The sequence below is a fragment of the Streptomyces sp. C1-1 genome (assembly GCF_050214755.1).
GTDB lineage: Bacteria > Actinomycetota > Actinomycetes > Streptomycetales > Streptomycetaceae > Streptomyces.
In genome coordinates, this window is the sequence record NZ_CP189826.1 from 113520 (window position 1) to 171190 (window position 57671).

Annotated in this window: 44 protein-coding genes and 5 pseudogenes (2 of these 49 cut by a window edge); 27 read left to right on the plus strand and 22 right to left on the minus strand. The window is 69.1% G+C overall.

Going from position 1 to position 57671, the window contains the following annotated elements:
* The 3 genes in view from ACQF4J_RS00595 to ACQF4J_RS00605 are tightly spaced (at most 40 nt apart) and all read left to right on the plus strand, a layout consistent with a single transcriptional unit that may run on beyond the window.
* On the plus strand, window positions 1-741 hold the 3' portion of the coding sequence (locus ACQF4J_RS00595) for an MCE family protein (protein ID WP_427164149.1). The gene continues 537 nt to the left of window position 1, outside the view; only the last 741 of its 1278 coding nucleotides appear in the window; its start codon lies beyond the left edge, outside the window; it ends in the stop codon at window positions 739-741.
* On the plus strand, window positions 714-1238 hold the full coding sequence (locus tag ACQF4J_RS00600) for a hypothetical protein (protein WP_351581873.1): 525 nt from the start codon (window positions 714-716) through the stop codon (window positions 1236-1238). Before ACQF4J_RS00595 ends, ACQF4J_RS00600 begins: the two co-directional genes overlap by 28 nt.
* 40 nt (window positions 1239-1278) lie before the next feature.
* Entirely contained in the window at window positions 1279-1965 is a 687-nt protein-coding gene (locus tag ACQF4J_RS00605; protein WP_427164150.1) for a hypothetical protein, read from the plus strand.
* Between the two features lie 356 nt (window positions 1966-2321).
* Here the strand turns inward: ACQF4J_RS00605 and ACQF4J_RS00610 are convergent, their stop codons facing one another.
* Window positions 2322-3203: a diacylglycerol kinase family protein gene (locus ACQF4J_RS00610; RefSeq protein ID WP_351801506.1), complete on the minus strand. Its 882-nt coding sequence runs from the start codon at window positions 3201-3203 to the stop codon at window positions 2322-2324.
* Between the two features lie 37 nt (window positions 3204-3240).
* Window positions 3241-4830, minus strand: a complete 1590-nt coding sequence (locus ACQF4J_RS00615; protein ID WP_427164151.1) for an FAD-binding oxidoreductase — start codon at window positions 4828-4830, stop codon at window positions 3241-3243.
* Between the two features lie 140 nt (window positions 4831-4970).
* Between ACQF4J_RS00615 and ACQF4J_RS00620 the strand changes: the two genes are divergently transcribed.
* From ACQF4J_RS00620 to ACQF4J_RS00635, 4 genes are all read left to right on the plus strand, one after another.
* Entirely contained in the window at window positions 4971-5588 is a 618-nt protein-coding gene (locus ACQF4J_RS00620; RefSeq protein WP_427164152.1) for a TetR/AcrR family transcriptional regulator, read from the plus strand.
* Window positions 5585-7183, plus strand: coding sequence for a glycerol-3-phosphate dehydrogenase/oxidase (locus tag ACQF4J_RS00625; RefSeq protein ID WP_427164154.1), 1599 nt, complete (start codon window positions 5585-5587; stop codon window positions 7181-7183). The genes ACQF4J_RS00620 and ACQF4J_RS00625 overlap by 4 nt, the downstream gene beginning before the upstream one ends.
* Before the next feature lie 1398 nt (window positions 7184-8581).
* The gene (locus ACQF4J_RS00630) at window positions 8582-13804 is read left to right on the plus strand and encodes a DUF6531 domain-containing protein (RefSeq protein ID WP_427164155.1); all 5223 of its coding nucleotides are present in this window, start codon (window positions 8582-8584) and stop codon (window positions 13802-13804) included.
* A complete protein-coding gene (locus tag ACQF4J_RS00635; RefSeq protein ID WP_351581859.1) occupies window positions 13801-14460 on the plus strand; it encodes a hypothetical protein in 660 nt (219 codons plus the stop codon). The genes ACQF4J_RS00630 and ACQF4J_RS00635 overlap by 4 nt, the downstream gene beginning before the upstream one ends.
* Window positions 14461-14880: 420 nt before the next feature.
* Here ACQF4J_RS00635 and ACQF4J_RS00640 read toward each other — a convergent pair.
* Both ACQF4J_RS00640 and ACQF4J_RS00645 read right to left on the minus strand, forming a co-directional pair.
* Window positions 14881-15131 (minus strand): annotated as a pseudogene (locus tag ACQF4J_RS00640) (transposase); the annotation flags it as partial.
* A gap of 26 nt (window positions 15132-15157) precedes the next feature.
* Window positions 15158-15811 carry a DUF6206 family protein gene (locus tag ACQF4J_RS00645; protein ID WP_427164156.1) on the minus strand — a complete coding sequence of 218 codons (654 nt, stop codon included), beginning with the start codon at window positions 15809-15811 and terminating at the stop codon, window positions 15158-15160.
* Between ACQF4J_RS00645 and ACQF4J_RS00650 the strand changes: the two genes are divergently transcribed.
* The gene (locus ACQF4J_RS00650) at window positions 15799-15909 is read left to right on the plus strand and encodes a hypothetical protein (RefSeq protein WP_427164158.1); all 111 of its coding nucleotides are present in this window, start codon (window positions 15799-15801) and stop codon (window positions 15907-15909) included. The genes ACQF4J_RS00645 and ACQF4J_RS00650 overlap by 13 nt on opposite strands.
* A gap of 256 nt (window positions 15910-16165) precedes the next feature.
* On the opposite strand, the pseudogene ACQF4J_RS00655 reads toward ACQF4J_RS00650, so the two are convergent.
* Window positions 16166-16574: pseudogene (locus tag ACQF4J_RS00655) on the minus strand (IS481 family transposase); the annotation flags it as partial.
* Between the two features lie 264 nt (window positions 16575-16838).
* On the opposite strand from ACQF4J_RS00655, the gene ACQF4J_RS00660 reads away from it, so the two are divergent.
* Window positions 16839-17498, plus strand: a complete 660-nt coding sequence (locus ACQF4J_RS00660) for a DUF4389 domain-containing protein (RefSeq protein WP_351581856.1) — start codon at window positions 16839-16841, stop codon at window positions 17496-17498.
* A 537-nt stretch (window positions 17499-18035) separates the two neighbouring features.
* Here the strand turns inward: ACQF4J_RS00660 and ACQF4J_RS00665 are convergent.
* The 3 genes from ACQF4J_RS00665 to ACQF4J_RS00675 all read right to left on the minus strand — a co-directional run bounded on the left by ACQF4J_RS00665 (window position 18036) and on the right by ACQF4J_RS00675 (window position 19783).
* Window positions 18036-18855 (minus strand): IS5 family transposase gene (locus ACQF4J_RS00665; protein WP_427164160.1). Its coding sequence is split into 2 segments (ribosomal slippage): window positions 18036-18342 and window positions 18341-18855, totalling 822 coding nucleotides; the frame shifts between segments, so codons are not numbered across the junction.
* Window positions 18856-18901: 46 nt separating this feature from the next.
* Window positions 18902-19486, minus strand: a complete 585-nt coding sequence (locus ACQF4J_RS00670) for a DinB family protein (RefSeq protein WP_427168544.1) — start codon at window positions 19484-19486, stop codon at window positions 18902-18904.
* A gap of 162 nt (window positions 19487-19648) precedes the next feature.
* Window positions 19649-19783 carry a hypothetical protein gene (locus tag ACQF4J_RS00675; RefSeq protein WP_427164161.1) on the minus strand — a complete coding sequence of 45 codons (135 nt, stop codon included), beginning with the start codon at window positions 19781-19783 and terminating at the stop codon, window positions 19649-19651.
* A gap of 115 nt (window positions 19784-19898) precedes the next feature.
* On the opposite strand from ACQF4J_RS00675, the gene ACQF4J_RS00680 reads away from it, so the two are divergent.
* Complete coding sequence (locus ACQF4J_RS00680; protein ID WP_427164162.1) at window positions 19899-21626, plus strand: aldehyde dehydrogenase family protein; 1728 nt, start codon at window positions 19899-19901, stop codon at window positions 21624-21626.
* Between the two features lie 55 nt (window positions 21627-21681).
* Here ACQF4J_RS00680 and ACQF4J_RS00685 read toward each other — a convergent pair.
* The 4 genes and pseudogenes from ACQF4J_RS00685 to ACQF4J_RS00700 form a co-directional block, all read right to left on the minus strand.
* A pseudogene (locus ACQF4J_RS00685) lies at window positions 21682-22887 on the minus strand (PucR family transcriptional regulator); the annotation flags it as partial.
* Between the two features lie 131 nt (window positions 22888-23018).
* Window positions 23019-24578 carry a GMC family oxidoreductase gene (locus ACQF4J_RS00690; protein WP_351581846.1) on the minus strand — a complete coding sequence of 520 codons (1560 nt, stop codon included), beginning with the start codon at window positions 24576-24578 and terminating at the stop codon, window positions 23019-23021.
* Window positions 24579-24610: 32 nt separating this feature from the next.
* Window positions 24611-26029 (minus strand): aldehyde dehydrogenase family protein, encoded by a 1419-nt coding sequence (locus ACQF4J_RS00695; protein ID WP_427164164.1) that lies wholly within the window; start codon window positions 26027-26029, stop codon window positions 24611-24613.
* A 548-nt stretch (window positions 26030-26577) separates the two neighbouring features.
* Window positions 26578-27273, minus strand: coding sequence for a TetR/AcrR family transcriptional regulator (locus tag ACQF4J_RS00700; protein ID WP_351581842.1), 696 nt, complete (start codon window positions 27271-27273; stop codon window positions 26578-26580).
* Window positions 27274-27378: 105 nt separating this feature from the next.
* Between ACQF4J_RS00700 and ACQF4J_RS00705 the strand changes: the two genes are divergently transcribed.
* From ACQF4J_RS00705 to ACQF4J_RS00715, 3 genes are all read left to right on the plus strand, one after another.
* A complete protein-coding gene (locus ACQF4J_RS00705) occupies window positions 27379-28755 on the plus strand; it encodes a serine hydrolase domain-containing protein (RefSeq protein ID WP_351581840.1) in 1377 nt (458 codons plus the stop codon).
* Window positions 28756-28943: 188 nt separating this feature from the next.
* Window positions 28944-29761, plus strand: a protein-coding gene (locus ACQF4J_RS00710) for an IS5 family transposase (RefSeq protein WP_427164165.1) whose coding sequence is annotated in 2 segments (ribosomal slippage) — window positions 28944-29295 and window positions 29295-29761 — 819 coding nt in all. Because the reading frame shifts where the segments join, the coding sequence is not laid out codon by codon here.
* A 510-nt stretch (window positions 29762-30271) separates the two neighbouring features.
* Window positions 30272-31288 carry a GlxA family transcriptional regulator gene (locus ACQF4J_RS00715; RefSeq protein WP_427168545.1) on the plus strand — a complete coding sequence of 339 codons (1017 nt, stop codon included), beginning with the start codon at window positions 30272-30274 and terminating at the stop codon, window positions 31286-31288.
* Window positions 31289-31301: 13 nt separating this feature from the next.
* On the opposite strand, the gene ACQF4J_RS00720 is transcribed toward ACQF4J_RS00715, so the two are convergent.
* Window positions 31302-32510, minus strand: coding sequence for an RNA-guided endonuclease InsQ/TnpB family protein (locus ACQF4J_RS00720; protein WP_427164166.1), 1209 nt, complete (start codon window positions 32508-32510; stop codon window positions 31302-31304).
* Window positions 32511-32668: 158 nt separating this feature from the next.
* Here ACQF4J_RS00720 and ACQF4J_RS00725 point away from each other — a divergent pair, with 158 nt between their 5' ends.
* The 4 genes from ACQF4J_RS00725 to ACQF4J_RS00740 are packed head-to-tail and all read left to right on the plus strand — an operon-like array spanning window position 32669 to window position 37165.
* Window positions 32669-34441 (plus strand): thiamine pyrophosphate-binding protein, encoded by a 1773-nt coding sequence (locus tag ACQF4J_RS00725; protein ID WP_427164167.1) that lies wholly within the window; start codon window positions 32669-32671, stop codon window positions 34439-34441.
* Window positions 34413-35066: an SRPBCC family protein gene (locus ACQF4J_RS00730; RefSeq protein WP_427164168.1), complete on the plus strand. Its 654-nt coding sequence runs from the start codon at window positions 34413-34415 to the stop codon at window positions 35064-35066. Before ACQF4J_RS00725 ends, ACQF4J_RS00730 begins: the two co-directional genes overlap by 29 nt.
* Entirely contained in the window at window positions 35063-36082 is a 1020-nt protein-coding gene (locus ACQF4J_RS00735; RefSeq protein WP_351583834.1) for a 3-oxoacyl-ACP synthase III family protein, read from the plus strand. Before ACQF4J_RS00730 ends, ACQF4J_RS00735 begins: the two co-directional genes overlap by 4 nt.
* 3 nt (window positions 36083-36085) lie before the next feature.
* A complete protein-coding gene (locus ACQF4J_RS00740) occupies window positions 36086-37165 on the plus strand; it encodes a histidinol-phosphate transaminase (RefSeq protein WP_427164170.1) in 1080 nt (359 codons plus the stop codon).
* 329 nt (window positions 37166-37494) lie between these two features.
* Here ACQF4J_RS00740 and ACQF4J_RS00745 read toward each other — a convergent pair whose 3' ends face one another.
* On the minus strand, window positions 37495-37665 hold the full coding sequence (locus tag ACQF4J_RS00745) for a hypothetical protein (RefSeq protein ID WP_427164171.1): 171 nt from the start codon (window positions 37663-37665) through the stop codon (window positions 37495-37497).
* A 227-nt stretch (window positions 37666-37892) separates the two neighbouring features.
* On the opposite strand from ACQF4J_RS00745, the gene ACQF4J_RS00750 reads away from it, so the two are divergent.
* Complete coding sequence (locus ACQF4J_RS00750; RefSeq protein WP_427164172.1) at window positions 37893-38255, plus strand: DUF488 domain-containing protein; 363 nt, start codon at window positions 37893-37895, stop codon at window positions 38253-38255.
* A 530-nt stretch (window positions 38256-38785) separates the two neighbouring features.
* Here the strand turns inward: ACQF4J_RS00750 and ACQF4J_RS00755 are convergent.
* The 3 genes and pseudogenes from ACQF4J_RS00755 to tal form a co-directional block, all read right to left on the minus strand.
* Window positions 38786-39019: a universal stress protein gene (locus ACQF4J_RS00755; RefSeq protein WP_427164173.1), complete on the minus strand. Its 234-nt coding sequence runs from the start codon at window positions 39017-39019 to the stop codon at window positions 38786-38788.
* Between the two features lie 126 nt (window positions 39020-39145).
* Window positions 39146-40387 carry an NAD(P)/FAD-dependent oxidoreductase gene (locus ACQF4J_RS00760; RefSeq protein ID WP_351583846.1) on the minus strand — a complete coding sequence of 414 codons (1242 nt, stop codon included), beginning with the start codon at window positions 40385-40387 and terminating at the stop codon, window positions 39146-39148.
* Window positions 40388-40389: 2 nt separating this feature from the next.
* A pseudogene (gene tal / locus ACQF4J_RS00765) lies at window positions 40390-41511 on the minus strand (transaldolase).
* 254 nt (window positions 41512-41765) lie between these two features.
* Here tal and ACQF4J_RS00770 point away from each other — a divergent pair.
* The 9 genes and pseudogenes from ACQF4J_RS00770 to ACQF4J_RS00810 all read left to right on the plus strand — a co-directional run bounded on the left by ACQF4J_RS00770 (window position 41766) and on the right by ACQF4J_RS00810 (window position 51512).
* A complete protein-coding gene (locus tag ACQF4J_RS00770; RefSeq protein WP_427164174.1) occupies window positions 41766-42056 on the plus strand; it encodes a glycoside hydrolase family 15 protein in 291 nt (96 codons plus the stop codon).
* Window positions 42057-42493: 437 nt separating this feature from the next.
* Window positions 42494-42991 carry a VOC family protein gene (locus ACQF4J_RS00775; RefSeq protein ID WP_427164175.1) on the plus strand — a complete coding sequence of 166 codons (498 nt, stop codon included), beginning with the start codon at window positions 42494-42496 and terminating at the stop codon, window positions 42989-42991.
* Window positions 42992-43553: 562 nt separating this feature from the next.
* Window positions 43554-43877: a hypothetical protein gene (locus tag ACQF4J_RS00780; RefSeq protein WP_427164176.1), complete on the plus strand. Its 324-nt coding sequence runs from the start codon at window positions 43554-43556 to the stop codon at window positions 43875-43877.
* A gap of 421 nt (window positions 43878-44298) precedes the next feature.
* Window positions 44299-44726 (plus strand): annotated as a pseudogene (locus tag ACQF4J_RS00785) (hypothetical protein).
* 141 nt (window positions 44727-44867) lie between these two features.
* Window positions 44868-46616 (plus strand): cytochrome c oxidase subunit I, encoded by a 1749-nt coding sequence (ctaD, locus tag ACQF4J_RS00790; protein ID WP_427164177.1) that lies wholly within the window; start codon window positions 44868-44870, stop codon window positions 46614-46616.
* A 304-nt stretch (window positions 46617-46920) separates the two neighbouring features.
* Window positions 46921-48345 carry a DUF4158 domain-containing protein gene (locus ACQF4J_RS00795; protein WP_427164178.1) on the plus strand — a complete coding sequence of 475 codons (1425 nt, stop codon included), beginning with the start codon at window positions 46921-46923 and terminating at the stop codon, window positions 48343-48345.
* Entirely contained in the window at window positions 48290-49588 is a 1299-nt protein-coding gene (locus ACQF4J_RS00800) for a Tn3 family transposase (protein WP_427164179.1), read from the plus strand. The genes ACQF4J_RS00795 and ACQF4J_RS00800 overlap by 56 nt, the downstream gene beginning before the upstream one ends.
* Before the next feature lie 725 nt (window positions 49589-50313).
* Window positions 50314-50901: an RNA polymerase sigma factor gene (locus tag ACQF4J_RS00805; RefSeq protein WP_351583873.1), complete on the plus strand. Its 588-nt coding sequence runs from the start codon at window positions 50314-50316 to the stop codon at window positions 50899-50901.
* Window positions 50898-51512: a hypothetical protein gene (locus ACQF4J_RS00810; RefSeq protein WP_427164181.1), complete on the plus strand. Its 615-nt coding sequence runs from the start codon at window positions 50898-50900 to the stop codon at window positions 51510-51512. The genes ACQF4J_RS00805 and ACQF4J_RS00810 overlap by 4 nt, the downstream gene beginning before the upstream one ends.
* A gap of 342 nt (window positions 51513-51854) precedes the next feature.
* On the opposite strand, the gene aspA is transcribed toward ACQF4J_RS00810, so the two are convergent.
* The 5 genes from aspA to ACQF4J_RS00835 all read right to left on the minus strand — a co-directional run.
* On the minus strand, window positions 51855-53267 hold the full coding sequence (gene aspA, locus ACQF4J_RS00815; protein ID WP_351583964.1) for an aspartate ammonia-lyase: 1413 nt from the start codon (window positions 53265-53267) through the stop codon (window positions 51855-51857).
* A gap of 252 nt (window positions 53268-53519) precedes the next feature.
* A complete protein-coding gene (locus tag ACQF4J_RS00820) occupies window positions 53520-54803 on the minus strand; it encodes an NAD(P)/FAD-dependent oxidoreductase (protein ID WP_427164182.1) in 1284 nt (427 codons plus the stop codon).
* Window positions 54804-54853: 50 nt separating this feature from the next.
* A complete protein-coding gene (locus ACQF4J_RS00825; RefSeq protein ID WP_427164183.1) occupies window positions 54854-55519 on the minus strand; it encodes a haloacid dehalogenase type II in 666 nt (221 codons plus the stop codon).
* A 46-nt stretch (window positions 55520-55565) separates the two neighbouring features.
* Window positions 55566-56504: an aldo/keto reductase gene (locus ACQF4J_RS00830; RefSeq protein WP_351801542.1), complete on the minus strand. Its 939-nt coding sequence runs from the start codon at window positions 56502-56504 to the stop codon at window positions 55566-55568.
* A protein-coding gene (locus ACQF4J_RS00835; protein WP_351583981.1) for an aldehyde dehydrogenase family protein crosses the window boundary here: on the minus strand, window positions 56501-57671 show its 3' portion. 290 nt of this gene lie beyond the right edge of the window; only the last 1171 of its 1461 coding nucleotides appear in the window; the start codon falls outside the window, past its right edge; it ends in the stop codon at window positions 56501-56503. Before ACQF4J_RS00835 ends, ACQF4J_RS00830 begins: the two co-directional genes overlap by 4 nt.

Here is a 57671-nt window from a genome sequence, read left to right on the forward strand (position 1 = left end):
CTGGTGGACTCCGGCAACGCGCTCGTCGAGTCGGCGTCCGACTCGCTGCCCCAGACGATCTCGCTGATCGAGGACTCCCGGAAGGTCCTCAAGACGCAGGCCGACCAGGGCTCGTCGATCAAGTCGTTCGCGCACGATCTGGCGCTGCTCACCGAGCAGTTGAAGTCGAGCGACGGGGACCTGCGCAAGCTGATCGGCAATGCCGCGCCGGCCGCGCAGGAGGTCAACTCCCTGCTGAAGTCGACCGGTCCGCAGCTTTCGGTCCTGCTGGCCAACCTGATCAGCGGCGGCCAGGTCACACTGGCCCACCTGCCCGGCGTCGAGCAGGCGCTCGTCACCTTCCCGGCGCTGGTCTCGGGCAGCTACACGGTCGTCCCGGGCGACGGAACCTTCCACTTCGGCCTTGTGGTGAACGCCGACGACCCGGCGCCGTGCACCCGGGGATACGGCACGACCCGGCGGGACCCCTCGGACACCGGCACGCGCGCGGCGAACACCGACGCGCGCTGCACCGCCCCGCGCGGCAGCAAGACCTCGGTACGGGGCGCGCAGAACGCCCCCGGCGCACGCTCAGCTTCGGGCGGCGCGAACCAGGCGGCGTACGTCACGCCGTACGACCCGGAGACCGGCACCGCGACCGGCCCGGACGGAAGGCCCGTCGAGATCGGCTCGACGGGCGGCCAGCAGACGGTGTTCGGAAAGGAGTCGTGGCAATGGCTGCTAGTCGGTCCTATGGCCTGACCGTGAAGGAACTCGGCGGGAGCGGGAAGGCACTCACGGTCGGACTCGTCGTGGCGACCCTCCTGACCACGGCAGCCGCTCTCTGGCTGAGCCTGCGCCTCTACGACCAGCACGAGAAGGACATGCGGCGCCAGGACATCCTGTCTGCCGCCCGCCAGTCCGCGCTGAACTTCACCTCGCTCGACTACCGGCACTACGACCGGGACAGCGCCAACGTCCTCGAGAGCGCCACCGGCGACTTCAAGAAGCAGTTCAGCGCGCAGACCCAGGACCTGACCAAGCTCGTCGCCGAGAACAGGTCGGTCTCCGAGGGGCAGGTCCTCGACGCCGGCATCGTCCGCTCCGCCGCGCACTCGGCCCGCGTCCTGGTGGTCGCCGACAGCAAGGTCACCAACACTGCCGTGCCCAAGGGGGAGGCCCGCACCTATCGGCTGCAGCTCGACCTGGTCTACCGGGACGGGCGCTGGCTGACCTCCGACGTCGAGTTCGTGGGCTGACCCGCACCACCGGTCACCACCACCAGTGAGGAGTACGACGATGGCGAACCCGACAGCCCGCAGCCGCGCGATGAACGCGGCCACCCGTGCGGCGGCCAAGCGCACCCGGCGGGTCGAGGACCCGAAGCAGCCCGAGGAACCCCTCACCGGGCGCACCCTGACGATCGACCCGCCGGCCGCGGACGGCTGGGAGGACCCGCCGGAGCCGTCACCCGAGGGCCTGACGGACGAGGTGCCGGCCCGCCCGTCCCGGCGGTGGCTGCTCACCGCGGTGCTCGGCGCCCTCCTGGTCATGGGCCTGGTCGCGGTCTCGGTGCTCGGCTGGCAGTACGGGCAGGAGCGGCGCGCCGAGAGCGCCCGGGCGCAGGCCCTGACGGCCGCGCGCAAGGCGGCGCCGGTCGTGCTGTCGTACGACTACCGGCATCTGGACCGCGACTTCACCCGGGCGCGTGATCGGCTGACCGGGCACTTCCGGGACGAGTACGGGAAGACGACGGCGAGTGTGGTCGGGCCGACGGCGAAGAAGTACCACGGGGTGGTGAAGGCGTCGGTCACCGCGGCCTCCGTCGTCTCGGCGGCACCGGACAGGGTCACCGTCCTGCTCTTCGTCAACCAGGTCACGCAGAGCACCCAGGTCTCGGGCTCCCGCCTGGACCTGAACCGGGTGCGGATGACGATGAGCCGTACGTCCGACGGCTGGAAGGTGATCGCCGTGGACGCGCTCTGATCAGCCTCTTCGGCCCGCCCCCGCGCCCTCCGCGCGGGGGCGTTTTTGTGCGGGCTCTCTTGACGGGCCTCCCTCACCGCGGGCGGTGGTGGCGACGCGGCTGCATGGCACCCGGCGGCCGAAGACATCATCTTTGCCTCGTTCACCAAGCCCGACATCCGCTTCCGGTCCTCGGTGGACAACGACATCGAGATCGTCGGCCCTCGACGCCCGCCACAGGGCTCTCTCTCAACGCGGCACGCACCTGCACACTGCGATGTCAACGGCGTCGGAAACCGAAGGTGAGCACTGCATATCGTGAACAAGCAGGCCGGCTGGCCGGCTTCCTCCTCGGCGGATGAGGCGATCTTGCGGGCTCAGTACAGCACCGACAGGTCCCCGGGCCGCACCCGTACGGTGACCGGGAGGGCGGCCTCCACCTCGCCGTCGGCGCCGTAGGGCACGGGCCGGCCGGCCTCGATGCGCAGCTCCCGGCCGCGCAGGACGCGCACTTGGGGGCGGCGGACGTGAGCGCCGGTCTTCAGCTCGTTCATCAGCGTGAAGAAGAGCCTGCGCGGGGCCTCGCGGATCAGCACCACGTCCAGCAGCCCGTCGTCGACGCGCGCGTCGGGCGCGATGAGCCGGCCGGAGCCGTAGTAGGGGGAGTTGGCCGCGACGACGGTGTAGCCGCGGTGGAGGTGTTCCTCGCCGTCGACGGTGACCCGGTAGTCGGCCTGCCGCCACGTGGTGACGGCGCGCAGACCGCCCGCGTAGTAGGAGGCGGCGCCGCGCAGCAGGCGGGCGTTGTTGGCGTAGCGGTTGGCCTGCGCGTCGACGCCGGCGTACACGCTGCCCAGGACCACCGTGCGCGGGTGGACGGCCGACTCCACCTCGATGGTGTCGACCGGCCGGGGCTCGGCGTGCAGCAGGATCTGTGCGAGGGCTTCCGGCTCGGTGGGCAGGTGAAGCGCGCGGGCGAAGTCGTTGCCGCGTCCGGCGGGTACGAGGCCCAGCACGGTCCCGGTGCCGCTGAGCGCGCCGCCGATGCCGCCCGTGATGCCGTCGCCGCCCACGGCCAGGACGATCCGGCCGCGTTCACCGGCCTCGCGGGCGGTGTCCTGGGCGTGGGCGAGGTTGCGGCTGTACACGGTCTCCAGCTCGGCGCCGGCCGCGCGCAGCAGCCGTGCCAGTTGGAGCAGGGTCGCCGCCCCGGTGGAGCCGCCCGCGGTGGGGTTGATGACGGCGGTGTACTGGCGCATCGGTGGGCCTCCGAGGCAGGCGGTCGGATCGGGTGGGTCAGTCGGTGGGCAGCAGGATGCCGGGGTTGAGCAGCCCCTCGGGGTCCAGTCGGCGCTTGACGGCGCGCAGGGCGGAGACGCCGAGGGTGCCGGCCTCGCGGACGTACCAGTCGCGGTGGTCGGTGCCGACCCCGTGGTGGTGGGAGATGGTGCCGCCGGCCGCGAGCACGGCCTCGTTGGCGGCGTGCTTGGCGGGCGTCCAGTGGGCCACCGGGTCCTCGCCCTGGGCGCTGACGACGGTGAAGTACAGGGAGGCGCCGTTCTCGTACACGTGGGAGATGTGGCACATCACCAGCGGCGGGGTGCCGGCCTGGGTGAGGGTGTCGGTCAGGGCGGTGCGGACGGCGGTGTACAGGTCGGGGACGCGGGACCAGAAGGCCGCGGTCTCCAGTGTCTCGGCGAAGGCGCCGACGTCGAGCAGGGCGTCGCGCAGGTACGGCGCGGAGTAGCGGCCGTGCGCCCAGCGTTCGCCCGGCTCGGCGCCGGCCGGGGTGCCGCCGCAGTCCGCCAGGACGGCGGCCGCCCGCTCGCGGCGGTACGCGGTGTCCTCGGCCGTCCCCTCGTACCCGGTGATCGCCAAGCAGCCAGCGCCGCCCGTGGTCAGGCTGGCGCCGATGGCGTCGGGCTGGGCCAGGCCGATGAGCGTCTCGGTCTCGTCGGACAGGCGCAGCACGGTCGGCCGGGGTCCGTCCTGGGCGAGCCGGCGCAGTGCGGCGGCTCCCTCCTCGAAGGAGCCGAACCGCCAGCCCTCGTACACCCGGACCTCGGGCAGCGGGCGGATCCGTACGGTGACGGAGGTGATGACGCCGAAGGCGCCCTCGGAGCCGAGGATCAGCTGGCGCAGGTCGGGTCCGGCGGCGGAGCGGGGGGCGCGGCCGGTCTCGATCGTGCCCTCGGGGGTGGCGAGGGTCAGCGCGAGCACCATCTCGTCGAAGCGGCCGTAGCCGGCGGACGCCTGCCCGCTGGAGCGGGCCGCCGCGAAGCCGCCGATGGTGGCCCATTCGAAGGACTGCGGGAAGTGGCCGAGGGTGAAGCCCTCTGCGGCGAGCAGGGCTTCGGCCTCGGGAGCGCGCAGGCCGGGCTGGAGGACCGCGGTGCGGGAGACCGGGTCGAGGTCGAGCAGGCCGTTCATCCGGCGCAGGTCCAGGGCGACGAACGCGCTGCGCTGCGGGGCCAGTCCGCCCACCACCGAGGTGCCGCCGCCGAAGGGCACGACGGCGAGGCCGTGCGCGGCACAGGCGCGCAGGACGTCGAGGACCTCGTCGTGGCTGGCGGGCAGGGCGACCGCCTGCGGGACGTCGCTGACGTCGCCGGCACGCAGGCGTAGCAGGTCGGGGGTGGATTTGCCGCGGGTGTGACGGACCCGGCTCTGCGCGTCCGTGCGCACGTGCTCGTCGCCGACCGCCGCGGCGAGGGCGCGCAGGGCGGCGGGGGCTGCCGTGGGGGCGGGCGGGCGGATGTCCTCCAGGCCGAGGACGGGGGTGGTGCGCGGCTTGACACCGAGCAGGTCGCGCAGCAGCCCGGTCACCGTCTCGGGCAGCGGTGCCGCCTTGGCCGGGTCGCCCCAGCCGTTCCACAGCATGTCCATTGAACGGTCGTCCTCACAAGTCAGTGTGCTGGTCGGGGGCTCGGTCCGCGGGGAACCTGGGTGCCCGCCTCCGTGCGGCTCGGCTTGCCGTCGGGGCCGTGCCGCTTCGGCCCCGACCCCGAGGCGTTACACTGTTACACATGACGCCTATTCGTCACAACGGTTCGGACGGTGGATCGGACAACGACGCCGTCCTCGACGCGGTCCGCGACTGTGTTCTGGCCGTCGGGGTGCGGCGCACCACGCTCGCCGACGTGGCCCGCCGCGCCGGCGTCTCCCGGATGACGCTGTACCGGCGCTGGCCCGACCTGCGGACCCTGGTGGGCGACCTGATGACGCGGGAGTGGATCGCTGTGGCCACCCGGGCCATACCGGACCCCGCGCCCGGCGCCGGCACCGGCACGCGCACCCGGATCGTGGACGGACTGGTGGCCGGGGTCGAGGCCTTCCGGGCCCACCCGCTCTTCCGCAAGATCATCGACGTCGACCCGGAACTGCTCCTGCCGTACGTCCTCGACCGGCGCGGCGCGAGCCAGGAGGCGCTGCTGGGCCTGCTGGGCGACGCGCTGCGCGAGGGCCAAGCGGACGGCTCGGTACGGCCCGGCCACACCGAACGGCAGGCGCGGGCGCTGCTGTTGACCGTGCAGTCCTTCACCCTGTCCCTGCGCACGATGACCGACGAGGACGACCCGGAGCTGGACTCGGACGCGTTCCTCGGCGAGCTGCGCACCCTTCTGGAGAGGACCCTGACGCCATGAGCCACACCGAGGTCGCGCCCGGCTCGTCCCTGAGCGCACACCGGCGCCGCCGGGAACTGGCCGAGGCCGCGGACGGCCGGACGGCCGACGTCCTGGTCGTCGGGCTCGGCGCCACCGGGGCCGGCGTCGCTCTGGACGCTGCGGCCCGCGGCCTGGACGTCGTCGCGGTGGACGCCCACGACCTTGCCTTCGGCACCTCGCGCTGGAGCTCGAAGCTCATCCACGGGGGGCTGCGCTACTTGGCCTCCGCGCAGTTCGACGTCGCCCACGAGAGCGCGGTCGAACGCGGGGTGCTGATGACCCGGACGGCCCCCCACCTGGTGGCCGCGCAGCCGTTCGTGCTGCCGCTGACCCCGCTGGTGTCCCGGGCCCAGGCCTCGCTGGCCTGGGCCGGGTTGCGGGCCGGGGACATGCTGCGGCTGGCCGCCCGGACCCCGCGCCCGGTGCTGCCCGCGCCGCGCCGACTGTCCGCGACGGAGGCCCGGCACCTGGCGCCCGCGGTCCGCGCGGCCGGCCTGCGCGGCGGACTGCTGTCATGGGACGGCAAGGTGACCGACGACGCCCGGCTGGTGACGGCCCTGGCCCGGACGGCCGCCGCGCACGGCGCCCGAGTGCTGACCCGGGTGCGCGCACTGGAACTGACCGGCACCGGCGCCCGCGTTCGCGACGAACTCACCGGCGAGGAGGGCGAGATCAGGGCCCGTGCCGTGATCAACGCCACCGGGGTGTGGGCGGGCACCCTCGCCGACGGCATCCGCATCCGGCCGTCCCGCGGCACCCACCTGGTCCTGCGCTCGCAGCGGCTCGGAGCCCTGCCGACCGGCCTGCACATCCCGGTCCCCGGCGAGACCAACCGCTTCGTGCTGGTCCTGCCGCAGGGAGACGGCCGGGTGTACGTCGGCCTCACCGACGAGCCGGTCGAGGGCGCGATACCCGACGTGCCGGAGGTGCCCGAGACCGACATCGGCTTCCTGCTGGACGTGTTGGGCTCGGCCCTGGACGTGCCAATCGGCCGGGACGAGGTGGTCGGCGCCTTCGCCGGCCTGCGCCCGCTGCTCGACGCCTCCACCGGCGGCTCCCCCGACCGCACGTCCGACATCTCCCGCCGGCACGCCGTGCTGACCTCGCCCGACGGGGTCACCACCGTGGTCGGCGGCAAGCTCACCACCTATCGGCGGATGGCACAGGACGCCGTGGACGCCGCCGTCACGGCCCGGGACCTGCGCGCCGCGCCCTCCCCCACCGCCGGACTGCCGCTGACCGGTGCCGCCTCCCCCGAACGGCTGCGCGCACTGCCCGTTCCCCACCGCCTGGTCCGCCGCTACGGCACCGAGGCCGTGGGGGTCCACGCCCTCGCCGCCCAGGACCCTGCGCTGGCCGAGCCGGTGCTCCCCGGCCACCCCGTCACCCGCGCCGAACTCCTGTGGGCCGTCCGGCACGAGGGTGCACTGGACGAGTCCGACCTCCTGGACCGCCGCACCCGCATCGGGGTGGTCGAAGAGGACCGCGCGCAGGCGCTCCCCGTGGCCCGCGAGGTCGCTCGAGAAAGCGGCAGCGGTACACCCCTGACCCGCCCGCCCCGCGCAGGAAAATGACGCCATCGACGGAGAGACGGCCGACTCCCGGATCCGCCAGGCCGGCCAAGCGCCCGCACCCCGGCAAATTCTGGAAGCCAGGGCAGACCGCCTGCAGCGGCAACTGACCGACGTGACACTCACACTCAGGGCCACCCAGCAGCAGGGGCAGACGAATCCGAGCGAGCCGCCGACCAACAGCCCGAACTGGCCACCCACTACCGGCACCTACCCGAACACGCCGGCCACACAGCAGCCCGCTTGCACACCCCCGACCCCCAGCCACGAAACCTTGCCCGAAAAGCTCGACCAGCAACCCTGACACACCACACCCAGGGCACCTCAGAGGACCCGACGGACGCGACAACGGCATCCTTCATCCACCCTCATCGGGGACGGCATTGAACGACATGCGCAGGCAGACACCCGACCCGGTCCCCGCCCGCGGCCACCGCCAAGGCGCGGCCACGGGATCAGATACTGCGTGCCGCGGGTGTTCTGCCGGACGATCAGTGCACGGCCGACCCGCTGGAGTTCCTGGTCGCAGTAGACGCCCTCTAATCGCCTCGCCGCATCGGGGCCGAGCGAGTTGCTCACGCCGCAGCGGAAGAGCGGGCGCTGCTGGCAAGCCCCCGCGGTCCAGGCCTGCCAACTCCGCCCTGAGCACATGCAACCGCGACAGCACCGCCTCCCCACAACGACTCAGCCGACGTACGACGACCCCACTGTCACCGCCGCTGACCTGATCGCGCTGGTCGTCTCCACAAGGTCGGACGGCGAGACCTTCGGGCTGTTTCTGCTCTCGTTCGGTGCGCTCGGTCGACTCAGTGCGCTGGGCGCCGTGCGGACACAGTCCATGGAGACCGGCTCGGGAGCCGCGCCCGCGGCGCGCGCCCCCCTCAGGCAGCCCGAGGACTGCTACCGCTGGGGATGCGCTCATGACTCCCGACACCCGGGCCCGATGACTCCGTCGACCATCAGCTCGGAACCGGGTGGACGCAAGCTCCAGCCACCTTGCAGTTCAGGGGAATTCACCGCGCATCACGGCCGAGTTCATGTAAGGCCCCGACAGCCAATGGCAGGTTCACGCCATTCACTGCGTCGACAGAGCGAAGTGCACATGTGACCAGCCTCTTCAGGAAAAGCCCTTCAACCTTTCGGCCAATCCATTCGCCGCAGGTTCCTCCACCACCCCCTCTGCCAAAGATCCCTCCGCCCTACCTTTTACGGCTCAACTACAGGGGATCCATGGTTCACACACAAGCACGAAGACTTGTCATAGCTGTCTTGGCACTGGCTCTGATAACCGTCGGGGGCATCACTCCCTCAACGGCTCTTGCAGACAGGCCTGTGGCTTCGAAGTCGGCGTCTGCGGCGGGCTCCAGGACGGCAGCCGATCTCCCGAGACCGCCGAAGGCCATGACTCTGGCCGAGCGGCGCAAGCAGGTGAAGCAGGCGCAGGACCACCTGTCCCCCATGCGGGGCTTCCTGCATGCCCCCTCCCGGAAACCCTCAAGGAAACCGCACCCCCGGCCGACAAAGCGACCGAAGAGCGGTCCGGCCTCCCAGAACGCGTTGAGCGGCGCCACCACGAGCGCTGCTGCGTCGGCGTCGGATCCGGCTTGGGTGTCGGCGACCGCGTCGGCCTACCCGGGATACCTGTCCATCGGCGGGCATTTGCAGTTCGGCTCCGGCACGGCCGCCTCGTACTCCGGAATGTGGCTGTACGTCCTGGACTCGGCGGGCAACTTCGTCATCCAGCAGGAGATCAAGATGTCCACGGGGGATCCGTCGGGCCGGTTCCTGGAGACGGGGGCCTGGTGCTACGGCTGGTGGCCGGCCAACTCCTACCCTGCGGACCAGTGCTTCTGGTGGGCGTCGAACAAGCTCGGCGGTGCGCTGCAGGACGGCAAGAAGTACTACGCCTGGATCTTCATGGAAGGGACCGACGGCAGCGCCAGCCCGAACGGGACCACGTCTCCGCTGGTGGAGGCGTTCTACACGCCGGACATTCCTGGCGCCCAGGCGGGCATCTGCACCTGCTACGCGCAGGCGCACCGCGCCGACCCGGTCAACACCGCGACCGGTGTGTTCTTCGAGCAGCTGACGGACGCGAAGCTGGTCGGACCTGGCATCCCGTTGTCTCTGGAGCGCAGTTACCGCTCGGACTCGGCCACGACCGGTCTGCTGGGGCGTGGTTGGTCCACGCCCTTCGACTCGAATTTGGCGATTGCATCCGGCAAGATCACCTACCAGGCGGACGACGGGGCGAAGTTCGTCTTCACACAGGCAAGTGACGGCACGTACACCGCGCCGGCCGGTTCGACGGCGAAGTTGGCCAAGAGCGGCAGCACCTACACCCTGACCACCCTGGACCACACCAAGCGGACGTTCGACAGCGCAGGTCACCTCACCTCGATGGTCGACGGCACCGGACAGGGCCTGAGCCTCACGTACTCCTCCGGCAAGCCCACCTCGGTGAAGGACGCCGCCGGACGCACCACCGACTTCACTCTGGATGCCGCCGGCCTGCTCTCCAAGGTGAGCCTGCCGGATGGGACGTCGGTGTCGTACGGCTACGACGGCGGCCTGCTGACCTCGGTCACCGACCCGGCGGGCAAGACCTCGTCCTACGCCTACGGGACGGACAAGCGGCTGTCCTCCTACACGGATCCGGCCGGCGGCAAGGTCGTGAACACCTACGACACCAACGGGCGGATCAAGACCCAGACCGACCAGAACAACAAGACCACCACCTTCACCTGGGACGGCAGCCGCGAGTCGCACACCACCGCCGCCGACGGTGGCATCTGGACCGACGTCTACGCCGGCAACGTGCTGATGGAGAGCATCGACCCGTACGGCAAGAGCATCTCCTACGACTACGACCGCTACCTGCACCCCGTCGACATCACCGACCAGCGCGGCAACACGACGACAATGACGTACGACAGCGCCGGGAACATGCTCACCCGCAGCGCACCCTCGTCGCTGGGCTACTCCGAGAGCTGGACCTACGACAGCGCGGGCAACGTCACCAGCCACACCGACGGCCGCGGCAACAAGACGCTGTACACGTACAACACCAGCAACCAGCTGAGCACCACCACCGACCCGCTGAGCGGCAAGACCGTCTATACCTACACCGCCCTCGGCGCGCTGGAGAGCGTCACCACACCGCGCGGCAAGAAGACGGTCTACGGCTACGACACGGCCGGCAACCGGACTTCGGTGACCACTGCGCTGGGTGAGAAGACCACCTTCACCTACGACGGCGCAGGCCGCATCCTCACCAAGACCGACCCGCGCGGCAACGTCTCGGGCGCCGATCCGGCCGCGTACACCACGAAATACGCCTACGACGGCCGCGGCCTGCTCAGTTCCGCCACGGATCCGCTGGGCCGCACCACCGTCTATGGCTACAACGGCGCCGAACAGCTCACGTCGATCAAGGACCCCGCGGGCAACACCACCCGCTACGTCTACGACGACGCCGGCAACCTCACCAAGACCACCGACGCCTCCGGCCAGTCGGTCACCCGCACCTTCGACGCCCACGGCAACGTCACCTCCGAGACCGACCCACTGGGCGACAAGACGACACACACCTACGACAAGGTCGGCAGGCTGCTGAGCACGGTCTCGCCACGCGGCAACGTCTCGGGCGCCAGTGCGGCGGCGTACACGACGAGTTACGCCTACGACGCGGCAGGCAACCGGACGAAGGCCACCGGGCCCACCGGTGCGTCCGTGAGCACCGAGTACGACGACGTCAACCGCCCGGTAAAGGTCACCGACCCCCTCGGCAACGCCACCACCTACACCTACGACGCGGTCGACAACGTCACCAAGGTCACCGACGCCCTCGGCAAGAGCGTCAGCTCCGTCTACGACAAGAACAACCGCCTGAGCACCACGACCAACCAGCTCACCAAGACGACTACCTACGCCTACGACGCCGACGGCAACCTGCTCCGCCGCACCACCCCGCTGGGCAACAAGGAGAGCTGGACCTACGACGGCGACGGCCGCCAGGCCACGGCCGTGGATCCGCGTGGAAACGCCACCGGCGCCGACCCCGCGCAGTACACGACGACCAACGGCTACGACCCGGCGGGCAACCTCACCACGGTCACCGACCCGCTCGGCGGCGTGACGACCACGGCCTACGACGCGGTGGGCAACGTCATCAAGCGCACCGACGCCGACAAGCGATCCACCGGCTTCGGCTACGACAAACTCGACCAGCTCACCACGGTGACCGCCCCCGACGGCGGCCAGACCTCCTACACCTACGACGCGGCCGGCAACGTCCTCACCCGCACCGACGCCAACACCCACGTCACCACCTACGGCTACGACACCGCCCGCCACCTCACCACGGTCACCGACCCGCTGAACCGCGTCACGTCCTACGACTACGACGCCGACGGCAACCTGGCCAAGAAGACCACGCCGCGCGGTTCGACCTCCTACACGTACGACCCCCGTTCGCTGCTCACGTCGATCGACTACTCGGACTCCACCCCCGACGTGTCCTACGGCTACAACGCCGCCGGGCAGATGACCTCACGGGCGAACTCCAAGATCTCCGAGGACTTCGGCTACGACGACGTCGGCAACCTCACGAAGACCCGGGGCTTCTCCTACACCTACGACGCCGCCGGGCAGATGCTCACCCGCAAGTACGCCGATGGCGCCACCATCTCGTACGCCTACGACAACGACGGCCGCACGTCCTCGACGACCGCCGACAACGTCACCACCACCTACACCTGGGACGCGGCCGGCAACCTGACCCGCTCCACCCTGCCCAACACCGAGACCGAGGATCGCGCCTACGACCGCGCCGGCCGGCTGACGGCGGTCACCTCCGCCAAGTCCGGCACCACGGTCACCAAGACCGCGCTCACCCTCTCCGCGGCCGGGCTGCCCACCCACGTCGACACCACCCGGGCCAGTGTCGGCACCGGCGGCTACGACCTCACCTACGACGCAGCGGGCCGCCTCACCTCAGGCTGCGCCCCGCAGCCCTGGGTCACCGGCTGCGCCTCCGGTCGTATCACCTCCTACACCTATGACAAAGTCGGCAACCGCCTGACGTCCACGCTGGGTACCGCGTCCACCAGTTACAGCTACGACGACGCCGACCAGCTCACTTCGACGACCACCGGCACCGCGACCACCGCCTACGACTACGACGGCGAAGGCAACCAGACCAAGGCGGGCGCCGACATCTACACCTACGACCTGGCCGGACAGATCTCCGCCGCCACGGTCGCCGGCAGCGCCTACACCTTTGACCACGACGCGAGCGGCAACCAGGTCACCGCCGCCAAGGACGGCACCGTCACCAGCCGCACCCAGTGGGACCCCAACGCCCCGCTGCCGATCCTGGCCACCGAGTACGACAGCGCCTGGACAGTCAAGCAGTCCTACCGCTACGACCCCCTCGGCCAGCCGACAGCGACCAAGAACGCCGCGGGCGCGCTCTTCTACTACCACCACGACACCCAGGGCTCCCCGGTCGACGTCACGGGCAGCACCGGCACCCTCTACCAGCGCTGGGCCTACGACCCCTACGGCACTCGCGCCCTGAACACGGTCACCAGCGGCGCCCCCACAAGCACCCCGTCGTACACGGGCGCCCGCTACGAGACCACCACCGGCAACCTCGATCTGCACGCCCGTCAGTACACCCCGGCGACGGGCCGCTTCAACCGCCCCGACCCAGCAACCCCGGAGCGCAGCAGCCCCTACGTGACGGCGTACGCGTACGCGAACGACACCCCCACCCTCTACACCGACCCCAGCGGCCTGAGCCCCGACGACCCCAACAACGGGCACGTCGACAGCCTCGGCGAAGGCCTGAAAATCTTCGGCGACGGCTTCCTCCAAGGCCTCAAGGCCCCCTTCGAGTTCCTCGGGGACGCCTACGACGCCGCCACCGGCCAGAACGGCGGCGCCGGAGCCTTCGTCGACAAATACCTCCCCGTCCGCCCCGCCTACCGCCTCTACCGCGCCGAATACCTGCTCCGCCAGCAGGGCTGCGACGCCCTCGCCGACCTGTACGCCGAGGCCGCTGACGAACTGACCCAGCAGATCGCCCTCGTGGGAATCGGTGGCCTCACCGGATGGCGGCGAGCAGCCGTATCCCCGGAGGAGGCGGCGTCCTCGATCGGGAACCTGAGATTCGGCGCAGGCGGCGGCGGGACGGTGTACTACTTAAGGGGCAAGCTCTCCTACAAGACACCCATCACGCCGGAACTGACGAAGCTGGTCAACCCCCAGAGTGGAACCCACAACTGCCGTGCTTGCGCCGTCGCAGTCGACCGGCTGCTGGCCGATGGCGCTCCGTCGTCCGCCCCGGGGAGCCTCGGGCGGGGGTCCGAATCGACGATCAGCAATCTCTACGGCGGCAAACCGTTCATCAGCATGAACCTGAGCCAGATCGTGCGCGAAGTCCTGGCCGGTGGAGACGGCGCTCGCGGTATCGTCTGGGGATACGGACCGAAGGCGGGTGATTCACACGTCTTCAACGTGGTGAACGTGAAGGGCGACGTGATCTTCCTTGACGGACAGACTGGGCACGCCAGGCCCAGTGTCTATCAGAACTACGGCTTCCTCAGGACCGACAAGTGATCAGCCTCGAACAAGCAGCGGAACTGGCCCAGAAGTACGTGGATGAGGACCCGCTCAACTCGGATGTGGACCTGATCCCGATCGAAGGGCAGGGGGCCGTGGTCGGTGAGGCCGCCTACTTCGGCTACCAGACCCGTAGCTACCTGGAGACCGGCGACCCGTCCCAGATGGCGATCGGTATCGGCCCCGTGCGCGTCGACCTGGTGACGGGTGAGTGCAGGATGCTCGGCTCCCTCGAAGCCAGGGACCTTGATTTGTTCGAGGTCGACGAGCTCGCCCTGCTCGGTCCCGGCGGCTGGCGGCGTGTCCCGCCGGAGCTACTAGACGCCTGGCGGGCTGCCTTCAACGCGGAACCGGCCCTTGCCGATCTCACAAGGGCCTGCCCGCAGTGTGGTGCGAAGGATCTCCACCGCTGGTACCGGGTGGACGATCCGCTAGACGACACGTTCGAGGGGGTTCGCGCGATCGCCTACGGCTGGCTGACCGAGTGGTGCGCCTCATGCCACCTCTGCCACGAGGACAGAGACACCTTCGTGCCGGAGTTCTGGCGGTCTCCGTACGACGTGCCCGAGGCATACGAGATGAAGTTCGCGCCGCGCTACATAGAAGCCGCTCGCCAGGCAAAACTCAGAGTGGACTCGGCTCGGAACGACTGAGACTGACGATAATGATGCCGTGCTTCCCGCTACTCGAGCGACGGGAAGCACGGCACACCGGCGAGTTGGAACGGGCGGGCTCGGCATCCGGTCGCAAGCGCCATCCCGACCGCAGGGTGTTCCACGGCATCCTGTTCGTGCTGCACACCGGAATCTCCGGGGAGCACCTGCCGACAGGAGCTCGGCGTCGGTTTCGGCACGACGTGCTGGCGCCGCCTGGCCGAGTGGACGGAGGCCGGTGTGTGACCGCGGCTATTCGCGGTTCTCCTCGCGAAGCTGCGGGGCGCGAATGTCCTGGACGCGACGCGTCTTGTGGATGTCCTTCCCCTCGTAGGGTAGAGACCATATGACCATGACTGCAGTGGAAGTTGGGAGTTATGGCGGGCAAAAGACTCAATGCGGCGCGGAGTTCCGTGAGGGGGCTTTGCGGACCATCGCCTTGGCTACGGCCACCTTCGTCTCGAACATGACCTCATCGCCGACGCCGGCTCGGCGACACCGCTCACGGTCACAAGTCCAGGACGCCGGCGGATACAAGCGACGGTCGATCAACGTCCTGCCACGAGCCGTTGCATAGCCGAAGAACACGCCCACCTGGCAGTTGTCCGTCCGGCCGTGCCGGAGTACTGCCGCTGCACCCCAGCCGACCATGTTCCCTTTCTCAGGCGACCAAGCTGCACCTGGCTGTCGAGCAAGGTCAGAAGCCTATGTCAATCGTGGTCACGGCCGGGCGGCGCGGCGACTCGCCGCAGGTCGAGCCCGTGCTGGAAAAGGTCCGCGTGCCTCGCATCGGACCGGCCACGCGTCCGCCCCAGCCGGGTCCGCATGGACAAGACACCCCATGCAGCGATGGGGTCAAGTAGCTGTGGCGAGTGATGGCAGTGCCGGTGGCGCGAAGGCGACCGCTTCGTCGAATTTCTGGCGGGTGGTCAGACAGTGATGGAGCTGGTCGATCAGGCGGTTGAACAGGTGGCGGAGGGCCGCTTGGTAGCGGTCGCCGGCTCCCGCCGGCGGCTGTCGTGTGAGTGAGCCCCGAGTGAAGCGGTGAGTGCGGCGAACGCCCAGTGCCGGCCGGCCGCGGCCAGGCGGCTGTTCTTGCAGCCGTTCCCGGTTGGTGGCGAACGCTTCGAGGATCGCCGAGTAGTCCGTTCGGCTGGTGGGCGTGCCACAACTCGGTGTCCGCGACTGTCAGACCGCTATCCGTGAAGCAGCGCAGGTATTCGTCGAGGCCGCTTCGGTAGCGCTCGAAGCGCTCGCGGTCGGGGAAGACGGGCAGGCGTTTGCAGGCGTAGCCGCCGGTGTCGGTCCGCAGGATCCAATTACGTGTTCTGACCGCGGATGCTGCCCGCACGCTGGGAGCCCGACGACTCCGCCATCACCAACGCGGTCGACCAAGCGGTGCTGACCATGCTCGCCCGATACGGCGCGCCGGGGACCCACGGCACCTGAGACACCAGGCGCCCACGCTTTGCGTAACCACCCGATACCTCCCGCACAGGCAGGCCCTCGACCCCGTCGAGTACACAGTCGCTCACGCAGCGCCGGGGCTCCTTGGAGCTGCCGCCTTCGCGATGGAGGCGCGGCCGATAGCCCGCGGCCCCGCAGTCGAGCGAAGCCAAGGGCCGCGTGCGGGACAGCCCGTAAAGGGTGTTGCACATGGCTCTGGACTGGGCATCTCCGTTGTATGGCCGGGGTGTTGAGGGCTGAGAGCCGCACGGTGGCCGGGCAGGTGCTTCGCATGCCGCTTCCATCTGCGGTCGTGGCGCTTGTAGCGCTGGGAGGCCCGCAGACGACCCATGTCTGATGGTGGCGTCGTGGTACCGCTTGAGGTACACGGCGATCTTCTCGGGCCCGAAGTGGTAGTTCTGCGCAGATAGATGATCTTCCCGACCACTTCGGCGTGGGTCGCGTTCGGGGACGCCTTCGGAGCCTCGGAGCGGGTGCGCAGGCCCTCGGTAGCGGCGCTACCGGTTGTAGTACGCCTGTCGGCTGATCCCGAAGTGCCGGCAGGACATTGCGACGTTCCCGCTGACCTCTTCGACGTGGCGTATGACGGCCAGACGCCGTTTGGCCTCACCGTCACGCGGCAGGGTGGTGGGGGTGGACTTCGGCATGTGGATCTCCGTAGTAATCGGAGACCCAGGTGTCAACGATGATTGACAGTTTTGGACCGACGGTGGTGCCGTCAGCGGCCCGCCGGCCCTGCGGAGGTTTACGGCATTGGCAGGCGGTCTGAAGCATGCCCCGCGGGTGGTCGTCACACGAAAGGCGATGCCAGTTCGCGACCTTCCACCCCGGATGTCAGTCTGAGTTCGAGATCGGCGACCCCCTCGACCGGGCGCCTTCCGAGTAGCACGCTCGAGAGGAGCTGTGCCCACATGCTTCCCGTCTCCGCCTCACCCGTGCGTATCGAGGCGTCTCTCGATCCTCGGCTGTCCCGATGGATGTGGCTGGTGAAATGGTTTCTCGCCATTCCGCACTACATCGTGTTGTTCTTCCTGTGGATCGCCTTCGCGCTGGTGACTGTCGTCGCGTTCTTCGCCATCCTGATCACCGGCCGGTATCCGCGGTCTCTCTTCGACTTCAACGTCGGCGTGCTGCGCTGGAACTGGCGTGTCGCCTATTACGCCCATACGGCGCTCGGCACGGACCAGTACCCCCCATTCACCCTCAGTGACGTGCCGGATTACCCGGCACGTTTCGACGTCGTCTATCCCGAGCGCCTCTCCCGCGGTCTCGTCCTGGTGAAGTGGTGGCTGCTGGCGATCCCGCAGTACATCGTCGTCGGGATTCTCGTCGGCGGCTGGGGCAGTGACAACAGCTGGCGTTACAGCGGTCTCATTCCCTATCTTTCGCTGGTCGCCGTGATCATCCTGGCGTTCAAGGCCCGTTATCCGGGTCACCTCTTCGATTTCCTGCTCGGTCTCGTCCGCTGGGCCGCCCGGGTCACCGCCTATGCCATGTTGATGACCGATCGGTACCCGCCGTTCCGGATCGACATGGGCGGCCTGGAGCCGGTGCCGGCGAAGACCCTCTGACGGTCAGGCGCCTGTCTGCCGGCACGCCGGCTTCGAGGCCGAAACCACACGCCGCTGGTCCGGCCCCACGAACGCCGCAGAAGCCGTGCGAGCGAGGAAGGCCGGCGGTGGCCAACCCCGCCTGTCAGTGATCGGAGCCCTTGATCCGACGATGAGAGACCTGTTCTCTCACTGTGCGCCAACGCGACCGAGTCTGCTCGACCATGCTGTCCCGCTCATGGCGGACCTCATGGTCGGGAGGGCGCCGGCCGCGGCATCGACGTCGCGCTTGTGCAACGGACCGGACGAAGGGGTTGTTCGAGCCGCTGCCCAAACGGTCGGCAATCGAGCGAACCTTCGGCTCGCTGATGCAGCACCGCCGGCTCGCGGGACTACGAAGCCCCGCCCCAGCGTTCCCGCACGGTGATCCACTGGGCGATGGCTAGACAAATAGTCCCGCGAACTGACCGGAGAATCCGTACCGACCTGGTGAATCGAAACAGACCACCCAGCCCTACCGATCTGAACGCTGATCAGATGCTCTCTAAAGAGGGCGTCTCACGTGGCAGGTTTCGCGAGCTTCTTGTAGCAGGTCAGGGCAGCGGCCAGGCCGAGGAAGGCGAGGAAGTGCGAGCCCTTTCGTTCGTATCGGATGGTCAGGCGGCGGTTGCCGAAGAGCCAAGCGATCGACCGCTCGATCTTCCAGCGGTGCCGCCCAAGGCGTTCGCCGGACTCGATGCCTGGTCGCGCGATGCGCGCGACGAGCCCACGCTCGCGCAGCCAGCTGAGGTGTTCGGCGGAGAAGTACGCCTTGTCCGCACGGAGTTTGACGGGCCGCGCCGCCGTGGTCCCCGGCGGGACCGACGGCGGGGGTGCCGAGGATGAGCGGCTTGAGGGCGAAACTGTCGTGCATGTTCGCACCTGACACGGCGACGGCAAGGGGGATGTCCTGGGCATCGGCCAGCACGTGCAGCTTGCTGCCCTTTTTCTTGCCGCGATCGACCGGGTTCGGCCCCGTCAGCGATCTCCCCTTTTTGGCGCGAACGGAGGCCGCGTCGACGATCGCCGAGGTCCAGTCCACCTCGCCCCGGACCCCGAGTTCGTCCAGCACCGCCCGATGCAGCCGACGCCACAGGCCGACCTCGATCCATACCGTGAAGCGGCGATGCGCGGTGGCGGAGGCCGTGCCGAACGTCGGCGGCAGATGCCGCCAGGCACAGCCGCTGGTCAGCACGTACACCGCTGCGGTGAACACGGCCCGCTCGTCACGCGGAGCGGTCCCGCCACCTTGCGGTCGAGCCGTGAACGACGGCAGTAACGGGGCGACCAGCTCCCAGAGTTCATCAGGAACCAGACGCTTCGACAGATCAGCACTCACGGCCGGCATCATGCCGCTCGAACATCAAGTTACGTGGGACAGCCTTCTATGCCTTGACTGATGCGGCCGATCTGGCGGCCTGCTCGATCTTCGCGCAGTAGGCGGTGCGGGCATCCTCATCGATCTGCATCTCGTGTTCGGGGCGCATCCCGGTTCGGCCGTCGACGCCTTCACGCAGGATGTCGGCGTGCCCGGCATGCCGGTTGGTCTCGCCGAGGACGTGGACCAGGATGGCGAACAGGTTCGTGTTGGCGTAAGCCTCCGGCCACCACGGCACGTGGCCGGGGGCATCGAGGGCAAGCTCGTCGATCGTCGCGTCTGAGTGTTCCCACGTGCGCCGGTAGGACTCGATGATCTGATCGCGCGCCTCGTCCTCAGCCGCCCACAGATCGCTGCCGTCGTGGTCCTGCCACCGGGGCAGCGGTTCCGGGGACGGCCGGTCGAAGACCTCGCCGAAGTACCTGGCCTCGACGCTGGCCACGTGTTTGACCAGGCCGAGGAGGTTGGTCCCGGTCACTGTCAAAGGTCGGCGGGCGTCGTACTCGGACAGGCCGTCGAGTTTCCAGAGCAGCGCCATGCGGTCCCGCCGCAGTCTCCCGTGCAGGCTGTTCTTCGCGAATTCATCGATCATGCGGCCTGAGCCTGCCACGGGCTACTCGAGGCACTCAAGATCCCGTACGTGGTCCGCAACGACCGGCAGACACGAAGCCTGGCCATGCCCCCCGAGCTACTCAAGAAGCTCGCGGAACTTGCCACGTGAGACAACCTCTTTTAAAGATGGGGCTTTTGCGACTCATGCCGAGGCGACGTCGATCAGGCGTTCCCTGTAGCCGCTGTCCGCCCACACCGGCGACGCGCGGGCGACCAGGCCGGTGAGAGGGTGCGCGCCCAGTGCGCTGGTGGAAGGTTGCGAGTTTTCAGGATCCACGCCTGGTGAATTTTTGTTTTCATCTGACCCTTGACACCACCCCGCGCTCACCCGGAGTATCGCCCCGGGACCTGTCAGACAGGCAGACAGCCCGCGTAGTCGGAGAGGCTGGGCCATGCACCCTGGACCGTACGAGCGGCACCTGGGACTGCTTCAAGAGATCACGCGCGCCGCGGCGGTCGGTGACTGCCGCAGGCCCTTCACGGAGTCGACCGGTCAGGAAGCCTCCGACGCGGGCATGCGAACGGTCCGCACCGCGGCAAAGGTCTTCAGCTCGCTGCTGGGGCGGCCTTTCGACCTCGACCAGCCCGGCCAGTCGGGCTGGGTGGTCACCGAGTCCTCCCCCTTCGGCATTGTCATGGACGTCGGTTACCCGCGCTGTGATCCGGCGGCCGTCGTCGAGGCAGCCGTGCGGGCGACGGCCGGCTGGCGAGCCGCCGGACTCCGCCAGCGCGCGGGCGTGGCCGTGGAGATACTGCGCCGGCTCAACACCCGCAGCCACGAGTTGGCGCTCGCTGTGCACCACACCACCGGTCTGCCGCTCGAGGCCGCGTTCCGCGCCGCCGGGCCCCGCGCCCAGGACCGCGCGCTCCAGACCGTCGCCCAGACCTTCGCCGAGTGCTCGCGCGTCCCCGAGGAGACGCGCGCGGAAAGCTCCCGCCGCCGCAGGCAACCACTGACCATCCGGGCTACCTCCACCCTGGTGCCGCACGGGGTGTCGCTGCTTATCGGCTGCCCCGACCAGCCCTTGTGGAACGGCTATCCAGGGATGTTCGCCAGTCTGGTGACCGGTAACCCCGTCATCGTGGGCCCCCACCCGAGGTCTGTGCTCCCCTTGGCGATAACCGTGCGCATCGCCCGTGAGGTGCTGACGGAGGCCGGCCACGATCCGGACATCGTGACCCTGGCCGTGGCGCAGCCCGGCGAACACCTCCACCGCAGGCTCGCGACAGACCCAGCGGTGCGCATCGTCGACTTCACCGGCTCCGCGCGCTTCGCCGACTGGCTCGAGCAACACGCCCGCCAGGCCACGGTATTCGCCCACCGGGCAGGGCCGAACACCGTACTCGTGGACTCCACGGAGGACTACCGGGGACTGGTGCGCGGCCTCGCGGGTGCTCTCTGCCTCAGCAGTGGCACGGTCCGTACCACGCCGCAGAACATCATGGTGGCGGCCACGGGCATCGCGACCGATGAGGGGCCCAAGAGCCTGCGCGACCTCGGCGCCGACCTGTGCGATGCCCTGGACCGGCTGCTCGGGCCTCCGGCACGCGCGGCGCGCCTGCTGAGTGCGATCGCCGGCGACGAAGTGAGAGCCGGGCTGGCGCAGGCCGCGCGATACGGAAGGGTCCTGCACCCGTCCCAGCGACTGCGCCATCCCAACCATCCCGCCGCCGATCTGCGCACCCCACTGCTGGTGCGGCTGGCGGCACGGGACGAGCACATCTTCTCCCGAGGATGGCCGGGTCCGGTCGCGTTCCTCGTGGACACCGAATCCACCTCGCACAGTCTGACGTTGTTCCGACGCGGCGCTCGCGCCCACGGAGCCCTGTTCGCCGCGGTCCACTCCACCAATCCACTGGTGCTGGCAGCCACCGAGGCCGCAGCCCTGGACGTCGGCGTGCACCTGGTGCAGAACCTCAGTGACGAGCTCCCGGCCGACCCCTCCTCAGCCATCACGGACCTCCCCGCCGCGGGCGCCCACTTCATCACCGGGCGCTTCCGGGTAGCGCGCTCCTGGCAACACGTCGCCGCCACCGGCTGCGAGCCCGCATCGGTCGGCGCGGCAGACTGGTACGCTGCGGCGCATGCCGAGTTCGCGGCTGATCTGGTCGATGTCTGACCGGTTCCGTTTCTGTCACCGCCCGCCGTCTGGCCGCAGCCGCGCTCGCGAGGTGGATCTCGCTCGCACCCACCGGATCGGCGGGTGAGCGCCCTGTGAGTTCCTGAACGCGCCGCAGACGGTAGGTCACGGTGTTGCGGTGGCAGTACATCCGCGCGGCCGTCTGGGTGGCGGATCCGCCCGACGCGAACCACTGGCTCAGCGTCTCCAGCAGCACATCCCTTTCGTGCGGCGGGAGTTCGAGTACGGGGCTGAGCACCTCGCGCACCGCGTGCCGGGCCGAGTCAGGGGCGCTCACCACCATCAGGCGGACCGGTGAGTCGCCGTAGGAGACCACCTCGCCGGTTCCCGGCTCGACGCAGGCGCAGGCGAGCCGCGCCTGGCGGAAGGCACTGGGCACCTGTTCCAAGCCGTGGAAGAGGGCACTCACCCCCACCCGCCCGACGCCCCGCCGGCGCATGAGTTCCATGGCCTGGGCAAGGCCCCGGGGTGACCGCAGCGAGAGCAGTCCCACCTGCGCGTCTTCTTCCATGCGCCAGACCGACCAGATGCCGAGGGCTCGCAGTGCGCTCTCCACGTCGTACAGCGCGTCCTCGTCCGCCGGACGGCCGCCGGTGCCGCTCTCGGCGCTCACCACGGCGAAGACTCCGCGCTGCGGCAGCCGCAGCGCGTCGGAGCACTCCCACAGGTGCGTGCCCTCGTCCAGCCTGCCATCGAGCAGTGCGGCCAGCAGCAGGCTCCTGACCTGCCGGTCACGGTGGGCCCTCTCGGACATGGTCTCGCGGTAGGCCTCCGCCACCGCGTCGGTGAAGGCGTCACTGACCGACCAGACCGCCGTGGCGACGTGCGGCATCTCCCGAGTGACGGTGTCTCCCGCCTCGGTCAGGACGCACTCCCACAGGAAACGCCCGGCGAGCCGGTAGGCGTGCGTCACCGCCGATAGTGGCACCCCGTGCTCGGCCTTGAATCGGCCGGTGTCGTGCGGTACTCGCAGGTCTAGAGCGTCCCGGCCCAACTGGGTGACCATGGAGTGCAGATTGTCCGCGCAGGAGCTGCGCAGTTGGTCGTGCTTGACGTGGCCGTGGTCGCGATAGGCGTCCTCCTCCTCCGTGATCCGGTAGGTGAGCAGGTCGGCGAACCGCTCGATCCCTGGCAGCAGCACATCGACCAGCCTGCACAGGCCGTCGTCCTTTCCTGCGCCGTCGTCCTGGTGCACGCGGTCGTCCTTGGGTACGCCGTTGTCCTGAGCGATGACTGTCATGGGGGCTCCCGCAGCGAGGTGAGCGGGACCGCCCTGCGGGCTGTCCCACCACGACGGGCCAGTGGCCCGGCACCGGCCGGGCCACTGGCAGAGTAGCCACGCGAGGCGGCGATGGCGAGAGGCGGCCGATGTCAGACGCTTGCGGCCGCCGCGCCGCGGATGAGGTCCGCCGCTCGTTCCGCGATCATGATCGTCGGCGCGTTGGTGTTGCCCCGCACGACGGTCGGCATCACCGAGGCATCGACCACCCGCAGTCCGGAGACACCGTGTACGCGCAGTTCGTCGTCGACCACCGGCCCGATCGCGCAGGTGCTCGTGGGGTGGTAGAGCGTCTGCAACTCGCGCTGTGCGTAGGCCAGCAGGTCGGCGTCGCCGTCGGAGGCCGGCGTCAGGAAGTCCGCCCGGTGGTGCGCCCGCAGGGCGGGCCGTCCGACGATGTCCAGCACCAGCCGCAGCGCGCGGACGGCCGTCGCCCGGTCCTCCTCGGTGGACAAGTAGTTGTGCACGATACGCGGCTTCGCGCTGGGCAGTGCCGATCGCAGGGTGACCTTTCCCCGGCTGGTGGGAGCGAGCAGCACCGCGCCGATGTGGAAGGCATGGTCGACGGCCGCTCCCAGCCCTTCCTGGTGGAACATCGCCGGCACGGCGTGGATCTGCGCGTCTGGCGCATCCAGGCCGTCGGTGGTCCGGAAGAACCCGCCGCCCTCACCGACGTTCGAGGTGAGGGGTCCGCGGCCTTCGGCTTCCAGCAGCCGCACGTTCTCGGGAGTCTCCGCGCACAGCAGGGACTCGGTGTCGGTCAGGTGGACGACATACAGGTGCGGGTGGTCCTGGAGGTTCTCTCCCACCGGCAGGTCCACCCTGGGAGTGATGCCGTGGGCCCTGAGTTCGTCGGCGACGCCGATTCCCGACAGCATGAGCAACTGGGGGGAGTTGTAGGAGCCCGCCGAGAGCACGACCTCGCGGTCGCACCGGAGTTCCTTCGTCGAGCCACCGTGGTCCACCTCGACGCCGACGGCCCTGTCCCCGTCGAAGAGGACCCTGGTGCACTGGGCTCCGGTGAGGACGGACAGGTTCGGCCGCTCCATCGCCGGACGCAGGTAGGCGGCGGCCGTACTGCAGCGCAGGCCGTCGCGCTGGGTGAGCTCGTAGTAGCCGACGCCGTCCTGCTCGGGACCGTTGAAGTCGGGGTTGAACTTGTGCCCCGCCTCCTGAGCTGCCGCCACGAAGGCGTCGATGAGGGGATTGCGGGAGCGTCCGGGGCTGACAGGGAGCGGTCCGTGGGCGCCGTGCCACTCGGAGGCGCCGCCGTGATGGTCCTCGGAGCGCAGGAAGTACGGCAGGACGTCGTCCCAGCCCCAGCCCTTGGCTCCGCCGGCAGCCCAGGAGTCGTAGTCCCGGCGGTTGCCGCGGATGTAGATCATCGCGTTCATCGAGGAGGAGCCGCCGAGCATGCGGCCGCGTGGCAGGTACCGTCGGCGGTCCCCGAGACCGGGCTCGGGTTCGGTGAGGTAGTCCCAGTCGTACTTGCTGCGGAACAGCTTCGAGAACGCGGCCGGAACGTGGATCTCCTGCGCGTCGTCGGGCGGGCCGGCCTCCACGAGCAGGACGCGCACGTCCGGGTTCTCGCTGAGCCGAGCAGCGAGCACACAGCCCGCGGATCCCGCACCCACGATGATGTGGTCGTACATGGTGTGTCCTCTCTCGGAGGGCTGTCGGGTGGTCAGTGCTGGATGGCCTTGGTCTCCAGAAACTCCTCGAGGCCAAGGCGTCCGGCCTCCCGGCCCACGCCTGACTGCTTGTAACCACCGAACGGGGCAAGGGGGTTGAAGGCGCCGCCGTTCACATCGACCATTCCGGCCCGGATCCGGCGGGCGACGGCCTGCGCCCGCTCGAGGTCACCCGACCACACGGCGCCGGCGAGGCCGTAGGGCGTGTCGTTGGCGATGGCGATGGCCTCCTCCTCGGTGTCGTAGGGAAGGATCGACAGCACGGGTCCGAAGATCTCCTCGCGGGCGATGGTCATGTCGTTGGTGACGTCGGTGAAGACGGTGGGCGCGACGAAGTAGCCGGGCCCGTCGTGCGGCACGTCGGGCCCGCCGGTGAGCAGGGTGGCGCCCTCGGCGATCCCGCTCGCGATGTAGTCACGAACACGCTTGAGCTGGACGTCGGAGACCATGGGACCGATCCGCGTCTCCTCGTCCTGCGGGTCTCCGACGCGGTATCCGCGCGCCACTTCGGCGGCGATCCGCCCGGCCTCCTCAAGCTTGTCACGGGGAACGAGCATGCGGGTGAGGGCGATACAGGTCTGGCCCGAATTGAGGTAGCACTTGGCCACTCCGTCGGTGACCGCGGCCTCCAGGTCGGCGTCGTCCAGGATGATGTTGGGGGACTTGCCGCCGAGTTCGAGCGCCACCTTTTTCACGGTCTCCGCCGCGAGCGCCGCCACGCGGCGGCCGGCCCGGGTCGATCCGGTGAAGGAGACCATGGCCACGTCGGGATGGGCCACCAGGGCCTCTCCCACCACGGGTCCGTATCCGCTCACCACGTTGAGCACCCCGGCCGGCAGCCCCACCGACGCGGCGATCTCCGCCAGGAGCATGGCGGACAGAGGGGCGACCTCGGACGGCTTGAGTACGACGGTGCAGCCCGCGGCCAGCGCGAGCGCCACCTTCAGCGAGACCTGGTGAAGGGGAAAGTTCCATGGCGTGATGCAGCCAACGACCCCGACGGGCTCGCGGACGACATGGGAGTTGCCTATCTCCTCCGGCCCGAAGTCGAAGCCGGTCGCCAGGTCGGCGGCGTGTCCGAAGGTGAATACGGGCAGTCCCGACTGCAGGACCCGGCTCTCCTGGACGGGGGTGCCGACCTCGCTCGCCACCAGGCGCGCTATCTCCTCCGCGCGCTCCTCCAACGCCTCACGGATCCTCCGCAGATAGTTCGCACGGACCTGAGGGGAGGCCTGGGACCAGGTGTCGAAGGCCCGGGCGGCGGCGCGCACCGCCCGGTCGACGTCCTCGGGCGTACCGGCCGGAACGGAGCCGATCACGCGTTCGTCAGCGGGGTTGACGACCTCGATCACGTCGGGGTTCGTCGCCTGCGTCCACTGCCCGTCGATGAAGTGCCCGGTGTATGCCGTCATGGCTCGCTCCCTTGTCAACCGGATGGTTCGGGCAGTGTGCGCGAGCGGTCACGGCGGGGTCGATGGAGCGGTGAAGCCGGATCGGCCCGCCCGATTGTGCATCTGCACAGGGTGGACGCCGGACGGGTCGTCCCGGCGTGCGACGGGCACGAGCCCCGATCGTTACGGCTGCCGGATCGGCCGGTATCCGGGCCGGCACGTGCCGTTCACGGGCCGGCCACCTCACCGGTTGGCGTTCCTCGCGCAGGGCTTTCGCATCGTCGCAGCTGCCGAACACGAGTGACCCCGTGCGAAGCGGGCTCCGGCCCGGGCGAGGGCGACGAGGTGGGGTGGGTTCACGGCCCGCGACCGCTGCTGGGCGGATTCGACGAGCTTGAGGACCATCGCCAGAGCGCCTTCAGGGCGGCACGCTCGCCGAGGACATGCACTTGCGCTCGCCCGTGGCCTCGTCGATCCGTTCGTCTTTCACCCGCGCCTCGCCGACTCGTGCGTCGACGCAAAGCCGGAAAGGGGCTGTGGGCTGGTCGGGCGTGTGTTGTCCGGGGCGGTCACTCGCGCCGGCTGACGCGGGCGGCGGTGAGGCGGGTCTCGAAGCCGTCGAGGATGGACTGAAGGCCGAACGCGAAGGTGTTGTCGGGCGCTGCGGCATACTCCGTGGCGGCCGTGGTGCCGAGACGTTCACGCAGACGCGGGAACTGCATGGCCGTCTCGGTGGCGCGCCTCATGGCGTCGGCCATCAGTTGCTCGGCCTCTACGCCGTTCTTGCCCAGTCGGCGGTTGAGCGAGACCTGCGCGGCAGGGCCCAGTGCGCTGCCGAGCACGAAGGTGAACACGGTGGCCGCCGCCCGGTCCGCGTCGGCGGCGACGAAGCCCGCCTTTTCGTAGATGGCGAGGCTGAGGTCGTTGTGCCGGGCCTGGCCGGTTCCGTGGAGGAGGTGGCTGCCGAACGCCTGGACGAGCCAGGGGTGCCGGGTGAGCATCGCGTGGATGCTGGAGGCATGGGCGGTGGCGGCCGTACGCCAGTCGGTGGCGTCGAGATCGGGCGGCTCGACCTCGTGCCAGATGGCGTCGCTGGCGAGTCGGACCAGGTCGTCCTTGGTCTTGATGTGCCAGTAGACGGCCGTGGCGGCCGAGCCGAGCCGTTTCGCCAGACTGCGCATGTTGAGGCCGTCCAGTCCCTCGTCGTCGAGCAGCTCGATGGCGGCGCGGACGATCCGGTCTGCGGTCAGTGTGTCTCGCGGCATGGCGACCATTCTACTTGCACTTAGTTCATGAAACAGATTGCACTTGGTTCGAGTGACGGTCTACGCTCCTTCTCGTACTTAGTTCAAGTACCCGAAGGGGGAGCCATGTTGCAGGACAAGCTGTCGGAGTTCGTCAAGGCACAAGCCACGGAGCTCGACGTTCCCGGTGTCGCCGTCGGGGTGCTCCTGGACGGTCAGGAGATCTACGCCTCGCACGGTGTGACCAGCCTCAGCAACCCGCTGCCGGTCGACGAGAAGACGCTGTTCCCTCTGGCCTCGGTATCCAAGACCTTCACCGCGACCGCGCTGATGCGCCTGGTCGCCGAGGGAAAGGTGGACCTGGACGCGCCGGTGCGGCGCTACGTGCCCGAGCTGAAGCTCGCCGACGAGCAGACCGCGGCACAGATCACCGTCCTGAACCTGCTCAACCACACCGCGGGCCTGGACTGGAACCTCATCGACGACGGCGAGGGCGACCGCTCCCTGGCCGGGCTCGTGGCGAAGCTGCCCCAGTTGCCGCTGATCGCACCGCCCGGGGTCCGCGCCTCCTACAGCCAGGCCGGATACAACCTGGCCGGACGCATCATCGAGAAGGTCGCGGGCCTGCCCTTCGAGCAGGCCATGGCCTCGCTCGTCCTTGAGCCGGTGGGGCTTTCGGACACCGTGTACGGCCTGTCCGAGGTGATGGTCCGCAAGTTCGCCGTGGGCTACAACCGCGGCGACGACGGCGAGATGCGGCCCGCCCGGCCCTGGGCAGCGTTCAAGGAGGGCGCGCGCGGCGACCACCCCGGCGGCGGCCTCGCCTCCTCGGTGAGCGATCTGCTGCGCTGGGCACGGTTCCAACTCGGAGACGGCGAGGGCGTGCTGCCCGCCGCAGCGCTGCATCGCATGCGGGAGCGGACGGTCGAGCTGCGTGCCAGCTCGCTCGGCGACGGCTTCGGCATCTGCTGGTTCCTGCACGACCTGGACGGCCTGCACGGGATCGGCCACGGCGGCTCGGGCAACGGCCAGTTCGCCGAACTGCTCATCGTGCCCGAGCGCAACTTCGCGGTGGCCTCCCTGGCCAACGCCGGGCCGGACGGCTACCCCTTCAACCAGTCCGTCGTGCGGTGGGCGCTCGAGCACTACCTCGGCGTCGTCGAGAAGACGGCGGAGCCGGTCCCGTACGACGAGGGACGAGCCGGGCAGGTCGTCGGCCGCTACGAGATCGACGCCATGAACCTCGACATCGCCACCGACGGCACCCGTCTCACCCTGGCGGTCGGCATCAAGCCGGAGATCCGCGAGGCATCGGACGAGGAAATGCCCCCGGACTACCCGGCCGCGGACATCGGCTTCCTTCCCGGCGACGCCGACGAGTACATCGTCACCGAAGGCGGCCTCAAGGGCCAGCGCGGCTACTTCTCCCGCGACGCGGGCGGCGCCATCACAGGCGTCGACCTCGCCGGCCGGCTCTTCAACCGGGTCACGGAAGCATCCTGATCCCACGCAGACAGGGGTCCCATTTCGCGAGCACCGCGGGGTGTATCGCCAGACCCTGATCTGCCATGGCCCACATTCCCGCCGTCGATCCGCTCGCCAACAGGGCATCTTCGTCGGTGCCCCTAACTGCCTCTAACAAAAGCGGTTTGATCATGTGACTGTCGGCTTGATCGGTCGTTGATGTGGTCATGGGGAAGCGTCAGTCGCGGCCGTGGATCGTGTCGGACGAACTGTGGTCGCTCATCGAGCCGTTGCTGCCCGAGCCGCCGCCGAAGCAGGTGGAAGGCCGACCGCGGGTGCCCGACCGGCAGGCCCTGTGCGGCATCCTGTTCGTCCTGCACACCGGCATCCAGTGGGAGTACCTCCCCCAGGAGCTCGGCTTCGGCTCGGGCATGACCTGCTGGCGCCGGCTTGCGGCCTGGAACGAGGCCGGCGTCTGGGACCAGCTGCACCATCTCCTGCTGAACAAGCTGCGCTCGAAGAACCAGCTGGACTGGTCCCGGGCGGTGATCGACTCCTCCCACGTCCGGGCCGCACGCAGGGGCCCAAAAGCGGACCCAGCCCGGTCGACCGCGCACGCCCGGGCAGCAAACACCACATCATCACCGACGGCCAGGGCATCCCGCTCGCGGTGTCGCTGACCGGCGGCAACCGTAACGATGTCACCCAACTCCTGCCGCTGTTGGACAAGATCCCGGCCGTGGCCGGAGTCGTCGGCCGGCCGCGTCGGCGGCCCGACATGCTCTTCGCCGACCGCGGCTACGACCACGACAAGTACCGCCGGCTCCTGCGGCAACGCGGCATCCGGCCCGCGATCGCCGAACGTGGCCAGCCGCACGGCACCGGCCTGGGCACCTTCCGGTGGGTGGTCGAGCGCACCATCGCCTGGCTGCATGGCTTCCGCCGCCTGCGGATCCGCTGGGAACGACGCGACGACATCCACGAGGCCTTCCTCGGACTCGCTGTCTGCCTGATCACCCACCGGCACGTCCAAAGGCTTTGTTAGGGCCAGTTAGGGCTAGGGCCGACAGCCTTGACGCCGTCGCCCCTCCCCTACGGCGTCAGAATCACAGCTCAGCGAATCAGTGGGGCACGGTCGGGCTGGCCCAGCGCGCCAACGGCGCTTCGCCGCCTGTGTGATCGAGGCGTTCAGCGCCGCACCGGAGAGGGGAACGCCCACGCCGCTGCCGCCGGCCCGGCGTCTGCAGCCCGCGCACTCGCCCAGCGCGCCGCAAATCCGTCACTGGGAAGCTCGTTGCTCCTTGCAGCGGACGTGGATGGTCGGACCTGGATGGCTTTGACGGTGCCCGGTGCCTCCTGGACGGATCGAGTGCACATCCGCCGGCAGACTGGTGGCGCAGTCGGCGCCCTGTGAGCTGTCTCACCCACCGCTGGCCGCTCACGGCACGAACTGCATGGCCAGCACTGCTCTTACGGACTCGACGACTGCGCGTTGGCCGGATACGTCAATGATCTGTCATTGCAGCCAGTGCGGCAGTCGATACAGGCTGTGATCGTGTTTGAGCGACGTGTAGTTGTGGTGGTGTACGAGGGCGCAATGGCCCTGGACATCACCGGACCGATTGAAGTGTTCGATACCGCCAACCGGTTCCTTGCTCCGGCGGGCGCCCCCTACCGGATCGAGTTCGTCTCCCCCGAAGCACCACTGGTGCGCATGAGTTCCGGAATGAGGGTGGAAGCCGCGCCGCTGGAGGCGGCGGAAGGTCCGATCGACACGCTCCTCGTGCCGGGCGGATGGAGCCTCAACGGGGCGCTTCAGGACCGGGAGCTGGTCTCCTGGATCCGCCAGGCAGCGGCCCGGTCCCGCAGAGTCGCCTCCGTATGCGGCGGATCCTTCCTGCTCGCTGAGGCGGGCCTCCTCGACGGCAGACGCGCCACCACGCACTGGGCCTACAGCGAGGCCTTGGCGTGCCGCTATCCGGACGTGACGGTGGACGCCGAACCGATCTTCGTCTGGGACGGCCCCTTTGTGACCTCCGCCGGCGTGTCGACGGGGATCGACATGGCGCTGGCTCTGGTGGAGGCCGACCACGGTTCGGCGCGCGCGCTGCAGACGGCGCGGTTTCTCGTGCTGTTCCTCAAACGGCACGGTGGTCAGTCGCAGTTCAGCGCCGTCCTCGACGCCCAGTTGGCCGACCATCCGCCGATCCGTGCCGCGCAGGAGTGGATTCTGGACAACCTGCACAACCCGTTACCCGTCGCCGAGATCGCCCGGCGAGCCAACATGAGCCTGCGCAACTTCGCCCGGGTCTTCAGGCGCGAGGCGGGCACGACCCCCGGCCAGTACATCGAGCGGACCCGTATCGCCCGCGCCCGCGAGCTGCTGGAAACCACCGACCTCACCATCAGCCAGATAGCGCGCCGCTGCGGATTCGCCGCCCCCGAGACCTTCTTCCGCTCCTTCGGGAGAACGCTCGGCCTCACCCCGACGGAATACCGGCACCGCTTTCAGCTCATCTCGCCATCCGGCTTCATCGACGCGCACCACGAGACGGACAGGAGCCCCGTTTGACTTCCTCCCCTGCCTAAAGGCGGGGGAGTCCAGCGGTCGCCCGCTGGGTTTCCTGCTTCACCGACGACCGCCCCGTCCGGGAGGACTCCCGTTGAGGTCTTACACCGTCTCCACAGGCAGACGCCGCCAGCCCGGCGGCCAGAATGTTGCGCGCCGCGTTCACGTCGCGGTCATGCACGGTGCCGCACTCGCACGTCCACTCGCGGACGTTCAATGGCAGTTTCGCCGCGACCGTGCCGCAGTTCCCACACAGCTTGCTGGAGGGGAAGAAGCGGTCGATCACCACGAGTTCGCGCCGGTACCAGGCGCACTTGTACTCCAGCATCATGCGCAGGTCCGTCCATGCCGCATCCGAGATGGCGCGCGCCAGGCGCCCGTTCTTCAGCAGGTTGCGGACGGTGAGGTCCTCGATCACGACCGTTTGGTTCTCACGGACGAGTCGAGTCGACAGCTTGTGCAGGAAGTCGCGGCGCCGGTCGGCGATCCGCGCGTGGACCCTGGCGACGCGACGACGGGCTTTCTCCCGGTTCGCGGAGCCCTTGGCCTTGCGGGACAGCTCCCGCTGGGCCCTGGCGAGGCGGGCGCGGTCTTGGCGCTCGTGTCTGGGGTTGGTGACCTTTTCCCCGGTGGACAAGGTCACCAGCGAGGTGATCCCGGCGTCCAGGCCGACCGCCGCATTCGTGGCGGGGGCCGCTGGGACGGTGTCCTCGCACAGCAGGGACACAAACCAACGGCCCGCCGCGTCGCGGGAAACGGTCACCGTGGTCGGCTCCGCGCCCTCGGGCAACGGCCGCGACCAGCGGACGTCCAGGGGCTGCGCCATCTTGGCCAGGGTCAGCTGTCCCTCGCGCCAGGTGAAGGCGCTACGGGTGTACTCGGCCGACGCCCGGGACTTCTTCCGGCTCTTGTACCGGGGGTACTTGGCGCGCTTGGCGAAGAAGTTGGCGAACGCCGTCTGCAGATGACGCAGCGCCTGCTGGAGCGGGACAGAGGACACCTCGGTCAGGAAGGCGAGTTCCTCGGTCTTCTTCCACTGCGTGAGCGCGGCGGAGGACTGCATGTAGGAGATGCGGCGCTGCTCGCCGTACCAGGCCCGGGTGCGCTCCTCCAGCGCCCTGTTGTACACCAGGCGGACGCAGCCGAACGTGCGCGACAGCTCCGCCGCCTGCTCGTCCGTGGGGTAAAAGCGGTACCTGAACGCCCGCTTGACCTGCCGCGCCATACCTCACGTTCTATCAGCTCCCCTGTGAGGACCGGGCGTCGGCCGGTGACCACAGACACCGAACCGCCGCGGAGGCGATTCGCTTTTCCCTGCCCTGCTCCGCAGGAGCTTCGATTCCTCCCCGGCCACAAGGCCGGGGTATCCACGAAGGAGCCACGATGACCCCAAGGAACACGGACTTACCCGAGGCAGGAACGGTACGCCTGGTCGACCACCTGGCCGGCGAACTCGCCAGGGCCGGCGTCACCCACGTGTTCGGGGTCGGCGGCGCGAACATCGAGGACCTGTACGACGCCGTTCACCGCGCCGGCTCGATCCGCTCCGTCGTCGCCAAACACGAGTTCTCCGCCGTCACGATGGCCGACGGATATGCCCGTACGACCAGGCGCCTCGGCGTCGTCGCCGCCACCTCGGGCGGTGGTGCCATGAACCTCCTGCCGGGCCTGGCCGAGGCGTACGCCTCCCGGGTGCCCGTCCTGGCCCTGGTGGGACAGCCTCCGACCGGGCAGGAAGGCCACGGGGCGTTCCAGGACACCAGCGGCAGGGCGGGCTCCTTCGACGCCAGGGAGGTCTTCGCACCTGTCTCCCGGTTCTGTGCGCGGGTCGACGACGCGGACTCGCTCACGGAATTGCTGCCTCGTGCCGTGGCGGCGGCACAGGCCGATCCGCCTGGGCCGGCGGTGCTGTTGCTGCCCAAGGACGTGCAGCAGGCGCAAGTGCAGTTGCCCAGCCGTGTGGCCCGGATGCCGGGCGTGCTGCCGACAGCGGCGGCACCGGTGGCGCGGCTCGACACCGTGGCCGTCACCGCCGTGGCGGACACCCTTCGCGAGGCCGACCGCGTCCTCGTCATCGCCGGTGAAGACGTCGCCGCCACGGACGCACGCGCGGAACTGGCCGAACTGGCCCTACGCCTCGGGGCGTGGGTGGCGGTCACCCCCGACGCCAAGGACGTCTTCGACAACAGTGATCCCCGATTCGCAGGCGTGGCCGGGGTGATGGGCCATGCCAACGTCGAAGACTGTCTGCGCCGGGCCGATGTGTGCCTGCTGGTCGGCACCCGGCTGCCGCTCCTGGCACGCGGAGGCCTCGACCGGGCCCTGGCCGCCACCGAAGTCGTCTGCCTCGGTCCCGAACCGCCGTTCGTGCCGGGCACCACGCTGCTCGGACATCTGCCGGACACGCTGCGCGCGGTGACCGACCTGCTCCCGCCGCGACGACGCGCCTGCCCACAGCACTCTGGCCCCCTTCCCACAGTCATGCCGAGCCCGGGCCCTCAGGCCCGAGGCCGCACCATCCCCTACACCCAGGCCCTCGCCGCGGTGGCGGCGGCGCTCCCCGAGGACGCGCACGTCTTCGTGGACGCCGGCAACGCAGGGGCCAGCGCGGTCCATCTCCTCCCGGCACCGCGCCACGGCCGCTTCGTGGTGGCGGTCGGCATGGGAGGCATGGGCTACACCTTCGGAGCCGCGATCGGCGCCGCGCTCGCCACCGGCCGACGCACCTACGTACTCGCCGGGGACGGGGCCTTCTTCATGCACGGAATGGAAGTGCACACGGCTGTGCAGCACGCCGCACCCGTGACCTTCGTCATCTTCAACAACAACGCCCACGCCATGTGCGCGGTGCGGGAGAAGTTCCTCCAGGGCGGCATCCGCAGCGACGACCTCTTCTCCCGGACCGATCTCGGCGCCGGGATGGCCGCTGCCTTCCCGTCGCTGGAGGTCACAGGGGCCGAAGACGCGGCACACCTGCGCAGGGCTCTGCTGCGCAGCAACGCGGGCTGCGGCCCGGCGTTCGTCGCGCTGGACTGCGAGCCAGGTGAGCTCCCCCCGTTCCTCCCCTTCCAGTCCTTCACCGAAGCCACCCGAGCCACCGAAACCACCGAGAGCAAGGAGAGCTCCCATGAGCGAGGCGTCGTCCACGTTGGCTGACATCCCCGGTCTGATGCGGATCGAGAACACCGGCAAGGAGGAGCTGACCGCCCACTGCATGGAGCTCACCCATGCCGTCTACCCCCACCATCAGGTCTACGGGCAGTACTGCACCATCCACGAGTACGTCGACTGCCCCCCGGAGCAGGCCTTCGACTACCTGCGCCAGGGCCACCACCTGGAGGAGTGGACCTGCACCCTGCGGGACTTCGCGCCCACCGGCACACCGGGGCTGTGGGCCGGATACGACCGGCTCGAGGACGACACCAGGATCTACTGCAAGGTGGCCGCCAACCCCGAGGCCATGACCGTGGACTACCACTGCTCCTGGGACCAGGGCGACAGGCTGTGGATGATCTACCTGATGCGCGTCGTACCGGCTCGCCTGGTCCTCGACAAGCCGGGGTCGGTGATCACCTGGACCAACTGCCGCCACCCCTACTACGACGACAATCCGCACCCCGACATCACTCCCCGCCCGGACCGGCCCTGGGTGGGCGACTTCTGGGACCTCTTCTACGCGGGGCACACCGTGGAGATGAACAACCTCAAGGCGATCCTGGAACACCGCCACCGCAATGGCCTGCCGGTCTGCGTGGCTCCGGTGAAGGCGGTGGCTCGGTGACCACGGTCAGTCTCACCGACGTATCAAGCTACCTGCCCGGCGAGCCGGTCCCCGCGGCCTTCTACACCGCGTACCCGGGAGCCGAGGACAAGTTGCGCAGCCACCCCATGTTCAAGGTCCCGCCGCTGCGGCACCACGTGGCAGCGGACGAGACCAACGCAGACATGGTCGAGCGCGCCGTACAGCCTCTGATCGAACGGCATGGAAGGGCCGAGATCCGAGGTGTGGACGTCCTGTTGGTGCACAGCCAGCTGCCGGACCTGCCGTTCGTGGGCGCCGGCACCGAGGTGGCACGCAGGCTGGGACTGAACCCGGAGTGGCTCGTCGACGTGGCCAACGCGGGCTGCGCGTCCTTCGTGTACATGTTGAAGCTGGCACGGCAGATCCTCACCACCACCGACGCCAAGACAGCTTTGATCTGCAATGCGCAGAGCGCCGCGGGCCAGTGGTTCACGCAGTCGGAGGTGCGCAGGCTCGCCCAGGCCGCGATTCCGGGCGACGGATGCGGCGTGGGGTATGTGACGACGTCGGCCGGCAGCCCGGTACTCGACGTGGAGACCCGGCATATCGGCGAGTACGCCGGGGACATGACCGTGGCGGTCGACGACGGCCGAAAGTACTGGGAGCCGGGAGAGTCCCAACTGCGCATCGGCTTCACCGACTCCAGCGTCGCCAAGGTCCTGGCACGCGGCAACCGCCTCGTCCCGGAAGTGGTCACAGACCTGTGCCGGCGGCTCGGCGTGGCGACCGCCGACATCGACGTCCTCATCACCAACCAGCCCAACCGCACCTTCCTGCGGAACTGGCGCGAGGCGCTGCAACTGCCCGCCGAACGCCACCTGAACACCTTCGACGAGTACGGGAACCTGTTCGGAGCGGCGATCCCGATCACTGTGGACCACGCGATCCGCTCACAGCAGCTCGAGGACGGCGACCTGGTGGTGCTCGGCGGATTCGCCCACGCGGGCGACTTCGCCGGTGCCGTCGCGGTCCGCTGGCACGGCGGGCGGGGATGACGGATGGACATCCCCGTGCTGCACCGACTGGCGCTGAACGAGAGCCCGTACCCCCCACTGCCCTCGGTCCGCAGGGCGATGCAACGTGCTGTCGCAAAGGCCCACCGGTATCCGCAGTTCTACCCCGACGACCTCACTGAGCGGATCGCCGCATGGTGCCAGGTGAGCCCCGACGGTGTCGTGATCGGCAACGGTTCGGTGGGCGTGGCCCTTCAGTTGCTGCAGGCGGTGGTCGAACCCGGCGAAAGACTGGTCTACGCCTGGCGCAGCTTTGACGCCTATCCCCTGCTGGCCGCCATGGTCGACGCTCGGCCCGTCCCTGTGCCCCTGACCTCGGACGGATGCCAGGATCTGGGCGCCCTGCTCGCGGCGCTCGACGATCGCACCCGCGTCGTGGTGCTGTGCAATCCGCACAACCCCACTGGGAGCCTGGTCACCGCCGACGCGCTGTCGGCGTTCCTGCGCCAGGTCCCCCGACACGTCACCGTGCTCCTCGACGAGGCTTACGTCGAGTTCGCCCGTAGCACCGACCTGCCGGATACACCTGCCCTCTTGCTCCACCACCCCAACCTGCTCGTCCTACGCACCTTCTCCAAGGCGTACGGCCTGGCCGCCCTGCGGGTCGGCTACGGACTCGGCGCCCCCGGCCTGGTGGCACGAATACGCCGGCAACAGCTGCCCTTCGGGATCAACGCGGTGGCAACTGCGGCAGTGAAGGCCTCACTTCGCGCCGCCGGCGAGCTGCGCAGACGCGTGGACACCGTCATCGCCGAACGCGAACGGCTCCACCACCAACTCGTCCAGCGAGGCTGGCACATACGCCCCGGCCACGCCAACTCCCTCTGGCTCGCTGCCCCCGATCCGGTCGACGAGGGTGCCGCCGCACTTACCGCTGCCCGTGTCCAGGCTCGCCACTACCCCGGCGAGGGCCTACGGCTCACCGTCGGCAGCCGACAGGCCAACGACGCCGTGCTCGCCGCGTTGGCGGGGGTAAGCCGGTACGAAGTGTCCGGCAGGAGCCCATCCACGGCACCGCCGGACGGGGCGGTCGGCACGTACCGCGGACGGCCGGTGGGTAGATAGGGGCCCGCAGATCGCACTCGCGGCCTTGGGCATGGCGGTGTCGCCGGTGGCGGGGTGCGCGGGGATTGCCGTCGTGGGGCCCGGCACGGCGGGCCACCGCGACGGTCACCGTGCTGATCGACCCGGTGGGCGACACCGTGGACTGGCGGTCGGCCCAAGCTGATCGCCCGCGGTGATCCGACCCGGGAGGCGGTGGTTGGCAGCGATCGCCAAACGGCTACGGCTGCTGTCGGCCGGGGCGGTGGTGTGGGCCGCCGACGAGACACATCTGCGCCTGCTGCCCCACATCCGCTACAGCTGGAGCCTGCCCGGCCTTCGGCCCCACGTCCTCACCCCCGGGCAAGAACGGGCAGATGACCGTCCTGGGCGCGCTGGAGGTCGCCATCGGCATCCTTCTCCACCGACTCGGCCGACGCCGTGCCGCCGACTTCCCGCGTTCCGTGCTCACCGAGAAGATCGCCTGCCCGGCAGGTAGCCACGGCCTCGTCCAGTTCGCGCACGGAACCGAGTCGGGGGGGGCCGACACCGACGGGAACTCGTGGGCCTGCGGTGTCATACGGATACCGCGCATGCTCAGCCTCCTCCTCACGCCGGTCGGCTCGCATGGGCGAGCCCCGCCGAGGCGATCACCGATAAAATGAGCGAGTCGGAAACGCCTCACGCGGGGCCCACCACAGCCGCCACCATCTGGGGGCCGCGTCGGCCGATCGATCTGGAAGGTGCCCTCATGGCCAAGCAGATCACCTACCACAGAGTCTACGAGGAGACCTCGCCCGAGGACGGCAAGCGGATCCTTGTCGACCGCGTCTGGCCACGCGGCATGCGCAAGGAGGATGCACACCTGGACGAGTGGCTGCGCGATGTCGCCCCCTCGACCGAACTGCGCCGCTGGTACGGCCACGAGCCGAGCCGCTTCGCCGAGTTCCGTCGCCGCTACCTGTCCGAACTGAAGGATGCCGGACACCGGCAGGCCGCCCAGCATCTGCGCGACCTCGCCGCCCACGACAGGCTCACGCTCCTGACCGCCACCAAAGACGCGGACCACAGCCAGGCCGCCGTACTCGCCGAATGGCTCGCCGAGAAGCCGTGACGACGACGCGAGGGGCCAGGGCAGCCGGACCGCCAATGGCTTTCGCCGGGCTACGGGCACGGCGCACCGCCGTCGACGCCGGCTCCTCCACCGCTGGTCGGCCACGTGTTGGCCGAGGCAACTGCCGGACGCCTTGAGCCGCGTTACGTCGCGGCACGGGCAGGCTCGTGGGCCATCCGCCGAGATCACGATGCCTGGCCTGTGAGCGACTGTGCCGCGATCCGCGACCTTGCCGGCAGGGAGAGCGTGTGGGCCCGTCAGGTGCCCAACACGCCGTAGAGCAGACCCGCGTTGCTGCGAACAACCGGGTCGCGGCATCGCACGGAGGTCGGCAGGAGGTGGTCGCCGACCGGACTCTTCCCTACTCAGTTGTCGCTGACCAGGCGTTGAGGTGACCACCGTGCGGCCGTCCGGAATACGTCGAAGAGGGACGGCAATGCGAACCACATCATCCGGGACGAGCGCATGACCGTGAGCTACGACGTGGTGAACGGCTGGACCGTCGTCGAGGTCGACGGCGATGTGGACATCTATACCTCTCCCATGATCCGTGAAGCAGTGCCGCCGTCGCCCTCCGGCACGGCCATCCATCCGTAGCCCGTGCAACGAGCAGGGGTGGAGTCGCAGGCACAGACCGCCCGCAGACCGGTGCCGCGCAGCTGAGCCTCGCGCAGGGCGAAGAGCACGGCGCGCCGGGCGTGCGGGGAGCCGTCGGTGCCGACCACGATCGGACCAGCCGGAGCGGGCACGGCACTGTCGTTCATCGGGAATCCTCCAACGGCTTGTCGGCAGGCGCGAGCACTGTCAGGCCCGTGAGAGGGGCAGCCGGACCTGCTCTCGGGGGTGTTCTGAACTTGCGGCTCGGGTCCGGAGCCACTGCTCGTCGAGGGCTACTCAGAGTTGTGCAGGAGCGAGTCGATGGGCACCTGTGGGTCGGCGAGTTTGCTGGTGTCAACCTGTTGGCCGGAGCGGACGAGGGCCTGGATCGGTTCGGTGACGTCCCAGATGTTGACGTTCATGCCTGCCAGCACCCGGCCGCGTGCGAGCCAGAACGCGATGAACTCGCGTGCGCCGAGGTCTCCGCGGAAGACGACCTGGTCGTATCCGCCGGGCTCGGCGTATCCGGTGTACTCCATGCCCATGTCGTACTGGTCGGAGAAGAAGTACGGCACCCGGTCGTAGGCTGCCTCCCGGCCGAGCATCGCCCTGGCGGCGGTCTGGGGCTGGTGCAGCGCGTTGGCCCAGTGCTCCACGCGGATGCGCCGGTCCAGCAGAGGGTGGAAGGCGTTGGCGACGTCGCCCGCGGCGTAGATGCCGGGCACGGAGGTGCGCAGCCGCTCGTCGGTGAGAATGCCGTTGTCGACCTGAAGGCCCGCGGCCTGGGCGAGGCCGGTGTTGGGCGTGATGCCGATGCCGACGACGACCGCGTCCGCGTCGATGCGCGTACCGTCCGACAGCAGCACGCCGTCGACGGTACCCGCGCTGCCGGTCAGTTCGGCGACCTGCACGCCGGAACGCAGGTCCACCCCGTGATCGCGGTGCAAGGCCGCGAAGACCTGGGCGACCTCGCGGCCAAGAACATGCAGCAACGGCAGCTCGGACCTCTCCAGCACGGTGACCTCCACACCGGCGGTGCGGGCCGCGGCAGCGGTCTCCAGGCCGATCCAGCCGGCCCCGACGACCGCCACCCGTGAGGCGGAGGAGAAGGCATCCTTGATCCGGTCGCTGTCCTGGACCGTGCGCAGATACAGCACCCCGTCCAAATCGGCACCCGGCACCGGCAGACGGCGCGGCGAGGAGCCGGTGGCCAGCAACAGCTCGGCGTATCCGAGGCGGCTGCCGTCCGCGAGTGTCACCTCGTGCGGGGCCGGGTCGAGCGCGGTGACCGCCGTCCCCAGGCGCAGGTCGACGTCGTGCTCGGCGTACCACTGGGGCGGGTGGACGTAGATCTGCTCCCGTGCGTCCTTGCCCATCAGGTAGCTCTTCGACAGTGGCGGCCGCTCGTAGGGCCGTTCGCTCTCCTCGCCGATCAGGATCAGCGTGCCGTCGAAGCCCTCCTCGCGCAGCGCCTGTGCGGCTTTGGCACCGGCCAGACTGGCTCCGACGATCACATACGCTCCGTTGTCGGTCATGATCAGCCCCTGGTCCGCGCTGGCCGTACGATGCTGAGAGTTTCGGCGAGCTGCCGAGAGAGCTGCTCCCAGCTGGCGTCGAACTTGGACACGCCCTCGTCCTCAAGGGTCTGCACAAGGTCGACGTAGTCCACGCCGACTGACCGCAACTCAAGGAGTACCCGCTCGGCGTCGTCGTAGTGGCCGCGTACCGAGTCGGCTGGCACCTCGCCGTGATCGGCGACCGCGCGCAAGGTGGCCTCGGGCATGGTGTTCACCACGCCGGGCGCGACCAGTTCGGTCACGTAGCGGGTGTCGGGGTAGCTGGGGTCCTTGACGGAGGTCGAAGCCCACAGCGGACGCTGCGGATGGGCTCCCGCCCCCCGAAGGGCTTGCCAGCGGGGTGAGGAGAGAACCCGCTCGTAGTGCTGGTAGGCCAGCCGTGCGTTGGCGATCGCCAAATGGCCGAGCAGCGCGGCCGCCTGCGCAGTGTGGGTCTTGTGCAGGCGTGCGTCTGCCTCGGCGTCGACGCGAGAGACGAAAAACGAAGCCACCGAGCCGATCCCGGACAGCTCCCGACCCGCATCGCGGGCGCCTTCTATCCCGTCGAGGAAGGCATCCATGACCTCGTCGTAGCGGGCCGGGGAGAAGATCAACGTGACATTGATACTGATGCCCTCGGCCAGACACGCGGCGATCGCCGGCAGGCCCTGCCGGGCGGCCGGGATCTTCACGAACAGGTTGGGCCGGTCGACCAGCCATCACAGCGCCCGCGCCTCCGCGATGGTCGCCGCGGTGTCGTGCGCGAGCCGGGGGTCGACCTCGATGGAGACCCGTCCGTCGACGCCGTCCGTCGCATCGTAGACCGGACGCAGCACGTCGCAGGCCCACCGGACGTCGGTGGTGGTCAGCGCCCGAAGCGCCTCACCGACTCCGACTCCGCGGGCGGCCAGGTCACGGATCTGTGCGTCGTACGCGTCGCCGCTCGTGATGGCCTTGGCGAAGATCGTCGGATTGGTGGTCACCCCCACGACCCGGTCGCGCGCGACCAGGTCGGCCAGACTGCCGGACACCAGCCGCTCCCGGCTGAGATCGTCCAGCCAGATCGACACTCCGGCATCACTCAGTTTGTTCAACGGATTCATGACGCTGCCGCTCCTCCCGCACGCCAAGCGGACGGGCTTCCCGCTGCTCATCCGCAGCCCGGACCAGAGCCTGCCTGTCGCTCCATCGTCTCTGGAAGGCCAGTGGCCCGCACCCGCACACCGGGCCAGGCCGACAGGCCAAGCCGCTGGGCTACCCATGCGCCCTGTTCGGTGTCCACACCGGCACGCATACGACTGCCTCCCGTTTCCGGGGCCGGCCGGAAACGTGAACCCTCACCGCCGTCCAGCCGGCATTGCAGGACGGCCCCTACGTCCACCGCTACCTCGGCGCCGACGGCGTCGCCGGCAGCGAGGGCGCGTTCCTCGCCTGCTCCTTCTGGCTCGCCGAAGCCCTCGCCCGATGCGGCCGCGCCGACGAGGCCGTGTCTCTCATGGAGCAGCTCGTGGCGCTCGGCAACGACGTTGGCCTCTACAGCGAGGAAATCGACCCAACGACCGGCGCGTTCCTCGGCAACCTGCCCCAGGACCTGCCTCATCTGGCCCTGATCAGCGCAGCCTGCGCGATCGGGGAGGCCACGCAATGAGTATCTGGGCGGCCCTGGCAGGCGGATTCGCCGGCACTCTGGTCCTGACCACGGGCCTGTGCGCAGCCAACGCCCTCAATTTCACCCGCATCGACTTGCCCTTCCTGCTCGGCACCGCCTTGACCAGCGACCGCCCGCGCCAAGGCCCTCGGCTACGGCGCGCACTTCGTCAACGGGCAGATCTTCGCCCTGCTCTACTACGCCGTCTTCACCGCCATCGGCTACAGCAGTTGGTGGCTCGGATGCGTCTTCGGCCTCGTCCACGGCCTGTTCGCCGCCACCGCCCTGGTCAACATCCTGCTGCCCCTCATCCATCCCCGCGTGGGCACCTCACAGACCAGCGCCCCCGACGTCGCCCTGCGCATGCCGGGTAGCGTGGGAAAACGACCGGGAACTGCACACGAACCTCGTATAGCGGTCGAAGGTGGAGGGTCTTCATGGCACATCCACATGAATCCCGACGTTCCGGCCCTCGCTCTGCACCTCCTTCGGCTACTTCGGAGCCAACCGCTACCGGACCGGATTCATACGGGCCGCGGCTGGCCTCGGTCGTGCTCTTCGTCCACGACCACGACGAATCAGCGGACTTCTACCAGGAGCTACTGAAGATGGAAGTCACGGTCCGCACCGCCACGGCCGCGCTGCTCGTGGGCCAGGGCGGCTTCCAGGTGTATCTGCGCACCGTGGGCCCGAAGGCGATACACCCGGTGGGCCACGTCGGCGCGCAGTACGTCATCTGGACGGCGGACGGACCCGACGACTTCCAGCGGTGCGAGCGCGTGCTCAGAGCCCGCTCCGACCGTGTCGGCACCCGGCACGGGGACGGCTTCACCCTCATCGAGGGCCGGGATCCCAGCGGCCTGCCCGTGCTGGTGGCCTATCCAGGACCCGACGAAGTGGCGCGGCTCGAGATCATCGCTCGCTACTACGTATGACGCCCACCAGGAGAACTCTCGGTGGCACACAAGCAACGGCCACATCGGTGTCGCGATGGGCGGGACCGGCACCGACGTCGCCAAAGAGGCCGCCGACATGGTCCGGCCATCCTCATGGTGGGCGAGCTCCTCAAGGCCGTCCTGCGGACCGGACGGCCAAGCCGATGCGTAGGGGCTGGAAGGTTGAGACCCACGACACCGGTCTGGACGCCGAGACGTGGCCTGCAGGGTCCCCGGACCAGGCCGGGTTCGGTTCCCGGGCTGGTGCCAAGGTGGACGGAAGCCGGGCGAAGATGTCCGCGCGTCCACCCCAACACCGTGCGCTTCCATCTGGACGCACTGGTCGCCGAGGGCCATATCGAGCGGCAGCTCGAACAGCCCGCAGGCCCTGGCCGGCCTCGCACCGTCTACGCGCCTCAGCCGGGGATGGACCGCGGAGGCACCCGAAGACCGCCTGCTGGCCCAGATCCTGCTCAGCCACCTGGCGTCGACCGGATCCGACAACGCACACAAGGCCGCCATAGAGGCCGGCCGTGCGTGGGGCCGCTTCCTGATCGACCCCGTGCCGCCCTTCCACCGTCCCACGGCCGAGGAGTCGGCGATCCGGCTAACCGCACTGCTGGACGATCTCGGCTTCTCATCCACGCCGGAAGGAGGCGGCGACGGCGGGGCGCCGGAGCAGATCCGGCTGCGACACTGCCCCTTCCTCGAACTTGCCCAGGAGCACGGGCAGCTTGTCTGCTCCGTGCATCTGGGGCTGATCCAGGGGGCGTTGGCCGAGCTGCGGGCACCGATGGCGGCGGAGCGTCTGGAACCGTTCGCCGAACCGGACTCCTGCCTCGCCCATCTGGCCCCCTCGCCGCCCGCCGACTCTGTCGCACCGTGAAGCGAGGAAAACACCATGCACCGCTGAGATCAGCACGAGTGCCTGTTGCTGGGCGCCCCTTCCGAACGGGCTCGTGCAAGCACTCACCAGTCCCGACATCTCCGATCAACCGGCTGTTGTCCACGTGGAACTTCCCGCGAGCGGCAGCATGCCGAACACGACCACGGCGCCTCACCGATTGTGCCGATCCCCTGTTTGCTCAGTCGAGCTCAGTCACGACGGAACGAGGCAGACGCTGTGCGCCGGTTCAACCACGCACATCGCCACCGGGGAGGCGTGAGCCTTGCACATCCCGGCACGGAGCCGGCATCGCTCATGGCGGTGGCCCCACCGCCGGAATTCGCCGGTCGCCTGGCTTCCTGGCCCGTCGCCTGACGGCGTGTGCATGCGCAGTGATCCGTAGGAGAAAGGCGGTATATCGATGAACGCCACGTCAGCAGCCGTAGCGGGTGCGGCGGCCTTCGTATGGCTCGGGATGATGCTGGCCATCTCCTTCCTGGAGGCGCCGCTGAAGTTCCGCGCCCCCGGTGTGACCGTCCCTATCGGGCCGGGCATCGGGCGACTCGTCTTCCAGGCGCTGAACATCGCCGAGACGGCACCGGCGGCGTGGTGGTCGTCGTGATCGTGGTGGCAAACGCACCGGCGGTGGTCACTCTGCTGACCGTCGTCCTGGCGGCCCTGCTCCTCGCGCGGCTGGCTGTGATCCGCCCGCGGCTCAACCGGCGGTCCGACCGAGTACTGGCCGGCGAGGACCTTCCACGCTCGCGCGGCCCTCTGCAGTACGTGATCGCCGAGGCTGCCAAGGTGCTGCTCCTGTTTGGCCTCGGCATCAGCGTTCTTGCGGTGTGACCGGCCCGCAACGCCGATGCACGCACAACCGGACCCTCTCGGTAAACTGCGGCGCATTGTCCCGATCTGGCCCGGTATAGATACTGCGGTATCTGTAGTAGTTCGCCCGGTAAGTGACCACACGATCCGAGGAGAGCCGCCATGAGTGCGACACCTGACGCCGGAGAAGCGGCGGCAGCCGCAGCGTTGAATGCCCGGCCCCCCAGCGCCGGAAGCATCGTGGTCAGCTGGGCGACCACCACGGACCACAAGAGAATCGGAACGCTGTACATCACGACATCGTTCGCGTTCTTCCTCATCGGCGGCGTGATGGCGCTGCTGATGCGCGCCGAACTCGCCCGGCCGGGTCTGCAGATCATGTCGAACGAGCAGTTCAACCAGGCGTTCACGATGCACGGAACGATCATGCTGCTGATGTTCGCGACGCCGTTGTTCGCCGGTTTCGCCAACTGGATCATGCCGCTGCAGATCGGCGCGCCGGACGTGGCCTTCCCGCGGCTGAACATGCTGGCCTACTGGCTGTACCTGCTCGGCTCGCTGATCGCGGTCGGTGGCTTCCTCACGCCGCAGGGCGCGGCCGACTTCGGCTGGTTCGCCTACGCGCCACTGAACAGCGCGGTGCGCTCACCGGGCATCGGCGCCGACATGTGGATCATGGGCTTGGCCCTGTCCGGCTTCGGCACCATCCTCGGCTCGGTCAACTTCATCACCACCATCATCTGTATGCGCGCCCCGGGCATGACCATGTTCCGCATGCCGATCTTCTGCTGGAACGTGCTGCTCACCGGCGTTCTGGTACTGATCGCCTTTCCCGTCCTGGCAGCCGCACTCCTGGCCCTGGAGGCGGACCGGAAATTCGGCGCTCAGGTATTCGACGCGGCCAACGGCGGAGCACTGCTGTGGCAGCACCTGTTCTGGTTCTTCGGCCATCCCGAGGTGTACATCATCGCGCTGCCGTTCTTCGGCATCATCTCCGAAGTCATTCCCGTCTTCGCCCGCAAGCCGATGTTCGGCTACGTGGGCCTGATCGGTGCGACGATCGCGATCGCCGGCCTGTCGGTCACGGTATGGGCGCACCACATGTTCGCCACCGGCGGGGTGCTGCTGCCGTTCTTCGCCTTCATGTCGTACCTGATCGCGGTGCCGACCGGGGTGAAGTTCTTCAACTGGACCGGCACCATGTGGAAGGGCAGTCTCAGTTTCGAGACGCCCATGCTGTGGGCGCTCGGTTTCCTGGTCACCTTCCTCTTCGGCGGGTTGACGGGCGTCATCCTGGCCTCCCCGCCGCTGGACTTCCACGTCACTGACTCGTACTTCGTGGTGGCTCACTTCCACTACGTGGTCTTCGGCACCGTGGTGTTCGCGATGTTCTCCGGGTTCTATTTCTGGTGGCCGAAGTTCACCGGGAAGATGCTCGACGAGCGGCTCGGGAAGATCCACTTCTGGACGCTCTTCGTCGGCTTCCACACGACGTTCCTCGTCCAGCACTGGCTGGGCGCGGAAGGCATGCCACGCCGCTACGCCGACTACCTCGCCACCGACGGCTTCACCGCGCTCAATACGATCTCCACGATCGGCGCCTTCCTGCTGGGTCTGTCCACGCTTCCCTTCCTCTACAACGTCTGGAAGACCGCCAAGCACGGCCAGGCGGTCAAGGTCGACGATCCGTGGGGCTATGGCCGTTCGCTGGAGTGGGCGACATCCTGCCCGCCGCCGCGGCACAACTTCCTCACCCTGCCGAAGATCCGCAGCGAGTCGCCTTCCTTCGACCTTCATCACCCTGGCATCGCCGCCCTGGAGCAGGCCGAAAACCGGGATCGGTACGCCGACGCCCGGGACGGCTCAGCCCACGCAGGCACCGCTGGCCAGGACGACGGTGCCAAGGACTGAGGCGGAGGCGGTACGCAGATGGACAACCAACAGGGTGGGCGGAGGAGATAAGCGTAAAAGCCGCCACTCCATGGCAGAGCGTGACGCTTGAATACGGTGAGTGTGCGTACGCTCCATGATCTGGCCCTGGCCTCCGCTGCCGGGATCGTCGCTGTTTATGGTGGCCGCTGTCAGGCGGTCGGGCGTGGGGCGGTTGGTGTGGCGTCGCTGGAGCGGACGGCGTATCCGAGGTTCAAGAGGCTGACCTCGGAACGGGAGTTGCGGGAGTTCTTCACGCCGTCGGCGGAGGAGGTGACGTGGGCTCGTGAGCGTACGCATGACCGCCCGGGCCGGGTCTTGGCGCTTGCTGGTGATGCTGAAGTCCGCGGCGCGGCTGGGCCGTGTACCCAAGCTCGGGGAGATACCCGAGGTGGTCGTGGCCCACGTGCGCGATCAGGCGGGGCTCGCTGCGGGGACGGTGCCAGAGGTGGACTCCGAGCGGAGCGAGGAACGCTATCGGTCGGCCGTACGTGAACGCCTGGAGCTGAAGCACAAGCCGGGCGAGGCCCGCGCGGTCGCGGAGGCGGCGATGCGGGCGGCGGCGCCGGTGAAGGCGCATACCGCGGACCTGGTGAACGTAGCGCTGGAGGAGCTGGTCCGGCAGAAGGAGCGGCTGGAGCTGCCGGCGTTCTCCACCCTGGACCGGATGGCTGCCCGTATCCGTTCCGAGGTGGAAGCCTCGCGGTGCGAGGCGATCGTCGCGCGCATGAGTGACGCGGCGCGGGAGCGTGTCGCGGGCATGCTGGAAGTCGTCGAGGGCGAGTACCGGAGCCTGTTCGCGTGGGTCAAGCAGCCCGCCCGGCGGGCGACCTGGTCGCGGTTCAGGGCCCATGCGGAGCGGATGGAGAGGGTGGACGGGCTGGGGGATGCCGTCTTCTGGGTGGGGAGAACACCGCCGGCGAAGGTGGCCGCGCTGGCCGAGCAGGCGAGGGTGCTGTCGGTGGGCGAGATGAAGGACATCGCCGAGCCCCGCCGCACCGCGCTGACCGTGTGTCTGCTCGCGCAGGTGCAAGCGGCGGTGCGGGACGAGACCGTGGTGATGCTCTCCAAGCGCATGTCCCGGCACCTCAAGCGGGCCCAGGAAGAGCTGCTGGAGATCGAGAAGCGGCAGAAGGAGACTACCGAGCAACTCCTGGCCACCTTCCGGGATGTACTGACCGCCCTGCGCGGCAGTGGCGAGGCCGCTTCAGGCGGGTGGGAGGGTGAGGCGTCGCTGGATGACCTGCTGGCGCTGAAGCGCCCGGGCTGCGATCGAGACGGCGGGCGGGTTCGACGCCCAGCTGGCGGAGCTGGAGGCCCTGGACGCCTACCGGGGCAGCAACTACGCGGCACTGGTGGAGCGCTTCTTCAAGCCGGACCGGCCGACCATGTTCCAGATCGCCCGCCGTCTGTCGTTCACCGCGACCTCGACCGACCGCAGTGTGCTGGATGCGCTGGACCACGTCCTCGCTCACCAGCACCTCACCCGGCCCCTTGTGGCGGACAGGCATCCCACCCGCAGGGACGAGAACGGGGGGTCGGTACGGCTGGACCTGTCGTTCGCGCCGAAGATGTGGCTGAAGACCGTCTACTCCCCGTGAGCAGCCGGGGATGCTGGTCCGCCGTCATTCGAGGCAATGGTGTACGCCTGCCTCGTGGAGGAACTGCGCTGCGGCGATGTCGCCGTGATCGGCGCCGAGGACTACGGTGACTGGACCCGCATGCTCCTGCCCTGGGATCAGTGCGAGCCCAAGCTCGCGGGCTTCTGCGAGCAGGCCGGCCTCCCGGCCACCGCGAGCGAGTTCACCGTTCGGCTGCGCGAGCGGCTCACCACGATCGCCGAAACCGTGGACGCCGGGTATCCGGACAACAAGGACCTCACCATCGACCCGGTCACCGGCGTCCCCTCCCTCGCCGTACGCAGAGCAGGTGAGCGCACTGCCTCCGCGGAGAAGCTGGAAGAAGCTCTCTCCGAGCGGCTTCCCGCCCGCAGCGTGCTGGAACATCTGGCGCGGGCGGCGCACTGGACGGACTGGTGGAAACGGCCCGGCCCACGCTCGGGCAGCGAGCCGAAGCTGAAGGAGCCCCTGCCGCGCTACGTGACCAGCGCCTTCGTCTACGGCTCCGGGCTCGGCCCCGCCCAGGCGGTGCGCCACATGCGGGGCAGCGTGGCCGCGCACGAACTCGGCGCGATCGCCAAGCGCCACTTCACCATCCCGGTTCTCAACAGGTACGGGGCCGACGTCGTCAACGCCCACGCCGGCCTGGACCTGACCGCGGCGTGGGGTGACGCGTCGGTGGCCGCGGTGGACGGCACCATGATGGACACCGTCATCGACAACCTCCTCGCCGAGACCTCTATCCGTTACGGCGGCTACGGCGGAATCGCGCACCACTTGGTCTCCGACACCTACGTCGCGCTCTTCTCCCGGTTCATCCCATGTGGGGTGTGGGAGGCCGTCTACCTCATCGACGCGCTGCTCGCGAACGAGTCGGAGGTCAGGCCGGGCACCGTACACGCCGACACCCAGGGGCAGTCCTTCCCGGTCTTCGGGCTCGCCCACCTGCTCGGCATCGACCTGTCGGACCCACAGCTGCGGGAACAGATCACCAGGGCGACGAACAAGGCCGAGGCATACAACGGGTACACGAAATGGCTGCACTTCGGCGGGGACGGCTACCTGCGCTCCCGCGATCCCGAACTCCAGGAGAAAGCCGTCAAGTTCCTCGACCTGATGGCCAACAGCATCATCTTCTCCACCACCGTCGACATGACCGACACACTGCGCCAGATGGCCGACCAAGGCCGGGAGGTAAACCCCGACGACATCGCCGCGCTCAGCCCGCACCGCAGGGACAACGTGCTGCGCTTCGGCGACTACGACACCGCCACCCTCCACATCCTGCCCGGCCCGTACGACAGCGCGGTTCACCTTCCTGCGGGTGGTCTCTGACAGTGGGGCGGCCGAGATCGGCGGCCAACCGGAGTACGACCGGAACAGGCGATCGCAGTAAATCTGGGCATCTTCGCTCGGCGCAGTCCGCATGAGTACGCCGTAGGCAAGGGTGGATCGGCCGGAGTGAGCCAGTCCTACCTGTTGGAGGGAACCACCGGCCCCGGGCAATCAGGACGTCGGCTTCGTGGTGCCAGCCGAGGAAGGAGTAGAGGCGCTGCCCTTCCTCACTGGCGATGAGAAGACCGGTACGGGCGCCCTGGACCACGGCGGCCTCCGCCGGAGTGCCCATCATGGCGCGGCCCAGGCCGCGTCGGCGGTGCACCGGGGCCGTCTCGATGCGATCGGCGATCGCGGCGGGCCGAAATCAGCCATGTCGGCTCGGGTGACCCTCGCCGGACAGTTCCAGGGCACCCGCTTGGTCTCCGCCGTCGCGGCAAAGAACGCGAACAGAATCTTCCCCGGGCCTGTGGGGCAGGGCGCCTGGCGAGCACCTCTCAAGGGTCAGGCCATGGGTGGTGGGCGAGGTGGTGAGCCCTTCGCTCTGGAGCCGGTGGCGATCGCACACGGGCGACTCGCGCGGGGTGTGTACTCACGGCAGGCTCGTGCTCCGTGTCACGCCTGCCGAGACGGCCCGAACCTGAAGCGCCAGAGGCTGTAAGAGATCCGGCTCGGCCGTACATCTCCCGGTTGACGGCCGTTGATGGACGGAACATGGAGGTGCTGTGAGACGACGACGAACAACCGCCGGGGAGTACGGGGACCCGGCCGGACACCTGGCCCTGGAGGCTCTCTATACGGCTCATGCTGATCGGGTACTGGCGTATCTGCTGCACCGTACGGACCGGGAGACAGCACAGGACATCCTCTCGGAGACCTTCGTGCTGGCCTGGCGCAAGTCCGGGTCCGTACCCGACGATGCCCTGCCGTGGCTGCTCGCCTCGGCCCGGCGGCTGCTCGCCAACCGCGTGCGGTCCGACCAGCGGCACCGCGCACTGACCGAGCGCTTGGCGGTGATGGCCGACCGGACAGGGGCTGCGGAGATCGGGGACGCGATAGGGACGCGTGCCGAGGTGGCCGCCGCGCTGTCGGCGCTTTCCGAACAGGACCGGGAAGTACTCGTGCTGAGCGCCTGGTACGGCTTGACGGCCAAGCAGGCGGCCGTGGTCGCAGGCTGCACGGCCACTGCCTTCGCTGTGCGCCTACACCGGGCGCGCAAACGGTTCAGGGCAGCGCTGCCCCGTGCAGGCCATGCACAGCCGGTCCATGGCGCTCTTGCCCAGCCCCACTTCACCCAACGGGAGTCAGCATGAAGCAGACCGTCACCAAGCACAGCCAGGCGCCCGACCTCACCGCCGTCCGTGCCCTACGCCCCACCGGCGACGGCACCGAAGGATGGGCGGTCTCCGCCGACGGCCAGGCCGTCCTGCAGGAGATCCTGAGACTCACCGAGCAGCCGCCTGCCACGGCCGGTTCCGGGAGGCGTCGGCACCTGCTCATGGTAGGGGCGGTCACAGCCGCCCTCCTCGGGGGCGCCACCACGGCAGCCGTAGCGACATTCGGGCCCTGGGGCGAGGACGGGCGCAACGTCATGTGCGCCCGCACGCTGTCGCCCGAGGCAGACCTGAGCCAGCTGCCGCTCAAAGACATGAAGAATTTCGATCCGCAGGACGCGGCGCGTTCCTGCGCGGCGGCCTGGGACCGGATGTGGAACCAGCCCGCACAGGGCACAGTGCCACGGACCCCCAGGCCGACCCGGTTCGCGGCCTGCTATTTCCCCAACGCGCAGCCCGACAGCGGCGAGTCCTCAGCCACCGACGACCATGCGGAACTCGGCGGGCCGGTGATCTACCCGGCGGACGGCTACCCCACAAAGAAGGCGGCCTGCGCTGCCATCGGCTCCAGGCCCGTGGCAGGCGGTTGAGGCTGACTGGGGTCGACCAGGTTCAGTAGGGTCGGGGACTGGCGCGGTGGCCTGTGAGGGCTCCGTTTCCAGCCCCCGGCGTCCGGAAACAGCAGCGGCGCACGACCGGCGTGGTGCGGCGGTCCAGTCGGAGTCGATGTCCACGTCGAGGCTTCGACGCGCGTCGGTGAGGGCAGGTCGGCGGCCTGGCCGAGCAGTAGGGGCCCCACCCGAGCGGACCAGGACGGGAGGCAGGTCGCCGACTCTGCTGCACCTCACGGCGCCTGCTCAAGCGCGATGAAGCCGCTCCTGGCGGCGGAACATGGTCTCGTTGGTCCGGCCAGTTCCGAGGCATCCGACCCATCAGACCAGTGCCTGGCCACTGCCGGCCACGGCTTCAGGCTGCAACAGCTCGGCCAGCTTCTCGGCGGGCAACAAGCTCTTTTCCAGGACCAGTTCGGCCACACCGCGACCCGTGGCGAGGGCTTCCCGGGCGATGTCGGTGGCCGTCGTGTAGCCGATGTGCGGATTGAGGGCCGTGACCAGGCCGATGGAATTCTCTACGGTTGCGCGCAGCATGTCCGTGTTGGCCGTGATACCGGCCACGCACCTCTCCGCCAGCGTCAGGCAGGCGCGACGCAGGTGCGTCACGGACTTCGACAGGGAGTGCAGGATGATCGGCTCGAACGCATTGAGCTGGAGTTGTCCGGCCTCGGCGGCCATGGTGATGGTGACGTCGTTGCCCATCACCTCGAAGGCGACCTGGTTGACAACCTCGGGGATCACCGGGTTGACCTTGCCCGGCATGATGGATGAACCGGCTTGCACCGGCGGCAGGTTGATCTCACCGAAACCGGCACGCGGCCCGGAGGACAGCAGCCGCAGGTCGTTGCAGCTCTTGGAGAGCTTAACCGCGATCCGCTTCAGCACACCGGACATCTGCACGAAGGCACCGCAGTCCTGGGTGGCCTCGACCAGGTTGGCAGCGGTGACGAGCGGCAACCCGGTGATGGCGGCCAGGTGCCGGCGCACGGCCTCGGCGTATCCGGCCGGGGCATTGAGGCCGGTGCCGATGGCCGTGGCGCCAAGGTTGATCTCATGGATCAGCTCGACGGCCTCCGCGAGCCGGTTGCGGTCCTCGTCGAGCATGACGGCGTATGCCGAGAACTCCTGCCCGAGCGTCATGGGCACCGCATCCTGCAGCTGGGTACGGCCCATCTTGAGCACGTCACGGAACTCCACGGCTTTGGCCGCGAAGGCGTCCTGAAGGGTGGCCATCGCCTTGAGCAGGCCCCGTACCGCGAACACCGTCGCGATCTTGATGGCTGTCGGGTAGACGTCGTTGGTCGACTGGCTGAGATTGACGTCCTCATTGGGGTGCAGGAACGCGTGCTGCCCCTTCTCGTGCCCGAGCAGCTCCAGCGCTCGGTTGGCGACGACCTCGTTGGCGTTCATGTTGGTCGAGGTGCCGGCGCCACCCTGGACAACGTCGACGACGAAGTGGTCGTGCAGTTGCCCGTCCCGTATCTCACGGCACGCCTCGACGATGGCGGTGGCCTTCTTCGGCTCCAGCAGCCCGAGCTCCTCGTTGGCGAGGGCGGCGGCCTCCTTGACGGCGGCGAGGGCGTCGATCAGGTGCGGATAGGCGGAGATCGGGGTGCCGGTGATGGGGAAGTTCTCGGTGGCCCGGAGGGTGTGCACCCCCCAGTAGACGTCGGCGGGTACGTCACGGTCGCCGAGCAGGTCGTGCTCGGTACGGGTGGCTGCTGTGGTCATGTGGGTCTTCTTTCAGGCGGATTCAGACGCGTCGGTTGCGGGCTGGGGTGAGCGGGTCGAGCAGCGCGAACCGGCCCGACGATGCCGACCGGCTGACCGCAGCCGCACAGCTGCAGACGCACTGGACTCGGGGTGCCGGGCGGGACAGGAATGATGCGAACGCCTTACAGGTATGTACTGTCTCGAAGACCGCGGGGCTGTCCGCGACCATGTCGCGGACAGCCCTCAGCGGTTCATCGTTGGCCTTTCCGCTCAGAGCAGGCGGTCCTTGGCCTTGTAGTAGGCGCCGCCGAACGGCAGGAACCAGGCGGTGCCGTTGTAGAAGGGGACGGGGACCTTCGGGAAGCCGAGGCCGCGCATCGGGTTGGCCTCGGGCTTGCCGTCCATCATCTCGGAGACCGCGCGGCCCATGTAGGTGGCCATTTGGACGCCGTGTCCGCAGTAGCCCATGGAGTAGTACAGGCCGTTGAACTCGCCCGCGTGGGGGATGCGGTCCCAGGAGAAGCCCACCATGCCGCCCCACACGTAGTCGATGCGCACCCCCGCCAACTGCGGGAAGATCTCGGTCATCTCCCGCTTGAGGATGTCTCCGCTCTTGATGTCGGAGGCCGGGTTGGAGGGGGCGAAGCGAGCCCGTCCGCCGAAGGCGAGGCGGTTGTCCGGGGTGAGGCGGACGTAGTGGCCGACGTTCTTGTGGGCGACCAGCAGGCGGCCGTTCGGGATGAGCTCCTTGGCGCGCGCCTCCCCTAGCGGCTCGGTGACAATGATGAAGCTGCCGACGTTGATCAGCCGCTTGCGGAACCACGGCATCGACTTGTCGGTGTAGGCGTCCGTCGCCGCCATGACCTGCTTGGCACGGATGGCGCCGTGCAGGGTCTCCACCAGGAAGCCGCCGCCGGGGAGGCGGGTGAGGCCGGTGGCCGCGTTGCGCTCGTGGATCTCTGCGCCGGCCCGCTCGGCGGCATCTGCCAGGCCGCCGACGAACTTGCCCACGTGCAGGCCCGCGCTGAGCGGGTCGAGCAGGGCGCCGTGGTAGTAGTCCGAGTCGAGCTCGGCCCGCAGTTCACTCTTGGTCAGCACGATCGTCTCGTGGCCGTAGTTCTCGGCCAGGTCGCGCTGCTTGGCGCGCAGGCCCTCGAAGTGCTGGGGCTTGCAGACCAGGCCGAGGCGCCCGGAGCGGTTGAAGTCGCAGTCGATCTGTTCCCTCTGCGTCAGGTCCTCGACTACGTCGACGGCCTCGCGGAAGGCGTTGTACAGCTCGAGTGCGCGCTCCTGGCCGTAGCGCTTGCGCGCCTCGGCGGGGCTGATGGTGATGCCCTGTGTACACATGCTGCCGTTGCGCCCGGAGGCGCCCGAGCCGACCTGGTCCTTCTCCACGAGGACGGTCCGGGCACCCTTGCGGGCGGTGTGGTAGGCGGTGGACAGGCCGGTGAGGCCGCCGCCGATCACCACCACGTCCGCCTCGTCGGGCAGGTCCTTTCCGGAACGGTCGGGTCGGGCGGGAGCTGTGTCCAGCCAGTAGGGGATCTGCTTCATGGCGTGCGTCCTCTGTGTTTCGCGGTCCTGTTTCGCCGGTGCGACGTTGGTCAGCAGCCGAGGAGCTTCGGCAGGCCCGACAGGTCGGGCAGCTCGTCGTAGGGCTGGTAGTCGGCGCTGCCGGGACGGCCGTAGCGGTTGATCCACACGCGCCGCTTCAGGCCGAGGCCGCGGGTCGGGATGTGGTCGTACTCCCAGCCCTGGGCGGTGTGGATGACCTGGGTCGGCTCGACACCCATGGTCTTGAAGGCGTACTCGAAGGTCTGACGGTCCGGCTTGTAGGCGCCGGCCTGCTGGGCGGTGATGACGTAGTCGAACTCGACGCCGATGTTCTCCACGTTCCGCTCGATCATGTTGTCGTCGGTGTTGGAGATGATGGCGATCTCGTACTTGCTCTTCAGTGCGCGCAGCGCGTCCGGGACCTCCGGGAAGGGGCCGAAGGTGGGGACGGCTTCGACCAGGGCGTCGCCGTCGGACTCCCGGTACTCCAGGCCGTGCAGGCGCATGGCGTTGCGCAGGCTGGAGTGCAGGATCTCGTGGTAGGGGCGGTAGGCCTCCAGGACGGCCTGGAAGCGCATGACGCGGAAGTCGTCGAGGAACTCGTCGACATCCAGGTTGTCCAGATCCAGCCGATCCTCGATGACCTTCAGGGTCGTGGGGCCGAGCTCGAAGTTGATCAGGGTCGCATAGGCGTCGAAGGTGACGATCTCTCGCATGGTGTCCAGCCTCAGTCTCGCGGGTTTTCAGAGGGGGTTGGGGGTTTCAGACGACGCGTTCGCCGGGGGCGACGATCGCGTCAAGCACGGCCAGGTCGGCCGGGCTTGGTATCCAGTCGGCCGCCGCCGCGTTGGCGGTGACCTGTCGAGGGGTCATGGCGCCGCAGATGACGGAGCCGACGGCGGGCAGGGCCGCCAGTGCGCCGACCGCGACCTGGAGGAGGGTCAGGCCGCGTTCGGCGCCGTACTCGGTGAGCGTCTCGACCCTGTCGAGGGCTGCGTCGGTGAGCCAGCCCTGCCGCCACGACAGACGGCTGCCGGGCGGGGGCTCCTCGCCGCGCCGGTACTTGCCGCTGAGCAGGCCGTTGGCCAGCGGGTAGTAGGGCAGCAGGCCGACGCCGTTGCGCAGGCACGCCGGGATCAGATCCCGTTCCACGTCGCGGTCCAGCAGGTGGTAGCGGGCCTGGGTGGAGACGAAGGCGTCCGTGAGCTGCTCGGCAGGGAGATTGGAGCAGCCGAGGTGACGGATCTTGCCCTCGTCGACGAGCTCGCGCAGGACGGTGACCGTCTCCTCCAGTGGCGTGACGCCGTCCGGCTCGTGGTACTGGTACAGGTCGATCCGGTCGGTGCCGAGCCGGGTCAGCGATGCCTCGACCCCGTACCGGATGTAGGCGCGGGCCCCACGCGGACCGTACAGGTCGGCGTCCCGGCCCATCTCCATGCCGAACTTGGTGGCCAGCACCACGTGGTCGCGGTGGCCCTTGAGGGCAGCGCCCAGGAGCCGTTCGCCGTCGCCGCGGGACCCGCCCAGGTCGCCGGAACCGCCGTACATGTCGGCTGTGTCGAACAGGGTGATCCCCGCGTCGAGGGCGGCGTGGACGACGGCCTTCGTGCCGTCCTCGTCGAGGCGGGCGCCGAAGTTGTTGCCGCCCACGCCGACCACCGAGACGGTCGGGCCGCGCTCACCGAGCGTGCGGTATCTCATGACCGGTTTCCGAATCCGATGCAGACGTTCTTGGTCTGCAGGTAGCTGGCCAGGCCTTCGAGGCCCTTCTCCCGGCCCCAGCCGCTGTGCTTGTAGCCGCCGAAGGGAAGCTCGACGCCGGTGCCGACGCCGGTGGCGTTGACATAGACCTGGCCGGCCCGTATGCCCTCGGCCATGCGCATCGCCTTGTCGATGTCGCGCGTCCACACATACGAGGCGAGTCCGTACGGACTGTCGTTGGCGATCTCCAGCGCCTCGGCCGCGTCGTCGAACTCGATGACCGTGACGACGGGACCGAAGATCTCCTCGCGGGCGCAACGGGCCTGGTTGTCCAGTCCGGTCAGGACGGTCGGCTCGACGTAGTAGCCGTCGGCCAGCTCAGGGTCCGAGGGTGCGCGTCCGCCTGCCCGTGCCACGGCGCCCTCCTCCCGCGCCAGCTGCAGGTAGCCGAGCACCCGGTCCCGCTGCCGTGCGGCAACCAGCGGGCCGACGTCCGGGTCGGAGAGACCTGGGCCGATGCGCAGGGACGCGGCGTGCGCGACGAGCTTGTCCAGGAACTCCTCGGCGCCGCGCTGGAGCAGCAGCCGGGTGCCGGCCGAGCAGGTCTGCCCGGCGTTGCCGAACGCGGAGGCGGCGACCGCGCCGAGCGCCAGGTCGAAGTCGGCGTCCGCGAAGACGACGACCGGCGACTTGCCGCCGAGTTCCGTGACGGAGGGCACCACGTTGGCGGCGGCGGCCTGGGCGACCTTGATGCCGGTTTGCACCGAGCCGGTGAAGGTGACCTGGTCGATGTCCGGGTGCCCGGCCAGGGCCGCGCCGGTCTCACCGTCACCGGGGACCACGTTGAGAACGCCCGGCGGAAGACCGCACTCCAGGGCGATCCTGCCGATCTCCAGCGGGGTGAGCGGCGCCTCGGGTGAGGGCTTGAGCACCACCGTGCAGCCCGCGGCCAGCGCCGGGGCGGAACCCCTCGCGGTGTTCTGCAGCGGGTAGTTGAACGGGATGATGTGGCCGGAGACGCCGATCGGCTCACGGACGGTGTAGTCGAGCAGGCCGGGACCGAGCGGGATCGTCGAGCCGCCGAGTTTATCGGCGACCCCCGCATAGAACTCGAAGTAGCGGGCCGCCGCCTCCACATCGGCCTTCGCCTGCCTCAGCGGCTTGCCG

Bases quoted from the DNA above. Each gene is read 5' to 3' on its own strand.
- ACQF4J_RS00680 (WP_427164162.1), top strand. From the start codon at position 19,899: ATGCACCCTGGACCGTACGAGCGGCACCTGGGACTGCTTCAAGAGATC.
- aspA (WP_351583964.1), bottom strand. From the start codon at position 53,267: ATGACCACAGCAGCCACCCGTACCGAGCACGACCTGCTCGGCGACCGT.
- ACQF4J_RS00760 (WP_351583846.1), bottom strand. From the start codon at position 40,387: ATGACCGACAACGGAGCGTATGTGATCGTCGGAGCCAGTCTGGCCGGT.
- ACQF4J_RS00720 (WP_427164166.1), bottom strand. From the start codon at position 32,510: ATGGCGCGGCAGGTCAAGCGGGCGTTCAGGTACCGCTTTTACCCCACG.
- ACQF4J_RS00605 (WP_427164150.1), top strand. From the start codon at position 1,279: ATGGCGAACCCGACAGCCCGCAGCCGCGCGATGAACGCGGCCACCCGT.
- ACQF4J_RS00750 (WP_427164172.1), top strand. From the start codon at position 37,893: ATGGCCAAGCAGATCACCTACCACAGAGTCTACGAGGAGACCTCGCCC.
- ACQF4J_RS00610 (WP_351801506.1), bottom strand. From the start codon at position 3,203: ATGCGCCAGTACACCGCCGTCATCAACCCCACCGCGGGCGGCTCCACC.
- ACQF4J_RS00775 (WP_427164175.1), top strand. From the start codon at position 42,494: ATGGCACATCCACATGAATCCCGACGTTCCGGCCCTCGCTCTGCACCT.
- ACQF4J_RS00690 (WP_351581846.1), bottom strand. From the start codon at position 24,578: ATGTACGACCACATCATCGTGGGTGCGGGATCCGCGGGCTGTGTGCTC.
- ACQF4J_RS00830 (WP_351801542.1), bottom strand. From the start codon at position 56,504: ATGAGATACCGCACGCTCGGTGAGCGCGGCCCGACCGTCTCGGTGGTC.
- ACQF4J_RS00625 (WP_427164154.1), top strand. From the start codon at position 5,585: ATGAGCCACACCGAGGTCGCGCCCGGCTCGTCCCTGAGCGCACACCGG.
- ACQF4J_RS00670 (WP_427168544.1), bottom strand. From the start codon at position 19,486: ATGATCGATGAATTCGCGAAGAACAGCCTGCACGGGAGACTGCGGCGG.
- ACQF4J_RS00730 (WP_427164168.1), top strand. From the start codon at position 34,413: ATGAGCGAGGCGTCGTCCACGTTGGCTGACATCCCCGGTCTGATGCGG.
- ACQF4J_RS00700 (WP_351581842.1), bottom strand. From the start codon at position 27,273: ATGCCGCGAGACACACTGACCGCAGACCGGATCGTCCGCGCCGCCATC.
- ACQF4J_RS00755 (WP_427164173.1), bottom strand. From the start codon at position 39,019: ATGAACGACAGTGCCGTGCCCGCTCCGGCTGGTCCGATCGTGGTCGGC.
- ACQF4J_RS00630 (WP_427164155.1), top strand. From the start codon at position 8,582: ATGACTCTGGCCGAGCGGCGCAAGCAGGTGAAGCAGGCGCAGGACCAC.
- ACQF4J_RS00825 (WP_427164183.1), bottom strand. From the start codon at position 55,519: ATGCGAGAGATCGTCACCTTCGACGCCTATGCGACCCTGATCAACTTC.
- ACQF4J_RS00820 (WP_427164182.1), bottom strand. From the start codon at position 54,803: ATGAAGCAGATCCCCTACTGGCTGGACACAGCTCCCGCCCGACCCGAC.
- ACQF4J_RS00810 (WP_427164181.1), top strand. From the start codon at position 50,898: ATGAAGCAGACCGTCACCAAGCACAGCCAGGCGCCCGACCTCACCGCC.
- ACQF4J_RS00660 (WP_351581856.1), top strand. From the start codon at position 16,839: ATGCTTCCCGTCTCCGCCTCACCCGTGCGTATCGAGGCGTCTCTCGAT.
- ACQF4J_RS00650 (WP_427164158.1), top strand. From the start codon at position 15,799: ATGCTGCCCGCACGCTGGGAGCCCGACGACTCCGCCATCACCAACGCG.
- ACQF4J_RS00705 (WP_351581840.1), top strand. From the start codon at position 27,379: ATGTTGCAGGACAAGCTGTCGGAGTTCGTCAAGGCACAAGCCACGGAG.
- ACQF4J_RS00615 (WP_427164151.1), bottom strand. From the start codon at position 4,830: ATGGACATGCTGTGGAACGGCTGGGGCGACCCGGCCAAGGCGGCACCG.
- ACQF4J_RS00740 (WP_427164170.1), top strand. From the start codon at position 36,086: ATGGACATCCCCGTGCTGCACCGACTGGCGCTGAACGAGAGCCCGTAC.
- ACQF4J_RS00695 (WP_427164164.1), bottom strand. From the start codon at position 26,029: ATGACGGCATACACCGGGCACTTCATCGACGGGCAGTGGACGCAGGCG.
- ACQF4J_RS00620 (WP_427164152.1), top strand. From the start codon at position 4,971: ATGACGCCTATTCGTCACAACGGTTCGGACGGTGGATCGGACAACGAC.
- ACQF4J_RS00600 (WP_351581873.1), top strand. From the start codon at position 714: ATGGCTGCTAGTCGGTCCTATGGCCTGACCGTGAAGGAACTCGGCGGG.
- ACQF4J_RS00725 (WP_427164167.1), top strand. From the start codon at position 32,669: ATGACCCCAAGGAACACGGACTTACCCGAGGCAGGAACGGTACGCCTG.
- ctaD (WP_427164177.1), top strand. From the start codon at position 44,868: ATGAGTGCGACACCTGACGCCGGAGAAGCGGCGGCAGCCGCAGCGTTG.